Source organism: Roseovarius gahaiensis (assembly GCF_011601345.1).
GTDB lineage: Bacteria > Pseudomonadota > Alphaproteobacteria > Rhodobacterales > Rhodobacteraceae > Roseovarius > Roseovarius gahaiensis.
Genome location: NZ_JAAORB010000028.1, coordinates 1 through 40551, shown reverse-complemented (window position 1 = coordinate 40551; position 40551 = coordinate 1). Strand labels below are relative to the sequence as shown.

General features: G+C 61.2%; 39 protein-coding genes and 2 pseudogenes. 20 read left to right on the top strand and 21 right to left on the bottom strand.

Going from position 1 to position 40551, the window contains the following annotated elements; all coding sequences use genetic code 11:
• Nucleotides 1-331: 331 nt before the first annotated feature.
• The 8 genes and pseudogenes from tnpB to HAT86_RS12415 all read left to right on the top strand — a co-directional run bounded on the left by tnpB (nt 332) and on the right by HAT86_RS12415 (nt 6996).
• A complete protein-coding gene (gene tnpB, locus HAT86_RS12450; protein WP_167198144.1) occupies nt 332-679 on the top strand; it encodes an IS66 family insertion sequence element accessory protein TnpB in 348 nt (115 codons plus the stop codon).
• Between the two features lie 62 nt (nt 680-741).
• A pseudogene (gene tnpC / locus HAT86_RS12445) lies at nt 742-2416 on the top strand (IS66 family transposase).
• Nucleotides 2416-2712 carry a hypothetical protein gene (locus HAT86_RS12440; protein WP_167198141.1) on the top strand — a complete coding sequence of 99 codons (297 nt, stop codon included), beginning with the start codon at nt 2416-2418 and terminating at the stop codon, nt 2710-2712. Before tnpC ends, HAT86_RS12440 begins: the two are co-directional and overlap by 1 nt.
• Entirely contained in the window at nt 2615-3244 is a 630-nt protein-coding gene (locus HAT86_RS12435) for an IS1595 family transposase (RefSeq protein WP_331272542.1), read from the top strand. The genes HAT86_RS12440 and HAT86_RS12435 overlap by 98 nt, the downstream gene beginning before the upstream one ends.
• A gap of 183 nt (nt 3245-3427) precedes the next feature.
• Nucleotides 3428-3868, top strand: a pseudogene (locus HAT86_RS12430) (YeeE/YedE family protein); the annotation flags it as partial.
• A 7-nt stretch (nt 3869-3875) separates the two neighbouring features.
• On the top strand, nt 3876-4313 hold the full coding sequence (locus HAT86_RS12425) for a DUF6691 family protein (protein ID WP_167198153.1): 438 nt from the start codon (nt 3876-3878) through the stop codon (nt 4311-4313).
• A 24-nt stretch (nt 4314-4337) separates the two neighbouring features.
• The gene (locus HAT86_RS12420; RefSeq protein WP_167198133.1) at nt 4338-5222 is read left to right on the top strand and encodes an MBL fold metallo-hydrolase; all 885 of its coding nucleotides are present in this window, start codon (nt 4338-4340) and stop codon (nt 5220-5222) included.
• A 58-nt stretch (nt 5223-5280) separates the two neighbouring features.
• Nucleotides 5281-6996, top strand: coding sequence for a SulP family inorganic anion transporter (locus HAT86_RS12415; protein WP_167198130.1), 1716 nt, complete (start codon nt 5281-5283; stop codon nt 6994-6996).
• On the opposite strand, the gene HAT86_RS12410 is transcribed toward HAT86_RS12415, so the two are convergent.
• The 11 genes from HAT86_RS12410 to HAT86_RS12360 form a co-directional block, all read right to left on the bottom strand.
• The gene (locus HAT86_RS12410; protein WP_167198036.1) at nt 6993-7160 is read right to left on the bottom strand and encodes a thiamine pyrophosphate-dependent enzyme; all 168 of its coding nucleotides are present in this window, start codon (nt 7158-7160) and stop codon (nt 6993-6995) included. The genes HAT86_RS12415 and HAT86_RS12410 overlap by 4 nt on opposite strands.
• A gap of 348 nt (nt 7161-7508) precedes the next feature.
• Nucleotides 7509-8228 carry an SDR family NAD(P)-dependent oxidoreductase gene (locus HAT86_RS12405; RefSeq protein ID WP_167198127.1) on the bottom strand — a complete coding sequence of 240 codons (720 nt, stop codon included), beginning with the start codon at nt 8226-8228 and terminating at the stop codon, nt 7509-7511.
• A 4-nt stretch (nt 8229-8232) separates the two neighbouring features.
• Entirely contained in the window at nt 8233-10431 is a 2199-nt protein-coding gene (locus HAT86_RS12400; protein ID WP_167198124.1) for an alpha-ketoacid dehydrogenase subunit alpha/beta, read from the bottom strand.
• A gap of 29 nt (nt 10432-10460) precedes the next feature.
• Nucleotides 10461-11624, bottom strand: a complete 1164-nt coding sequence (locus tag HAT86_RS12395; protein WP_167198121.1) for an iron-containing alcohol dehydrogenase — start codon at nt 11622-11624, stop codon at nt 10461-10463.
• Nucleotides 11625-11668: 44 nt separating this feature from the next.
• Nucleotides 11669-11995: an AtuA-related protein gene (locus HAT86_RS12390; RefSeq protein WP_167198118.1), complete on the bottom strand. Its 327-nt coding sequence runs from the start codon at nt 11993-11995 to the stop codon at nt 11669-11671.
• Nucleotides 11986-13329 (bottom strand): acyclic terpene utilization AtuA family protein, encoded by a 1344-nt coding sequence (locus HAT86_RS12385; protein ID WP_167198114.1) that lies wholly within the window; start codon nt 13327-13329, stop codon nt 11986-11988. The genes HAT86_RS12390 and HAT86_RS12385 overlap by 10 nt, the downstream gene beginning before the upstream one ends.
• A 51-nt stretch (nt 13330-13380) precedes the next feature.
• A complete protein-coding gene (locus tag HAT86_RS12380; RefSeq protein ID WP_167198111.1) occupies nt 13381-14649 on the bottom strand; it encodes a hydroxymethylglutaryl-CoA reductase, degradative in 1269 nt (422 codons plus the stop codon).
• 32 nt (nt 14650-14681) lie between these two features.
• A complete protein-coding gene (locus HAT86_RS12375; RefSeq protein WP_167198108.1) occupies nt 14682-15446 on the bottom strand; it encodes an SDR family NAD(P)-dependent oxidoreductase in 765 nt (254 codons plus the stop codon).
• A 9-nt stretch (nt 15447-15455) separates the two neighbouring features.
• Nucleotides 15456-16799 (bottom strand): TRAP transporter large permease, encoded by a 1344-nt coding sequence (locus tag HAT86_RS12370; RefSeq protein WP_167198105.1) that lies wholly within the window; start codon nt 16797-16799, stop codon nt 15456-15458.
• Entirely contained in the window at nt 16792-17370 is a 579-nt protein-coding gene (locus HAT86_RS12365) for a TRAP transporter small permease subunit (protein WP_167198102.1), read from the bottom strand. Before HAT86_RS12365 ends, HAT86_RS12370 begins: the two co-directional genes overlap by 8 nt.
• 7 nt (nt 17371-17377) lie before the next feature.
• Complete coding sequence (locus tag HAT86_RS12360; protein ID WP_167198100.1) at nt 17378-18415, bottom strand: TRAP transporter substrate-binding protein; 1038 nt, start codon at nt 18413-18415, stop codon at nt 17378-17380.
• A gap of 155 nt (nt 18416-18570) precedes the next feature.
• Here HAT86_RS12360 and HAT86_RS12355 point away from each other — a divergent pair, with 155 nt between their 5' ends.
• The 5 genes from HAT86_RS12355 to HAT86_RS12335 are packed head-to-tail and all read left to right on the top strand — an operon-like array spanning nt 18571 to nt 22702.
• Complete coding sequence (locus HAT86_RS12355) at nt 18571-19245, top strand: GntR family transcriptional regulator (protein WP_231125898.1); 675 nt, start codon at nt 18571-18573, stop codon at nt 19243-19245.
• A 26-nt stretch (nt 19246-19271) separates the two neighbouring features.
• Nucleotides 19272-20051: an SDR family oxidoreductase gene (locus HAT86_RS12350; protein ID WP_167198094.1), complete on the top strand. Its 780-nt coding sequence runs from the start codon at nt 19272-19274 to the stop codon at nt 20049-20051.
• Nucleotides 20051-21001, top strand: coding sequence for a 3-hydroxyacyl-CoA dehydrogenase (locus tag HAT86_RS12345; RefSeq protein WP_167198091.1), 951 nt, complete (start codon nt 20051-20053; stop codon nt 20999-21001). The genes HAT86_RS12350 and HAT86_RS12345 overlap by 1 nt, the downstream gene beginning before the upstream one ends.
• Before the next feature lie 20 nt (nt 21002-21021).
• On the top strand, nt 21022-21957 hold the full coding sequence (locus tag HAT86_RS12340; protein ID WP_167198088.1) for a BKACE family enzyme: 936 nt from the start codon (nt 21022-21024) through the stop codon (nt 21955-21957).
• Entirely contained in the window at nt 21944-22702 is a 759-nt protein-coding gene (locus tag HAT86_RS12335) for an SDR family oxidoreductase (RefSeq protein ID WP_167198085.1), read from the top strand. Before HAT86_RS12340 ends, HAT86_RS12335 begins: the two co-directional genes overlap by 14 nt.
• Before the next feature lie 167 nt (nt 22703-22869).
• Here the strand turns inward: HAT86_RS12335 and HAT86_RS12330 are convergent, their stop codons facing one another.
• Genes HAT86_RS12330 through HAT86_RS12320 form a run of 3 tightly spaced genes read right to left on the bottom strand, consistent with a single transcriptional unit; the run spans nt 22870 to nt 27133 of the window.
• On the bottom strand, nt 22870-24354 hold the full coding sequence (locus HAT86_RS12330; RefSeq protein WP_167198082.1) for an aldehyde dehydrogenase family protein: 1485 nt from the start codon (nt 24352-24354) through the stop codon (nt 22870-22872).
• Nucleotides 24354-25526, bottom strand: coding sequence for a mandelate racemase/muconate lactonizing enzyme family protein (locus HAT86_RS12325; RefSeq protein ID WP_167198079.1), 1173 nt, complete (start codon nt 25524-25526; stop codon nt 24354-24356). Before HAT86_RS12325 ends, HAT86_RS12330 begins: the two co-directional genes overlap by 1 nt.
• On the bottom strand, nt 25523-27133 hold the full coding sequence (locus tag HAT86_RS12320) for a GMC family oxidoreductase (RefSeq protein WP_167198076.1): 1611 nt from the start codon (nt 27131-27133) through the stop codon (nt 25523-25525). Before HAT86_RS12320 ends, HAT86_RS12325 begins: the two co-directional genes overlap by 4 nt.
• A gap of 110 nt (nt 27134-27243) precedes the next feature.
• Here HAT86_RS12320 and HAT86_RS12315 point away from each other — a divergent pair, with 110 nt between their 5' ends.
• A complete protein-coding gene (locus HAT86_RS12315; protein ID WP_167198073.1) occupies nt 27244-28128 on the top strand; it encodes a LysR substrate-binding domain-containing protein in 885 nt (294 codons plus the stop codon).
• 213 nt (nt 28129-28341) lie between these two features.
• Here the strand turns inward: HAT86_RS12315 and HAT86_RS12310 are convergent, their stop codons facing one another.
• The 4 genes from HAT86_RS12310 to HAT86_RS12295 are packed head-to-tail and all read right to left on the bottom strand — an operon-like array spanning nt 28342 to nt 32778.
• Nucleotides 28342-29193, bottom strand: a complete 852-nt coding sequence (locus tag HAT86_RS12310; protein ID WP_167198070.1) for a PPC domain-containing DNA-binding protein — start codon at nt 29191-29193, stop codon at nt 28342-28344.
• Nucleotides 29190-30794, bottom strand: coding sequence for an acyl-CoA synthetase (locus HAT86_RS12305; protein WP_167198067.1), 1605 nt, complete (start codon nt 30792-30794; stop codon nt 29190-29192). The genes HAT86_RS12310 and HAT86_RS12305 overlap by 4 nt, the downstream gene beginning before the upstream one ends.
• Complete coding sequence (locus HAT86_RS12300) at nt 30791-31960, bottom strand: acetyl-CoA acetyltransferase (RefSeq protein WP_167198064.1); 1170 nt, start codon at nt 31958-31960, stop codon at nt 30791-30793. The genes HAT86_RS12305 and HAT86_RS12300 overlap by 4 nt, the downstream gene beginning before the upstream one ends.
• 44 nt (nt 31961-32004) lie before the next feature.
• Complete coding sequence (locus HAT86_RS12295) at nt 32005-32778, bottom strand: IclR family transcriptional regulator (RefSeq protein WP_167198150.1); 774 nt, start codon at nt 32776-32778, stop codon at nt 32005-32007.
• Nucleotides 32779-32983: 205 nt separating this feature from the next.
• Here HAT86_RS12295 and HAT86_RS12290 point away from each other — a divergent pair, with 205 nt between their 5' ends.
• The 6 genes from HAT86_RS12290 (at nt 32984) to HAT86_RS12265 (ending at nt 37679) form a co-directional block, all read left to right on the top strand.
• Nucleotides 32984-33988, top strand: coding sequence for a DctP family TRAP transporter solute-binding subunit (locus HAT86_RS12290; protein ID WP_167198061.1), 1005 nt, complete (start codon nt 32984-32986; stop codon nt 33986-33988).
• 80 nt (nt 33989-34068) lie between these two features.
• Nucleotides 34069-34554 carry a TRAP transporter small permease gene (locus HAT86_RS12285; RefSeq protein WP_167198058.1) on the top strand — a complete coding sequence of 162 codons (486 nt, stop codon included), beginning with the start codon at nt 34069-34071 and terminating at the stop codon, nt 34552-34554.
• Nucleotides 34547-35881 (top strand): TRAP transporter large permease, encoded by a 1335-nt coding sequence (locus tag HAT86_RS12280; protein WP_167198055.1) that lies wholly within the window; start codon nt 34547-34549, stop codon nt 35879-35881. The genes HAT86_RS12285 and HAT86_RS12280 overlap by 8 nt, the downstream gene beginning before the upstream one ends.
• 38 nt (nt 35882-35919) lie before the next feature.
• Nucleotides 35920-36681 carry an SDR family NAD(P)-dependent oxidoreductase gene (locus tag HAT86_RS12275; RefSeq protein WP_167198052.1) on the top strand — a complete coding sequence of 254 codons (762 nt, stop codon included), beginning with the start codon at nt 35920-35922 and terminating at the stop codon, nt 36679-36681.
• Between the two features lie 429 nt (nt 36682-37110).
• Nucleotides 37111-37344 (top strand): hypothetical protein, encoded by a 234-nt coding sequence (locus HAT86_RS12270; protein WP_167198049.1) that lies wholly within the window; start codon nt 37111-37113, stop codon nt 37342-37344.
• The gene (locus HAT86_RS12265) at nt 37344-37679 is read left to right on the top strand and encodes a hypothetical protein (protein ID WP_167198046.1); all 336 of its coding nucleotides are present in this window, start codon (nt 37344-37346) and stop codon (nt 37677-37679) included. Before HAT86_RS12270 ends, HAT86_RS12265 begins: the two co-directional genes overlap by 1 nt.
• Before the next feature lie 240 nt (nt 37680-37919).
• Here HAT86_RS12265 and HAT86_RS12260 read toward each other — a convergent pair whose 3' ends face one another.
• The 3 genes from HAT86_RS12260 to HAT86_RS12250 are packed head-to-tail and all read right to left on the bottom strand — an operon-like array spanning nt 37920 to nt 40397.
• Nucleotides 37920-38672: a formylglycine-generating enzyme family protein gene (locus HAT86_RS12260; protein WP_167198043.1), complete on the bottom strand. Its 753-nt coding sequence runs from the start codon at nt 38670-38672 to the stop codon at nt 37920-37922.
• Between the two features lie 18 nt (nt 38673-38690).
• A complete protein-coding gene (nirK, locus tag HAT86_RS12255; protein WP_167198147.1) occupies nt 38691-39908 on the bottom strand; it encodes a copper-containing nitrite reductase in 1218 nt (405 codons plus the stop codon).
• A 57-nt stretch (nt 39909-39965) separates the two neighbouring features.
• Complete coding sequence (locus tag HAT86_RS12250) at nt 39966-40397, bottom strand: pseudoazurin (RefSeq protein ID WP_167198040.1); 432 nt, start codon at nt 40395-40397, stop codon at nt 39966-39968.
• Between the last annotated feature and the right edge of the window lie 154 nt (nt 40398-40551).

The following is a 40551-nucleotide window of genomic DNA, read 5'->3' as shown; positions in this document are numbered from 1 at the left end:
CAAGTCTGCCCACGATCACGTGAAATCTATGCCCATGATCAGGTGAAATCAGTGCCCGCCATCACGCGAAACACGCAATCACGCGGCAGCAGATTTATAAATGGCGGCATGAGCTGAAGAAGAAGGGTCTATGGTCGCCTGATGCCGGAGCGCTCTTTTTTCCTTTGGACATGCCAGTGGCGGCCGGAGTGCCAGTGGCGTCGGCACCGGTCGCTGATACACCGCCGACGGTCACTGTTGAATTGCGCCTGCGGGGTGGGCGCAGTTTGCACTTTGACAGCGCAGTGGAGCCGGTCGCCCTGACGGCACTCATCCGCGCCGTGGAGGCCGCATGATCGGCCCAGGCACCGGAGTTCGCGTATATCTGGCTTGTGGCGTGACGGATATGCGCAAAGGGATCGCGGGATTGGCGGCGCTTGCCCAGGATGTTCTGCATCAGAAGCCCGCCAGTGGCGCGGTATTTGCGTTCCGGGGGCGGCGCGGGGACCGGATCAAGTTGCTGTATTGGGATGGTCAGGGATTTTGCCTTTACTACAAGGTTCTTGAACGAGGGCGCTTCCCTTGGCCGAGTGCGGCGGATGGGTCGGCACGGCTGACCTCGGCACAGCTTGCGATGCTGTGGGAGGGTATCGACTGGCGGCGTCCTGATTGGGGAGCGCCACCGGTGCGCGTGGGGTAAATTTGTGTCCAAATATGCGTTATTTATATGGTGCTTCGGGCTGATTTTTGGTAGTCAGGCGCATGTCGAAACACGCCGAAAACCTCCCCGATGATCCCGCCGAATTGAGAGCGATGATTGCGGCGTTGCAGGCAGAAAATGCCCGGATCGAGGCAGAGAACGCCAAGATGTCGGTGACATTGCGGGTTCATGATCAGCTGGTTCAGGCGTCGCACCAAAGGTGCGCAGCTTGAACGCACGCCTCTGGCGTGACGCCTGCGGATCGCCAAGCTCCAGAAACTGGCCTTCGGCAAATCCTCGGAAAAGGTCGAGCGTGAGATCGAACAGCTGGAACTGGCGCTCGAAGACCTATTGGTCGCGGTGGCTGAAGACGATGAAGCCCCCATCGACGAGGGTCCGAGCGAACCGTCGCCGGAGACTTCTGATGCACCCACGTTGCGGCGTCGGCCACGTGTCTCGGATGCGACGCCGCGCGAGCGCCGCGAGCTTGATCCTGGTGCCTGCTGCCCTGACTGTGGTGGTGACCTGCGCGTGGTAGGTGAGGATGTCAGCGAATTGCTGGACATGATTGCTGCCCAGATGAAGGTGATCCAAGTCGCTCGCATCAAGAAATCCTGCCGCCGCTGTGAGCGGATGGTGCAGGAACCGGCCCCCAGCCGCCCGATCCCGGGCAGCATGGCAGGCCCGAACCTGCTGGCGCATGTGCTGGTCTCAAAGTTCGACGATCACCTGCCTTTGTATCGCCAGCACGAGATCTTCGAACGCATGGGGGCAGACATTCCAGAAAGCACGCTGGTGGGCTGGTGTGGCCGCGCCATGAAAACCCTACAGCCGCTTATCGAGCGGATCGAGGCGGACATCATGGCCAGCGACCTGTTGCACGCAGATGACACGCCGATCCGGGTGCTGGACCGGTCATTGCGCGACAAGGGACTTGGCAAAGGGGTCAAACAAGGGCGGATCTGGGCCTATGTGCGCGATCAACGCCCTTGGACGGGGGCATCGCCGCCAGGTGCTGTTTATCGGTTCGCGCCAGACTGGAAGAAAGAGCATGTCCTGAGCCACCTGGCCAACGCCCGCGGCATCCTCCAAGCGGACGGCTACACAGGCTACGGCAAGCTTTATGAGCCTGATCCCGACGGCACACCCCGTTTGCGCGAAGCGGCCTGTTGGGCGCACCTGCGCCGAGACTTCCACGACTTCTGGATCTCGACCAAGTCCGAGATCGCTCGCGAGGCGCTCGACCGGATCGGCAAGTTCTACGATGTCGAGCGCGACATCAACGGTCAACCCGATGACGTGCGTCATGCGGCGCGACAAAAGTTGAGCCGCCCGCAAGTCGAGGCCTTCTTTGCCTGGTCCGAACAGCAACTCCTGCGCATTCCAGGCAAAAGCGATCTGGCCAAGGCCTTCCGCTATGGTCTCAGCCGGCAGGAGGCCTTCAGCCTGTTCCTGACGGACGGTCGTGTGGCCATCGACAATAACCCCGCTGAACGTGCTCTGCGTCCGATTGGAATCGGCAGGAAAAATTGGTTATTTGCAGGGGCCGATACCGGTGCTGAAACGCTCGCGCGTGCCATGACGGTCATCGAGACCGCTAAACTCAACGGCCTCGATCCACAAGCCTATCTCGCCGACATCTTCGACCGCATCCACGATCACAAGATCAACAAGCTCGATGAATTGCTGCCGTGGAATTGGGCACCGCTGACCGCTGCACATTCAGTGGCTACCTGATGCCAAAAGTCACACAGGTCTACGCCCTTGAGCGCGTTGCATCGATGCTGGGTGAGGATCTGGAGATGCTGGAAGCGATCGTCAGCAACGACGACAACCTAAGCTACGGAAACATCATCAGCGTCGATACAGCCACTGACGAGAACACCAAGTTAATCACCGCCCATGGCATTCAAGAACTGCGCGATATGCTCAGCGATGCAAAGCGATCCCCGGAGCAATGGCGCGACTTCCTCGATGACTTCGTCAACGATCCAGAGATCATCACGCGTGTTAAGCAAAACGGACCGCGGTAACAATCGGGCGGTTACGATCCTTCAAGGTTCGAACGGTCGAAGATCAGTCAAGTATCTGCGAGGCAACAGGACGCACCCCAAGCCTCCGCGCAGGCGCTGGTATGAGTATGGCAAGAAGGGCATTTCGATGATGCGGGGGCTCTCTCGCTGGCAACTCCCAATTTTCACGGTGGCCGACCGAAGCGGCGCCCGGCGCTTCCAACGCCTCTCTGGGCGCTCTAACAGCACTATCCAGATGGCCCTTGCGCCGATCGTGGCACCGGATTCCGTGCTCTGCACGGATGGGCTGCAAGCCTACGCTGCCTTCGCGCAGTATCGCGGCAACGAGCACTTCGTCATCAAGACCAAGCCAGGTCAGAAGACCGCCTCTGCCACTCATTACATCCAGAACATCAACACCCTCCATTCGCGCTACGAGACCTTCATCAAGCCCTTCAGGGGGCCTGCCTCGAAATACTTCGAAGGATATCTCCGGTGGTTCATCGCCCGCGTCAGCAAGGTGCGACCGGACGAGGTCTTACGGGCTGTGTGATCTTTACCAACACGAAATACGCACACGACTAAAGGATACCCTTGAACTGGATGATTTCACAGCGCGGGGTAGACATATTCCATTTTCTATATATTTGTGTCCCAAACACACTTGGGGTGCGCGACCCCGTGATCTCCGCACCGCAGACCAACTGCATGTCGCCCCAAGGAACAGGAAAAGGAAACGCAACTCATGGTCACCGATTTCACCCCCCTCCAATCCCTGATCGGCGGCACGCTGATCGGGCTGGCCAGCGTGCTGCTGATGCTGACGCTCGGTCGTGTCATGGGGGCCACCGGCATTCTGGCCGGCTTCATGCAACCCTCTTCGCCGCGCGACTGGTCGTGGCGCGCCGCCCTGCTTGCGGGCATGGTCACCGCCCCCGGCCTGATGCTGCTGTCGACCGGCCAAATGCCCGCCATCGACGTTCCCGTCAGCACCCCAATGCTGATCGTCGGCGGCATCCTGGTGGGCATCGGCGTGACCTACGGCGCAGGCTGTACCAGCGGCCATGGCGTCTGTGGCAATGCGCGGCTCTCGCCACGCTCCATCGCCGCCACCCTGAGCTTCATGCTGTTCACTGGCATCACGGTCTACATCCTGCGTCACGTGATTGGAGGATAACCCAATGCTGCGTATCATCATTACCTACCTCATTGGCCTGATTTTCGGCCTCGGCATCATGATTTCCGGCATGGCCAACCCTGCCAAGGTCATCAATTTCTTCGACGTCGCTGGCTCGTGGGATCCCTCGCTTATCTTCGTCATGGGGGGCGCGCTTGTGGTCACCTTTATCGGCTACCGCCTGATCTTCGGCAAAGGCCCGGCAAAACCCGTCATGGACGACAGCTTCCACGTCCCACAGAACCGCGTGATCGACGCGCGCCTTCTGGGCGGCTCGGCCATCTTCGGCGTGGGCTGGGGCATCGCGGGTTTCTGTCCCGGCGGGGCCCTGCCCGCTGTAGGCTCCCTCAAGCCCGAGGTGCTGATCTTCACCGCCGCCTTGATCGCAGGCATCTTCATCGCCAAAGCGCTGCAAACCCGCGCCATGCGCCACGCGCCTTCCTGAGACACCCAAACAAAGAGTCCGCCTATGACCAACTACCCCGTCAACATGGACATCAAACCGCAGGTTCAAGCCTTCTTTGACGAGGCCACGAATACGATTTCCTACATCGTCAAGGATCCTTCTTCCGATAGCTGCGCCATCGTGGATTCGGTGATGGACATCGACTATGCCGCCGGCCGTATCACCTATGACCACGCCGACGAGCTGATTGCCCAGATCGAAAAACAGGGCCTCAAGCTGGAGTGGATCATCGAAACCCACGTCCACGCCGATCACCTTTCGGCCGCGCCTTACATTCAGGAAAAGCTGGGCGGCAAAATCGGCATCGGCTCAAAAATCCTCGTGGTGCAGGACACCTTCGGCAAGATCTTCAACGAAGGCACCGAGTTTCAGCGCGACGGCTCGCAATTCGACGCCCTTTTCGAAGATGGCGATACCTACACCATCGGCACCATGCAGGCCGTGGCCCTTTATACCCCCGGCCACACCCCCGCCTGCATGACCCATGTGATGGGCGATGCGGCCTTCGTCGGCGATACGCTCTTCATGCCCGATGGTGGCTCAGCCCGGGCCGATTTCCCCGGTGGTGACGCAGGCACGCTTTACGACAGCATCCAAAAGGTGCTGGCCCTACCCGACGACATGCGCCTGTTCATGTGCCAAGATTACGGCCCCAATGGTCGTGACATTGCATGGGAAACCACCGTCGCCGAAGAAAAAACCCACAACATCCACGTTGGCGGCGGCAAGACCCGCGAGGAGTTCATCAAGTTCCGCACCGAACGCGATGCCACACTGGCCATGCCGCGCCTGATCATCCCGTCACTTCAGGTTAACATGCGCGCCGGTGACGTGCCCACCGACTCTGACGGCAACCCGATGCTCAAGGTGCCGGTCAACAAACTCTGATGTGCCGCTTGGGCAGGCGCCCCCGCGCCTGCCCGCCCCTGTCCCGAAAGCTTTCCCAATGCCCCGCTCGCTTGCCCGCTACCTGCCCATCTTCTCATGGGGCCGGACCTATAGCCGCTCCACCTTGGCCCAAGACCTGATCGCGGCGCTGATCGTGACGATCATGCTGATCCCGCAATCGCTGGCCTATGCGCTCTTGGCGGGCCTCCCGCCCGAGGCGGGGCTTTATGCCTCGATCCTGCCGATCATGCTTTATGCGCTCTTCGGCACCTCCACCACGCTGGCGGTGGGGCCAGTGGCCGTGGTCTCATTGATGACCGCCGCCGCGATTGGGCAAGTGGCGGACCAAGGCACCGCAGGCTACGCCACGGCGGCGCTCACGCTGGCAGGGCTGTCAGGGCTGATCCTTCTGGGCCTTGGCCTGCTCCGGCTTGGCTTTCTGGCCAACTTCCTCTCGCACCCCGTCATCGCGGGCTTCATCAACGCCAGTGGCATCCTCATCGCGCTCAGCCAGTTGGGCCATATCCTCGGGGTCAACACATCGGGCCACACCCTACCGCACCTTTTGCATAGCCTCTGGTCCGGGCTTGGCGGAGTGAACCTCATCACCCTGCTGATCGGGGGCTCTGCCGCAGCCTTCCTCTTCTGGGTCCGCAAGGGCCTCAAACCTTTGCTTTTGAACCTCGGCCTTGGCCCCCGCCTCGCCGATGTGCTGACCAAAGCAGGCCCTGTCGCCGCCGTGGTCGTCACAACCTTGGCCGCTGGCCTTTTCCGGCTCGACACCCAAGGCGTCGCCATCGTCGGCACCGTGCCGCAATCCCTGCCGCCCTTCACCCTGCCCGATGCCTCGCTTGACCTGATCAAGGCACTGATCCTGCCCGCCGTGCTGATCTCCATCATCGGCTTTGTCGAATCCATCTCGGTCGCGCAAACGCTGGCAGCCAAGAAACGCCAACGCATCGACCCCAACCAAGAACTCATCGGCCTGGGTGCGGCCAACCTCGGCGCGGCTGTCACCGGCGGCTACCCTGTCACCGGCGGCTTCGCCCGCTCGGTCGTCAACTACGACGCAGGCGCCGCCACCCCCGCCGCCGGGGCCTTCACCGCCATCGGCCTTGCCGTCGCGGCCCTTGCGCTCACCCCGCTGATTTACTTCCTGCCCAAGGCGACGCTGGCCGCCACCATCATCGTCGCTGTCCTCAGCCTTGTGGACCTCACGATCCTCAAACGCGCATGGTCCTATTCCGGCGCGGATTTCGCGGCAATCCTGACAACCATCCTCCTGACACTCGCACTTGGCGTGGAAATCGGGGTGTCTGCCGGTGTGGTGCTCTCCATCGCGCTGCACCTCTACAAAACCTCGAAACCCCATGTGGCCGAGGTGGGCCTTGTTCCGGGAACCGAGCATTTCCGCAACATCAACCGCCACAAGGTCACCACCTGCCCCCGCGTGGTAACACTCCGCGTCGACGAAAGCCTTTATTTCGCCAATGCCCGCTTCCTTGAAGATTACATCGCCGACCGCATCACCGAAGATTGCGCCGTCAAACACGTCATCCTGCATTTCGCCGCCGTGAACGAGGTCGATATGTCCGCGCTGGAAAGCCTTGAGGCGATCAATACCCGCCTCAAGGCCATGGGCATCAAACTGCATCTCTCTGAGGTGAAAGGCCCGGTCATGGACCGCCTCAAACGCAGCCACTTCCTGCAAGAGATGGGCGGCACCGTGTACCTGTCGCAATACGAGGCATGGCAAGCCCTACGCGAAGGTTAAACCACAGGCGCGGGCAGCCCCTCGATCATCACGTTGACGCAAGCGGACTTTCCGCTGGCCATGGCCCGCTCCAGTGCGGGCCTCAGGTCCGCCGCCTCGGTCAAGAATTCCCCATGCGCGCCCATGGCCTCGGCTTCCAGATCATAGCGCGCCACTAACAGCACTATCCAGATGGCCCTTGCGCCGATCGTGGCACCGGATTCCGTGCTCTGCACGGATGGGCTGCAAGCCTACGCTGCCTCGCGCAGTATCGCGGCATCGAGCACTTCGTCATCAAGACCAAGCCGGGTCAGAAGACCGCCTCATCCGCAACCTGCCTTCGCGTCGGCCATCGCGTCAGCGCGATCCGCACCGCGTCTGCCTGCATTTCGTCTGTGCTTGTCGTGCCTATTGTTCGCCTGCTTTGCGGCGATGAATGCTATCGAAGGAGCAGCATCAAACCGTGACAGGTCCAAGTGTCATGACCTCTGCATATATGCCTACTGCGTATCTCGGTGTCGTCCTTGGCCATTTCAGCCCATATAGACACCACCATTCACATCCAATGTTGCACCGCACATATAGCTGGCCGCATCCGAACACAGGAAAACGACCGGCTGAGCGATTTCGTCAGCTCTTGCCATGCGGCCAATGGGGATCGACGACGGGTCAATGTTGGAAGAGTCCACCATTGCGGTCGCCGTCGCTCCGGGGGCAACGGCATTAACATTGACACCATGCGGGGCGGTCTTGGCCGCCATCCATTTGGTGAATGAAATAACGCCCCCTTTGGCCGACACATAGTGAGGGCTGGCGCGCAATCCGCCCATCCGCCCGGCGACCGACGCCACCACGACCGCCTTGCCATGTTTTTGCGCAATCATCCCAGTGATGGCAGGACGCATGACATTGATCACCCCCTTGAGGTTGATATCGACCACCCGGTCAAATGTATCATCCCAATCCGCATCGTCCCAATCATCCCACGGGCAAAAGCCGGCATTGGCGACGATGGCATCTAGCTGTGGCTGTGCGGCGATGAACGCCTCTGCTTTTGCGCGGTCGCGGATATCGAATGCTGCCGTGACCACATCTGCGCCGACATCTCGCAGCTCGTCGGCCAGATCGTCGCAACCTTTAAGATCGCACAGCGCCAGATTGGCCCCCAAACCAGAAAGAATACGCGCTGTCTCTGCCCCGATGCCTCCAGCAGCGCCGGTGATCAACACGGTTTTTCCTTCGAATGACAACATGGCGTTACCCAGCTTCCTTTCCCGGCTCAGGCAAAGCGCTGTCGCGTAGCATCGCCAACAATGCCTTGGTGATGTCGTCCTCACCGGCCAGCGCCGCACGCTCTAGCACCCGCGAAACGGTTGGAGGCGCCCAAGCCCCAGTGACCCGTTTGACCGGCTGATCAAGATAGTCGAAAAAGAGCCGCTGAATTTCATCCACCAAAAACGATCCGAATGCCGCGCCACGCGTGGTTTGTTCGATGATCGCGACGCGCCCGGTCTTGCGCACCGACTGGCCGATCAGGTCGTAATCAATATCGCGCTGCGACAGGCTGCGCAGGTCGATCACATCTGCGCTGATGCCAAGGCTGGCCACCAAGGTTTTGCAGGTCTCGACCATTCCAAGAGAGGTCAAAAGCGTCAGATCGCGGCCTTCGACCACGCGCTTGGCCTTGCCGATCGGGATGTAATACTCCAAATCCTGCGGCACTGGACAACGGCGTTTGTGCAGCACTTGTGGCTCGATGATGAGAACCGGATCATTGCAGCGCATCGCAGCATTCATCAGGCCCACATAATCAAACGCGTTCGACGGCGCGAGGATATGCCAGCCCGGAAACAGCGCGAAAACGCTGGTCGGGTCCATCGAATGCTGCGATCCGTAGCCTTCCAGACCCGGAAGGCGACACCGCAACACCATAGGAACCTGTGCCGTGCCGTTGAACAGATGCCTGATCTTGCCAGCCTGATTGAACAACTGGTCCGCCGCGACAAGAAAGAAATCACTATACATCAACTCAACGACAGGTCGCAGGCCCGACATTGCCGCCCCTACGGCCAATCCGCAAAATCCATTCTCGGTGATGGGGGTGTTGATGATCCGGGTATCGAAGAACTCGGACAAGCCGCGTGTCGCGCCGACGGTTCCGCCGTCCATATTCGCCACGTCTTCGCCGAACAAAACGATACTTTGGTCGCGTTTCATGGCCGCGCCCATGGTGGCGGGGATTGCCTCGATAAAGGTCATCTCGCGCATTTGTGCGTCGGGGAAATCCTCGGCCTCAGCCGCGCGCAGCCCGGCGAATTCCGACATGTCAGAGGTCAAGTGATCGTCAACACCCGCTGGGTCGGGCCAATGCCCGGCGGGGATCGCCATGGCCGAGCCCTTGCCCTCGGTGCAACTGTCGGCGGCGGCCTGCATCGCTTCGGACACCGCGGCGTCGATGCTGTTCAACTCATCGGCGCTGACGATCCCGTGCGTTGTCAGCTTGTCACACAGAAATTCCCAAGGAGAGCGCGCGCGCCAGGCATCCTCTTCTTCTTTCGTGCGATAGCCGAAGACACTGCCGGGAAAGGGCGAGGATTGATGGTAATAGCGATAGACATCGGCCTGCACAAAGGCCGGGCGGCCCTGCGTGCGAATATGATCTTCGGCCCACCGCGTCGCCAGCCAGACGGCCAGAGGGTCCATTCCGTCAACATGCACAGTTTCGATACCATGCGCGCAAGGGCGGGTGTTCAGGTTGGTCTCATATGTGGATTGCTCGATCGTGGTCGAAACGGCATACCCGTTGTTTTCGCAGAAAAACAGAACCGGCAGGCGATACAGGGCCGCTAGGTTCATTGCCTCATGGGTTGTTCCCTGATGGATCGCGCCATCGCCGAAGAACGAGACGGTGATCCGCTCGCCGCCCTGCTGCTTTTCGGCGAAAGCGTGACCGCAAGCTATCGGCAAGCCACCGGCGACGATGGCGTTGGTGCCCATCACGCCCAGATCTTCGCACCGCAAATGCATCGAGCCACCACGCCCGCCAGTCCAGCCATCTTTCAGCCCCAGAATCTCGTGCATCATGTGCCGGATTTCCAAGCGCATCTCGTCGCGCAGGACAGAGCCCGCCGAAGGATCATAGTTGTCCGTGTAAAGCGCGTTCACGACCTTTGCGACAACCTGATGATGCGCACGGTGAGAGCCGTTCATCATCGTGTCGATGGGCAGCGCCGCAAGGCACCCTCCTGCCCCGCCTTCCTGACCAAGGCTGGAATGTGCCGGGCCATGAACCAATCCGCGTTTGTCCAGAAACAGGATCGTTTCCTCGAACCGGCGCGCGGACAGAACCAGCGTGGCAAGCCGCTTGGCGTCTTTTGTCGAGAGCTGCGCCCAGTCCGAGTCATCGGTCACAAGGCGGCGCATGCCGGTGTTCATTTCAATCGGCGTAAACTTCATCCGCGCCTCCTGCCGGTTTGGGTCAACATTCAATAGGCCGTCTGCAAAAGGGTCAGGAACTCCTCCTGCGTGGTGTGCCGCGGGTTCCAGCGGTTATAATTCAGCGCGTAACAACGCTCTGCAATCTCGGGCAGCGCCGCTTTTTCGACACCGATATCGCGCAGGCGCGACGGCACACCCAGATCATCACAAAGCGTTTCGATTGCGCTGATGGCCCTACGCCCGGCACTCAGGTCGTCACATCCGTGCATGTCTTCACCCATGGCCTCGGCGATCTGAGCGTATTTGCCCGGCGCGGCGATGAAATTAAACCGCGCGACATGCGGCAGGCAGGCCGCGTTCGCCAATCCATGAGGCACCGGGTAGAACCCGCCAATCGCCATCGCCATGCAATGCACGTTGCCGGTTCCGGTCGTGCCAAACGACATGGCCGCCATAGAGGCCCCGCACAGCATATTCAGCGCCGCATCGGCATTTTCCCGGTTCGCGACATATGGCCGAATATTGCCCGACAGCACCCGTATCGCCCTTAGGTTCCAAGCATCCGTGAACGGGTTCGCCAGTTTCGAAAGGTAGGATTCAAAAGCGTGCACAAAGGCATCGACCCCTGCATGAACGGCAACCTGCCCCGGAACTGTCGCAACCACTGTTGGGTCAAGAACCGCATGGGTCGCAGGACCAAACCGGGCATGGCGGATCGCCATTTTCACATTTCGGGTCGTATCGGTGATGACCGCTGCCCCCGACACCTCCGACCCCGTTCCCGCCGTTGACGGGATGGCGATCAGTGGCAAGGGCGCGACGTTGAACGCATCGCCCCCTTCATAATCGGCTATACACCCGCCGTTGGTGGCGACAATGGCCACGGCCTTGGCCACATCAATCGCACTTCCCCCACCAAGGGCGATTATCGCATCAGCCCCTGCCGCGTTCAGCACATCGAGCGCGCGATCGACATTGATGTCACCGGGTTCAGGATCGACACCTGAAAATTCACAGAGCTTGATGCCACTGCCGGATAGGTCAGCCATCAAGCGGTTGTACGCTATCCCGCCGACAAGCGCCGGATCGACGACAACCATCACCCGCGACCATCCCGCCCCGGTCACGATCTGCGGCACTACAGCCAATGCGCCATGCCCGAAATGCAAACGTGTCGGACAATGAAAACTGACGATGTCACCTGACGACATGGCGCGGGCCTCTCTTGAAAATAGCTGGATGTCTTGTGGTCATGTCAGCCCCCGTCACGATCCAAAGTGTCGCCAATCGGCAGTCCAAGCAGCGCTGAACTCATTGATTTGCCGTGTGTATCTAGGGTCAACGATCCGACCACCCCGCCCGATAACGCCTCCTCCAGCACGAAATTCAGCGCACCAAGTGTCGGCACCTCGTATCGCGTGACCCGGCCCTTCACCTTATCGCGTAAAAACTCGGCCACACGCTCCGGCGTCACGTCACGACAGAGCAAATCGTAATCCTCAGGATCACGCGCGATGACGGCGATGTTAAGGGTGTTTCCCTTGTCTCCGCTGCGGCAATGGGCAATGTCTCTTAGACGCATGAGGTTTCCGCCTCGAAGAAGGTGACATCGGGATCAACAACACACTCATCCAGCAAGGCAGAACAAAGCGACAGCGTCGCGCGCACCGATTTCCACGCCCCGCCACCGCCGGCGGGTCCGTTGGTATAAAGTGCCTCAACCTCTTGTCCGACCATCCCCGCGGCATCCTTGCAGTCGCTCCGACCAATGGCGCGCAGGCGCACCTCGTTGGGGTCCGCCGCCGCAGATGACAAGGGCCCATGCAACGCATCGAGACCGATCAGATCAACCCGGCTTTCGCGCAAGCCCAAAGGCTCCAGCCGCTGCCGGATGACCGAGCGTGCCAATTCCGCCCGTGCCACCGCGCCGGGCCCGGCATAGGAAATCTGTCCCTCTCCGATATACCCGTCATGATAGCTGATCGTGGCCTTGACCTTGCCGGTCCGGGGATGCCCGGTGGCGCCGCTCACGCGGACATGATCGGGACCGATCTGTTCGACCGCGACGTTCGAAAAATCCGCAATCACGTCAGGCTGAAGGTATCGGGCCGGATCGAGAATTTCATACAGGATCTGTTGCTTGACCGTGGCCAAGCGGATCGCGCCGCCCGTGCGGGGCAGTTTGGTAATTTCGATACCGCCTTCGGCGTCGATCACGCCGATGGGAAATCCCAGATTGGCAAGGTCCGGCACATCGTTAAATCCCGGATCGGCAAAGTAGCCACCGCTGATCTGGCCGGCACATTCCAGTAGATGCCCTGCCAATGTCCCTTTGCCCAGACGGTCCCAGTCATCCATGCGCCACCCGAAACTGTAAATGAGCGGTGCAAGAAACAATGCCGGGTCAGCCGCCCGACCTGTCAGAACGACATCGGCACCCTTGTCCAGTGCCTCCACAATAGGCCCCGCACCGATATAGGCGTTGGCCGAAATGGCAGACGCTGCGATTTCCGTAAAGTTCAAGCCGTTATCAAGATCAGGTAAGGACGACCGACAATAGGCCAGCACATCGTCCCCTGTCACAGCCGCAATGCGCAGCCCTCTCAAGCCCAAATCCTTCGCCACCTTCGCGATGTGACGCGCCGCTGCCAATGGATTGGCCGCACCCATATTGCTGATGATCCGCGTCCCGTTGGCATGACAAACGGGCAGGACGGCCCGCATCCGGGCCTCAAGATGCGGATCAAAGCCCCCTTCGGGATCTGACAGGCGGTTCAGTTGCGCCTGTGCGATGGTGCGCTCGGCAAGGCACTCGAAGATCAGAAAATCCAGCTCTCCCCGCTGGGCCAGATCGACGGCCGGGTCGATCCGATCCCCGGAAAAGCCCGCGCCTGCGCCTATTCTGATCGCGGTCATTTCAATGCCCCGCTATGCCCGCAGAAAGGCTCGGTTGTGCTCTGCACCGGCTCACTCGCGCAATTCCTTCAGCAGCCGCGTTGCGGTGCGTTCGTTGATGTCGCCGCTGGATTTCATCGCCTCGGCAATACGGGCGATCTCATCCCCTTCTGCACCAGCCGTGATCGCGATGTTCTGCGCATGCAGCGCCATGTGGCCTTTCTGGATGCCATCCGTCGCCAAAGCACGCAATGCCCCAAAATTTTGGGCTAGCCCGACGGCGGCCACGATGCACGAGAGTTTCTCGGCGCTGTCGGCCTCCATGATCTGCAAGGCAAGCTGGGCGACGGGGTGAATGCGCGTGGCTCCCCCCACGATCCCAAGCGACAAGGGAATTTCGATAGACCCCGCCAGATCGCCAGACGCGGTTTTTTCCCACCGGGTCAACGGGCCGTACTGTCCAGATTGCGCCGCGAACGCGTGCGCGCCAGCCTCAATGGCACGGGTATCATTGCCGGTCGCCAGCACGACGGCGGACACACCGTTCATGATGCCCTTGTTATGGGTTGCGGCGCGATACGGGTCGATGACCGCGAAATCAGCCGCGTCCAGCATCTTTTCAACCACCTCAGGACCGCCGATTTCTGCGGCGGGCCACACGGCTTCGGCCCGGACGATACGCCGGTCTGCAAGGTTGGACAAAATGCGCAACAAGGGCCGCCCATTGACCCAGCTCCCCAAAACCGGGGCCAGACGTTCGGCCATGGTGTTCACGGCATTCGCCCCCATGGCATCGCGGGTATCGACGATCAGATGCACGACCATCACCACGCCCTTACGCCCGCTCAGAAGACGAATGTCCAGATCCTGAAACCCGCCGCCAAGTTCGACAAGCACCGGGTCGATGTCATCGCAGAAGGCCTTGATCTCATCGAAGCGGCGCAGGATCTCAAGGCGTGCGCGGTGCGGGTCGGCCACATCCAGAAGCTGGATTTGCGCGATGGTCAGTGACCCGGCATAGGAGGTGCGAAATCCGCCCGTCGAGCGACACCGCCGTGCCGTATTGCAGACCGCCGCGATAACCGAGCTTTCCTCGGTCGCCATCGGGACCAGCACGTCCTTGCCGTCCACGATCATATTCGTGGCCAACCCAAGGGGCACTGGCATGACGCCTATGGCATTTTCGATCATTCTATCGACCAGATCGTCAGGAAGGCCATCCAGCCGACCCAATGCGCCGGTCGCGTCGTCGCCGTTATCAATCCAGTCTGTCAAGATTTCGAGCCGCTTTTCACGGCTGAGCGTTGCAAACCCAGACAGTCTTGAGGTGCGTTTGCTCATGTGATGTCACCTTTCCATTCCAGCGGCGGACATTACGCCCGCATGACAAACCCGCCATCCACCGGGATTGCCGTCCCCGTCACAAAGCGCGAGGCCGCTGTGGTTAAAAACAATATCGTTCCGGCAATGTCTTGCGGCTGCGCCCATCGGCCAATCGGGGTTCTGTCCCGAACGCGCGCATCCAGATCGGGCATGTCCAACCGTGCCTGTCGGGTCAACGCCGTGTCCACCCATCCCGGAAGCACACAGTTCGCCCGTATCCCATCCTTGGCCCAAGCCGCAGCCAGACTGCGGGTCAGCTGAACGACACCGCCTTTTGCCGCGGCATAGGGCGCCGTCATATCGTTAGCCAGAACCGACATCATCGACCCGATAGTGACGATCCGGCCGTCGCCCGATTGGCAAAGCTGCGGGTAAAAGGCCCGTGCCGTCACGAAAGTGCCGCGCAGGTTGGCATCCATGACGGCATCCCAGTCCTCAAGGCTCAGATCTTGGGGCGCGCCCCGTCGGTTTATACCAGCAGCGCAAACAATCGTATCGACACCGCCCATATCCGTGTCGGCAGTTTTGGACAGCCTGTTGGCGTCCGCCTCGTCCGATGCGTCAGCGGCGCAGAACCAGACATCTCCCTTGTCCGCGAGCTGCCCAAGCGCCGCCTCACCACGTTCCTTGGAACGCCCTGAAATCGTCACCCGCGCCCCGGCCTCAAGAAAGGCTTGGGCCGCGGACAAACCGATACCGCTGGTTCCGCCTGTGATGACAACGCGTCGCCCCGTCAGATCGAAAAGGTCAGTCATGCCAACCCCTCACCTTATGGTCACATCTGGCAACCAGAGCACCAGCGCCGGGAAGAGAATGCACAGCAAAAGCCCCAGAACCTGAATCAGAACGAAAGGCACGATCCCGGCATAGATATCGCGGATCGTCAGCTCTGGTGGGGCGATGCCACGTAAATAGAACAGGGCATACCCGAACGGCGGCGTCAGGAAGGATGTCTGAAGGTTCACCGCAACTAGAACCGCAAACCAAGTCAGCGTGACGGCAGAATTCTCAAACCCAAAATCCAGCCCCGCGATGATCGGTGCAAAAAGCGGCAGCACCACATAGCTAATCTCGATCCATTCCAGGAAAAATCCCAATACAAAGATCAGCGCCATGATCAGGAAAAGCGTCTGATATGGCCCAGATGCAATCGCCATGACCGCATCTTCGATCATATAATCACCGCCAACACGCTTGAAGATCGCACTGAACACTGTTGCGCCAATCGCCACGGTTAGGATCATCGCCGTGGTCAACGCCGTCTCTTGAACGCAGTCCACAAGGTTCTTCCACGTCAATTGCCGCATCACCGCCGCCAGTATCGTGGCCCCAATGGCGCCGATGGCCGCCGCCTCGGTCGGCGTCGCGATACCCGCAACGATCGAGCCCAGAACACCCAAGATCAAAAGCACCGGGGCGATCAGGTGCTTGATCAGAACGGCCAGCGCCTCCAAGGTCGAAACCTTTTCCCCGCGTTCGCTTGGGGGTGCAAGAGACGGGTCGAGATGCGTCGTGACTAGAATATAGAGCGCATAAAGCCCACCAAGGATCAGGCCGGGGATCACCGCCCCCATGAACAAATCGCCAATGGAGATCTGCAAAATATCCCCAACCAACACCAGCATGATCGAGGGCGGGATAAGGATTCCAAGCGTTCCCGCCGAACAAATCGTACCGGCCGCCAGCCGCATGGAATACTTCTGTTTCAGCATGACCGGTAAGGCCATCAGCCCCAGCATGACCACGGATGCCCCGATGATCCCGGTGCTTGCGGCCATCACGACACCGACGATCGTCACCGATAGCGCCAGTCCTCCAGGTCGCTGCGCAAACAGACGCTCAAGCGACAGCAGCAGATTCCTCGCGATGTTGGATTTTTCCAGCATCAGGCCCATGAAAACAAACAAGGGCACGGCCATCATCAGCCAATTGGTTAGGGTGCCGGTGAAAATTCGCGATGAAATCGTATTGAGAAAGATCAACGGGACATCGCCGATAAAAGTAAAAAGTATCCCGACACCGGCCAGAACCAGCGCGACGGGATATCCCGTGAAAATGCCGCCGATGAGTGTAAACACCATCGCGAGCGGCAGAATGTATTCAGTCATACTGTCGGTCTCCACGCGCAAACAATTCATCAAGATGCATCAGGATTCGTCCGATTCCCGTCAAACTCAGAAAGACAAAGCCAATCGGTAGAATGGATTTGACCAGATACCGGTCGGTCAGGCCTCCGTAATCTGATTGCTCGCCGGTGTTGTAGGAAAACTCGACAAACCCCAGACTCAGCCAGCCTATGATCGCGCAAAACGGCATGAGAAACAGGACATCGCACACCAGATTGACCCCGGCATTGAAGCGCGGCGAAAACCGGACGGCTAGCATATCGACCTGAACATGCGCATTGCGCGACAACGCATAAGACATGCCCAACATCACGATGATTGCCTGAAAATGCCACTGCAATTCAGCCAGTCCCGTCAGGGTCAGTTCAGAGCCGAAAAGCAGAATATCCGCATCCCAGCTGGCGATCTGACCCCATTTCATCAACGAGCCGACGACAGCCAGTAATACCAGCGCGATCATCGGCAGGAGCAGCCAGGCCGCAATACGACCAGGCCATGCGCTTGCCTTTACAAGCGCATGGCCGACCCGCCCCAAAGTGGAACGCCGGGTCATCTGGCAATCACTCCGAAGGTGCGGGGATTGTTTGCAGATTCGACCAGATCTCGGCCTTGGCAAGGTAATCCTGAATGGATGCATATGCCTCGGCAAAAATCTCGTCATCCGCGGCTTGCTCTTCCAGAACCTCGGTCGAGGCAGCCCTTAGCGCGTCCAGAACCTCATCTGGGAAACGCTTTGTCTCGACACCCTGCGCGCGGAACTCTTCGATGATTTCGCCCTGCGGAGCGGGTGCCGCCGCAAGCGACCAGTTCACTGTGGCACGGCAGGCGACCATGATCTGATCCTGGGTCTGCTCGTCAAAGCCATTCCAGACGTCCATGTTCATGATCAGCGAGTTCCAGCTTGCAGGCTGATGCCAGCCAGGGAAATAGTAGTATTTCGCGATTTCTGCAAAGCCCAGGGCCTTGTCCACGACTGGCAGCGAAAACTCAGTCGCGTCGATGCGGCCACGTTCCAGCGCCACATACAATTCACCGCCCGGAATCAACTGTGTGGAAACGCCAAGCTTGTTAAGAACCTGACCGCCCATACCGGAAATCCGCATGCGGAGCCCTTTGAGGTCTTCCACGCTGTTGATTTCCTTGTTGAACCAGCCACCCGGCTCGGGTGCGGTCACGTGACAGGGCAGCAGTTTGACGTTCAGCGGATCATAGGCCTTCTGAACGATCTCAAGACCGCCCCCTTCCCACATCCAGCCGACAAACAGGTCCGGTCCGGGACCGAACGGCATGGACCCGGCCAGAGATGCAACCGGGATCGTGCCACCCCAGTAGCCAACGTAATCCCAGCCTGCCGGGATCGCGCCCGAACTGACCTGATTGAGCACCTCAAGCGCCGGAACCAGATCGCCGGCACCATGCACGCGCAGCTTGACCTCGCCATTGGTTGCGGTCTCGATATTCTCAGCCAAGACCTCGGCCCCTTCACCAAGGAACGCCAGATTCTTTGGAAAGGTGCTTGCAACATCCAGCGTCTCAGCCTGCGCTGAAACACCGGTAACCGCCATTGAAGCAGCCAGCAAACTTGCTTTTAATTTCATAGTCTTCCTCCCTTTATCTTGCCCCAATAATTTGGGCGCATCGCGATCTCTGATTGCGGGGCTCACTTGACTTCCTCGCTCCCACACTGCAATCTGCGATCACAGATCAACGATAACCAATGAAAAGCAATATGCAAGATGTTTCCGAGCCTCGCTTGACATTCAAGGCAACCGCCTTGAGGCGCGACAGCCTGCAACAGCAAATTTACGATCACCTCCGCAGCGACATTATGACGGGGGCTTTCAAACCGGGTGAGACACTCTCAAGCCGCAGCCTAGCCGCCGAGCTTGGCGTCAGCGCCATGCCCGTCCGCGAGGCCCTGACGCGCCTGACCACCGAAGGCGCACTTGAGCTCACGACCAGCAGAACACTCCGCCTCAGGCTACTCACCCCCGAAGATTTGGACGAGATCACCGCCATCCGCACCGATCTGGAAGGCCGGGCCGCCAAGCGCGCCGCCGAACAGATGACCGCCGAGTCGCTGGCCCGGATCAGCAAGCTGAACGACGACCTGACCCCCGCCGCCAGTAGCGGCAATGCCGACAGGTATCTCAAGGCCAATGCCACCTATCATGCCGAGATCTACAAGATTTCGGGATGGCCGCTCTTGCTCAGCATGATCGAGCGCCTGTGGCTGATCGTCGGTCCCTCGATCCGCACATGCGTGCCGGACCGCGACCATATGGCGACATCGCAGGGCTTCCACGACGCAGTCATGGCCGCCCTGACCAAAGGTGATGCCGAAGCCGTGCGCACCGCGATCATCGACGACATCCAGACGGCCGCAAAAGACATCCGCGCATTCCTTGCGTCGGGCCAGGACCACTGAACAACCGTATTGAAGGAAACACTCTCATGACAGCACCGGACGCCCTTACACCGCCTTCCGATCTGCGTGTCCTTGTGACCGCAGGCGCCGCTGGGATCGGCAAAGCCATCGCCGAAGGGTTCGCCGCTGTCGGCGCTAAGGTCCATATCTCGGACGTGGATGCAGACGCCGTCAAAGCCATTTGCACGGGTGAAATCACCGGCACCGTTGCCGATGCCGCCGACGAGGCCGCAACACGCAACCTGTTTGGGGAAGCCCGCGAAATTCTTGGCGGGCTTGACGTTGTGGTGGCCAATGCGGGCATCGAAGGCCCGACCGGCCCGGTCAGCGACATCAGCGCCGAAGACTGGGACAAGACGCTGGACATCAACCTGCGGGGGGCCTATATAGCCGCGCGCTTCGCCTCGGATGACCTGATCAAAAGCCGTGGCAGTTTCATCGGGATCGCGTCGGTGGCTGGCCGCCTGCCCTTTGCCTACCGCACCCCCTATGCCGCGTCGAAATGGGGCATAGTGGGGCTGGCGAAAAGCCTTGCCTCCGAGCTGGGTCCGCAGGGCGTGCGCGCCAATGCCATCCTGCCCGGCATCGTCGAAGGCCCGCGCATCGACCGGGTTATCAACGCCCGCGCCGAGCGCCTTGGCCTGACCTATGACGAAATGCGCAAACGCAATCTGGAAAAAGTCGCGCTGCGGCGCATGGTCAGCCCGCATGACATCGCGGCGATGTGCCTGTTCCTGAATACCCCCGGCGGCAGCAACATCACCGGGCAGGCCCTGAGCGTATGTGCCGGGGTGGAGACCCTGTGATGAGCGATACACCCAAAACCGCAATCATCGGCAGCGGCCTGATCGGCTGTGCTTGGTCTGTGGCCTTCGCGCGAGGCGGTTGCACCGTCGCCCTGTACGACCAGAACACCGCCGCCGCCGCGCAGGCGAAGGACATGCTGATCCAGCTTGCCTCGGAACTGGAACAAGCCGACATGCTGAACGGGCAGAAGGCGGCGGACATCGTGGGCCGCGTCAGCATCGCAGACAGCTTGGAAAGCGCCCTCTCGGGGGCGGTCCATGTGCAGGAAAACGTCCCCGAGAAGCTGGACATCAAAAAGCAGGTTTTCGCCCAGCTTGATGCACTGGCCCCGCGGGATGCCATTCTGGCCAGTTCGACCTCGGCGCTTCTGCCTTCGGCCTTTACCGAACATCTTGAGGGACGCAATCGCTGCCTTGTCGCGCATCCCATCAACCCGCCCAGCCTGATCCGGGCGGTCGAGATCGTCCCTGCCCCTTGGACCGACCCCGAAGCGGTGGACCGCTGCGCCACCCTGATGGAGCGGATCGGCCAGAAACCCATTCGCATGACGCGCGAGATCGACGGGTTTATCATGAACCGGCTGCAAGGCGCCCTGCTGCAAGAGGCCTTTCGCCTTGTCGCGGACGGCATCGCCTCTCCCGAGGATGTTGATACCGGCCTACGCGACGGGCTTGCCCCGCGTTGGGCGCTGATGGGGCCGTTCGAAACCATCGACCTGAATGCCCCCGCAGGTGTTCGCGATTATGTCGCCCGCTATGGCGGGATGTACGAAACCATCGCCGCCGGACAGCGCGAAACCCGCGACTGGACCGGCGACACGCTTGACCAGATCGACGAGTCTTGCCGCGCAAGGCTGCCGCTTGACCGGATTCCCCAGGCCCAGGCCGAGCGTGACAGCCGACTGGTGAACCTGATGAAACATCTCCAACAGCACACCCCAAAAACCTGAACACAACCCCGGAGGCCCCGATGCCCAAACCCAACCGCAAGGTTATCATCAGCTGCGCCGTCACCGGCGCCATTCACACACCGTCGATGTCACCGCATCTGCCGGTGACGCCTGAGCAGATCATCACCGACAGCCTTGCCGCCGCCGAGGCGGGCGCAACCATTTTGCACCTCCACGCGCGCGACCCTGAAAATGGCCGCCCCACGCAAGAACCTGACGCATTTCGAGCCTTTCTGCCGCAACTGAAGCAGGCGACCGGCGCCGTGTTGAACCTGACCACCGGCGGAAGCCCTCATATGAGCGTCGAGGAACGCATGCGTCCCGCCGCCGAACTAAAACCCGAGGTCGCATCGCTGAACATGGGGTCGATGAACTTTGGTCTTTACCCGATGCTAAACCGCTTCAAGGAGTTTCAGCACGACTGGGAACGCCAGCATCTGGAAAACAGCCGTGATCTGGTCTTCAAGAACACATTTGCGGATATCGAACATATCCTCAAAACCGGGAATGCGAACGGCACCCGCTTCGAATTCGAATGCTATGACACAAGTCACCTTTATAACCTTGCGCATTTCGTGGATCGCGGCCTCGTCAAGGCGCCGTTCCTTGTGCAGACCGTTTTTGGCCTTCTGGGTGGTATCGGTGCCCACCCCGAGGATGTCGCCCACATGAAACGGACAGCGGACCGGCTGTTCGGCGATGATTACGTCTGGTCTGTGCTTGGTGCTGGACGCAACCAGATGGCCGTGGCCGCGCAGGCGGCCGCACAAGGCGGCAACATTCGCGTGGGGCTTGAGGATTCACTGTGGCTGTCCCCCGGCAAGCTGGCGCAAAGCAATGCCGATCAGGTTCGAAAGGCGCGCGAGCTTCTCGAAGGTCTTAGCCTTGATGTTGCAACCCCAGACGACGCCCGCGACATGCTGGGCCTGAAAGGCGGCGACAATGTCGCATTCTGATAGTGGCCCGGTTGTCGTCACGGGCGGCAGCCGGGGCATTGGCGCAGCTACGGTTATGGCCTTGGCCCGCGCCGGGCGGCCTGTTGCCTTTTCATACGCGTCAAACGATCAAGCGGCGCAAGATCTCGTCGCACGTGTCAGCGCCGACGGGGGCCGCGCGGTGGCCGTGAAGGGCGATGTCGCCGAGATGGCGGCCATTGAGACCTTGTTCCAGACCTGTGAGCGCGAGTTCGGCCAGCCAACCGGCGTGTTCGCCAATGCAGGCATCACCGGCCCCGCAGGCCGCTTTGAAACCTTACCCCCTGAAACGCTGCGCCGGGTTCTGGACGTAAACATCATCGGCGCAGGCATGACGGTGCAGGCCGCAACCCGCGCCATGTCAAAGGCGCATGGCGGATCAGGCGGTGCGATTGTCATGATGTCCAGCCGCGCCGCCGCCCTTGGGGGTGGGAACGAATGGATACATTACGCCGCATCCAAAGGCGCGATCAATTCCATGACGGTTGGCTTCGCCAAGGAATTGGGCGCAGATGGCATCCGCGTTAACGCCGTGGCACCGGGCCTGATCGACACAGAAATTCACGCTGCGGCCGGTCTGGCCGATCGTCTGCAAGCCAAGGCAAAAGATGTGCCGCTGGGCCGAATTGGCACCGCCGAAGAAGTTGCAGAAGCGGTGAAATGGCTGCTGTCCGATGCCGCATCTTATGTCAGTGGCGCGATCTTGGACATTTCCGCAGGGCGTTAGACGCGGGCGTTACACTCAGAATGCGATGCCAAAAGGACGCTCAGGCCAAGCGATGGGACGTGGCGGCTGACGGTCGGGTTTGAAATATGCGCAGAATTTGGTGACGCCTGATCAGGCCGCAGCTTGAACACCGCGGAGCCTGTCGCGGGCCTCAGCCTTGCACTGCCTCACACTGCAAGCGTGATAGATTTTGAACGGGTATAAGCATCCAGACCCTCCAAGCCTTTTTCGCGACCGAAGCCGGATTTGCGGTTGCCGCCAAACGGCAATTCTATTCCGCCGGCCCAATAGTCGTTGACGGTGACCTGCCCCGCATCCACCCGCTGCGCCATGCGCAGCGCCGTAGACATGTCGCGGGTGTAGATACCGGCGACCAAGGCAAATTCCGTGCCATTGGCAAGCGCCAGAGCCTCTTCTTCGCTTTCGAAGGTTTGCACGGCAAGAACGGGGCCGAATATCTCTTGCGTGACCGCGTCGTCGTTGGCTGGCAAATTGCCAAGGATGGTCGGCTCAAAGAACCAGCCCTTGCCGGTTTCCGGGTCGGTTGCGATGTTGCCGCCGGTGGCGATTTCCACACCGCGGGCGCGGGCGCGCTCCACGTGGCCCGCGATCTGCGTCAAATGCCGGTCTGAGTTCACCGCGCCCATGTCCCGATTGCGCAGCCCGTGACCAAAGCGCAGGCCTTGGGCTTTTCTGACCAGCCGCTCCAGAACTTCAGCGTGCAAATCGCGGTGGATCACCAGCCTAGAACCGGCCGAGCAGATCTGCCCGGAATTGGAGAAAATCGCCCAGAGGGCGCCCTCCGCCACCGCCTCCGCATCGGCGTCGGCAAAGGCGATCAGGGGCGACTTGCCGCCCAGTTCCAGCGTCAGGCCCGTGACGTTGGGGGCGACGTTCTGCATCACGCTCACGCCAGTTGCCACCGAGCCGGTGAATGTCACGTGGCGCACCTGCGGATCGGCAACCAACGGCGCGCCAGCGTCATGGCCAGTGCCCGTGACCACATTGACCACGCCCGCAGGCACGCCTGCACGCACCAGCAGTTCGGCGATGATCAGCGCGGTAAAGGGTGTGGTCTCCGCCGGTTTCACAACCGCCGAACAACCCGCCGCCAGCGCAGGCGCAATACCGCGCACCAAGGTCGAGGTCGGGTAGTTCCAAGGCACGATATGAGCCGTCACGCCCACCGGCTCGCGCAGAGTGAACGCGGCGTTGCCATTGCCCAGATTGACGCTGCGCCCGTCCAGCTTGTCAGCGGCACCTGCGTAATATTCGAACAACCGGGCAGAGCCTGCCACATCGCCCTGCGCTTCGGCCAGCGTTTTGCCGCTGTCGAGGCTTTCCACCACCGCAAGCCGGTTTGCTTCGGCGCGCATCATTCGCGCGACCTCGTTGAGGATAGCGCAGCGGCGCGCGGGTGGCGTGTTGCGCCAGACCTCGAAACCCTCTGTTGCGCTTGCCACGGCGCGGTCCACATCAGCCGCGGTGCCAGCGGCAAAATCGGCAAAAGCCGCGCCGGTACCGGCATCGAAGCTGTCCATGCGGTTGCCACTGTCAGCGGCAACAAAAGCACCATCAATGAAGTGGTCGCGCGGCAGGTTCGGCAGGCTGCCGGTCTCAAAGTAGGTGGAAATCAACTGATCCGATGTCATCATGCATCCTCGCTGCACTTATAGGTGGATTTGGCGAGCCATTCAGGGTTGATCTCAACGCCCCAGCCAGGAGCGTCAGTCACCACGGCGTGGCCATCCGTGATCTTGTAAGGATCGTTCAGGAACAATTCGCGCTGCCATGGATAGTAATCGTCGCCTTCGATCGAGACCTCCAGATAACGGCCCGGGTTGGGCACGGCGCGCAACAGGTGCATGGTAAATAGCGTCACCAGCGACAGGTTGGCCGCATGCGGGGTGCAGGGCAGCCCGGCAGCGTGACCCATGCAGGCCACCTCCATGCTACGCACCATGCCGCCAAGATACAGAATGTCGGGCTGTATGATGTCCACCGCGCGCATCGCGACGATGCGCTTCCATTGCTGAAGATCCCAGTCTTGCTCGCCACCGGCAACGTTGATTGACAACTCGCGGGTGACGTCTGCGGTCTGCTCAAGCTCCCAATAAGGGCAAGGCTCTTCGAAATGTTCGTAGCCGTTGGCCTCCAGCATCCGGCCCACTTCAATCGCGCGGGACGGGCCAAAGCCCGAGTTGCCATCAACCAGCAGCGCCGCATCCGGCCCCATGGCCTTTCGGATGGCAGGAATGATCGCTTCGGTGCGTCCCTCCCATTCATCTTTGTCTTGCCCGCATTCAGCGCCCACGCGAACTTTGAAGGCATCAAATCCGAAATCGTCACGCAGTTGCAGCAGCCGCGCCGCCTCGTCCGCTGGCGTGATGTCACGCCGCATCGAGGACGCATAAGCGCGCACCCGACCAGCCGCGCCGCCCAGCATCTCGGCCACCGGCTTGCCGGCGGCTTTGCCGCGCCAATCCCAAACGGCCGTGTCCAGCCCCGCCATCGCCCGGCGCAAATACGTGCCGGGGAACTTGTGCTCGCGCAGCGGGATCTCGGCGATCACATCCTCCAGCGCATCCATGCCGCGCCCCAATGCCCAAGGTGCCACCTGCCGGTGCAGGATCTCACAGGTCAGGTCACTGTTATATGTGGAGACCTGCCCCAAGCCGGTCGTGCCATCCTCGGCGCAAACCCGCACAAAGCCGATCAGCGGCGTGCAAAAGGTTTCGATCCGGCGGATACGCAGCCCGGAATCGTGCTTGCCACGATCACTTGAAACCGGCACGGCACCGGACATGGAATAAGGCGTGCTCATGCATCCTCCAGAATAAGCTCAGCCGCGCGATGCGCCAGCATCATGGTGGGGGCATTGGTGTTGCCCGAAGTGAGATTGGGAAAGACCGAAGCATCCGCGACGCGAAGCCCCTGCACGCCATGCACCTTCAATCGAGGGCTGACGACCGAGGCCTGCGCGTCCTGCCCCATTCGGCAGGTTCCAACAGGGTGAAAGACCGTGCCGCAGCGTTCGCGGAAATCGGCCAGAATCTGGTCATCATCCATGTCCCGCAGATCCGGGCCCATCGCTGTCTCTACCAGCCTGTTCAGCGCCTTTGTGTTTATAATCTTCTGGCACAATCGGCCGCCTGCCACGACTTGCGCCCTGTCCCCGTCGCTTGCCAAAGAATTTGGCCGGATCCGCGGCGGGGCCAGTGGGTCCGCCGTGCTGATGTCAATGCGGCCACGGCTGCTGGGGCGGGCGGGCTGAAAGCCGATGATAAAGCCCGGAAACGGGTCTGGCTGTACCACGGTGCGCTTGCCATTCGGCGCGGTCGTGTAAGTGACAGGATTGAAGTATAGCTGTTGATCGGGCCGCGCCAGTTCAGGCGAGGAACGGAAATAACCGCCGCACTGGTTCACCGACAGCGCCAGCGGCCCACGCCGGGTGAGCGCGTATTGCAACGCTGCCCGCAGCTTGCCAGTGAGCGGCCGCAGCATGTTGTTCAGCGTCGGTTCGGTGGCCCTGAAGTAATAATTTATTCCAAGGTGATCCTGAAGGTTACCGCCGACATGCGGCGCATCCAGAAGCGGCGCGATGCCCCGCGATTTCAGCAGCTCCGCAGGGCCGATACCCGATAGCTGCAACAGCTGCGGCGACGTCACCGCCCCCGCCGAAAGGATTATCTCGCGGCCCGCGCGCAGGGTCAGCCTGCGCCCGCCGCGAAGCACTTGCACCGCCGTCGCGCGCCGCCCCTCAAAAACGATCCGCTCTGCAATAGCGCCGGTCATCAGGGTGACGTTCGGCCGCTTCAGGGCAGGTTTCAGAAACGCGCGCGCGGAATGCATTCGGCGGCCCCGGCTGGTGTTGATCACGTACACACCAGCGCCCTCGCAAGCATTGCCGTTGATATCCTCGGTGCGCGGCAGCGCCAGTTCGTCCGCAGCGGCGAAGAAATGTCGATTGACCGAGTGAACCTGATCCGAAACATCCTGCACATGCAGCGGCCCGCGGCCTTGGCGCGTGCCGCCGGGACCAAGCCGAGTTTCCAGTGCCTCGTAGGTCTGGCGCGCGGTTTCCCAGCCCCAGCCATCCGCCCCGGCCGCCGCCCAGTCCTCGAAATCCTGCGGCAGCCCGCGCGCGTAGACCAATGCGTTGATCGCCCCTGAGCCGCCCACGACCTTGCCGCGCGGCCAATAGCCACTGCGCCCGGCCAGCGCGTCCTCCGGCTCTGTCTGGTATTTCCAGTTCACGCCAGGGTCGAAGAAGGTTTTTCCATACCCAAGAGGCAGGGCAATCCACGGTGACCAACCGCGCCCGCCGGCCTCTAGCACGAGCACCTTATGGCGCCCGGACACGCTCAGCCGCTCGGCCAGCACACAACCTGCAGACCCCGCGCCGACGATGATGTAATCGAAGTCTTCCATTTAGCCCCCCTGCCGACTCTCATGGGGGTTTTGGCACGGTGAACTGGTAATTTATAAACAAATAATCATTTGATATAGATGTGGAAAAATTTGCAGTGTAGACGCGCCCCATGAACGACATACCCCCCTTGCCCTGGCTGCGCGCTTTTGAGGCGGCCTCTCGGAATGGTAACTTTTCCAGCGCCGGTGAGGAGCTTGGACTAACGCCCGCCGCCATCAGTCATCAGGTGCGGGCGCTTGAAGAGCAATTGGGCTATCCGTTGTTTTCGCGTGAGAAACGGCCCATGGAACTGACCGCGATGGGGGAGCTATATCTGCCTTGGGTCATCAAGGCCTTTGAGACTTTGCGGCTGGGAACGCGGGATGTTTTCGGCACCAGAGGCACCCGCCCGGTGCGAATCCGCTGTCTGCCGACATTTGCGCAGGTCTGGCTGCTCAAGCAATTGCCAGATTTCCGCGCGCGCTATCCGGAGGTCAATATGCAACTGCATATGGGCACCTGGGCGAGCGCGATTCAATCGAACCAACTGGATATCGAAATTCGTTTTGGAAACGGGGATTGGCCGGGTCAGCGCGCAACACTTTTAGGCCGTCATCCCGTTGTCCCGGTCTGTCACCCGGACCTGCAACCGACAGGCAGCACGCTGGATGCATTGCGAGACTCATCTTTGATCGAGATCATCGGTGTGGCCGACAACTGGCATCAATTTTTCCTGCAGGAGAACCTCCGCCCCCCTGCGCAAATCCCAGCGCTCAGCGTGGACCAGAGCATAGCCGCCCTTGAACTGGCAGCAAGTGGTATGGGACATGCGCTGGTGTCAGAGCTTTTTGCAGCGCCATATTTGCAAGACGGACGCCTCGTTCATTCACTGCCAATTGAAAAGCACACAGATCAGGCTGTTTATATCACCCACCCGGAAGGGCCTGTCAGCTACGCGTGTCAAGTGTTCGTTGACTGGATTATTGAGCAGTCTTCTGCGATGCGCCAAGTGTGACCAAGTTCCAAGCCGGATCTGGCGAAAGAGATAGGTTTGCAAATGACGCGTCAATGCGCCGCTCGGTTGTGCGTGTCTGGCGCGGCCTTTGACACATCTGGGCTCACTGCCGACCGCGGCCATCGCGCGTGTCGTTCGGCGCAACGGCAGGTCAGACCCGCGCGCAAGGTCAAGTCACCGCTGTCGCATGGGGCGGCGCATCACCCGCACCGGCTAGGATCGGATCATCAGAAGTTCCGCCGTCACGCAAACGGAATTTCGCAGCCGTGTCAGGCGGCCGTCCCGGTGGACGCCGTCAAACCCGACCGAGATCGAGTTTAGCCGCGCCTGTCCCTGCCGAAAATCGGCCTCGGTCAGGAAAACCTCCGTCGCGTAGCTGTCGAGGCCGGGCCCAGCGTCGAAACAGGCGCCCACGACGCTGCCGATCCCCTCGATCCGCGCCTCGGCAAACCCGCGCGCTTCTGCCAGTTCCTCGACCGCGGCGGTGATATCCTGATTGGGTTGCAGGGTGCAGAGCAAGGCGTCCTGCCCCCCCTCATGCATAGGCGACGCCTGCGGCTGGAACAAGGAAAACCATGTCTCCGGATCGTGCTCGACGGCCAGCGTCGCGCCCGAAACGGCCCATCCCGTCACCACGCAATCCTCGGCGATTTCGCTTTCGGTGGGCAGGAGGTGCCCCATCGCGGGCTCGCCGCTGTCCCCGCGCCAGAACCCGTGGCAATGGGTGAAGGGGGCGCCGTCGCGCAGCCCGAGGTGAACGCCCGCCGTCAGGATGCGCGGACGATCATGGATCCGCCTCGTGGCGCTATACCATGCCGCGTGCCCGTCGCCCGGTGCGGGTGCCGGTATCACGTAGGACAGGTTCTCCATCGGCACGTTCTCCAGCCGCAGGTAACCGGCGCTGTGCCCCTGCGCCTCAAGGCCCTGCGCCACTGCATCCCCAAATGTCAGCCCCGCCCGCAGCCGCACCTTCACCGGGTGGGCGCGGCAGGCCACCGCCCGCCAGCGGTCGGTGGCCGCCGGGCCGGGATGACGAATGGTCCTGCCCGTCGCCTGATCCGTCATGCCGTCGTGCCGGGCAACTGGCCGCGCGCTTCAAGCTCCTGCCGGATCATCTTCTTGGTGATCTTGCCATAGGCGGATTTTGGCATCTCGTCCCAGAACACCATCTCGCGCGGCAGCTTGTAGCGTGATATCCGGGCTTCCAGCCAAGTGAGGATCTCGGTCTTGTCCGGGGTGCCGCCCTCGCGCGGGACGCAGACGGCAAGCCCGACCTCGCCCCAGACAGGATCGGGGACGCCCAGAACTGCGGCTTCCGATACCGCCGAGTGCATCAAAAGCTTCTCCTCGATTTCACGCGGATAAATATTGGACCCCCCCGAGATGTACATGTCCGACGCGCGCCCCGTCAGGTAGACGAAACCCTGCGCATCCATATGGCCCAGGTCCCCCGTCAGGAACCAGCCATCGCGGAAATTCTTGGCGTTGGCGTCTGGGTTGTTGAAATACCCCGCAAAGACGGCCGGGCCAATCACGGCGATCTCGCCGGTTTCGCCCGTGGCCACTTCCTCGCCCTTGTCGTTCTGGATCTGCACCTGCATTCCGGTGCGGGCAAAGCCGCAGGTGCCGACACGCATGGCCGCGTCATCGGTGTGATGATGCACCGGCGGTAACACGGTGATGTTGCCCGTCACCTCGCCCAAGCCGAAATACTGCACCAGCACCGGACCCAGCTTTTCGATAGCCAGCACCTGATCGGCGCGGTACATCGGCGCGCCCGCGTAGATCACATATCGCAGGCTGGAACGATCATGCAGGTCGACCGACGGGTGCTCAACCAGCAGCTTGATGATGGTCGGCACCATGAAGGCATTGGTAACGCGCCACTTTTCGACCAGTGCCCAGATCTCGGCCGGATCAAATTTCTCACCCGCTGGCAAGATCGTCTTGACGCCATGGGCGACTTGCGCAAGCTGATGCACCCCGGCCCCGTGCGACAGCGGCGCCACCACGATCGAGGCGTCATCGGGCCCGGTTCCCGGCATCAGGTCACACAGGTGGTTGGTGATGACGAAAGCCATCTGGCCATGCGTCAGGACAGCGGCCTTGGGCCGGCCCGTCGTGCCCGAGGTGAAGAAGAACCAAGCCGGGTCGTCGCGCTGCACGGCGACGGGGGAAGGTGTCTGGCCTTCGTGCCGGGCGATTATGGCTTCGTAATCCTCGGCGAACTCGGCTTGGCCGATGGCCACGGTGAACGCCACCTGATCGCCGCAGGTGGCAGCATGATCGGCGAAAGCTGCCCCGCAGATCAGCCCGCGCGCCTGAGCGGATTCGGCAAGCCAGCCAATCTCGTCCGGGGACTGTCGGAAATTGGCCGGCACCCAGATGGCGCCCACGCGCCAGCACGCGAACATCGCTTCGAACATTTGGTTGCAATTGGCCGATTGAACCAGGATCCGGTCGCCCTTGGCGACGCCGAAATCATGAATCAGGGCATGGGCAAACGCCGCCGAGCGTGCCTCCATCCGCGCCCAAGACCAGGTGTGCGTGCCCCAGACGAAGCCGATATCGTCGCCCAGCCGGCGGGCGCTTTCGGTCAGAAAATGCGACAGGTTCATCACCCGCGTCGAGGTCGGGGTGACGCCGTTTGACAGATCTATTGTCATTTCGCGCGCTCCAAGATCGACACGTAGTTGGCCACGGCGGCACCGCCCATGTTGAACACACCGGCCGTCGTCGCGTCAGGGATCTGCATGTCGCCCGCATCACCTGTCAGCTGCATCGCCGCCATGACATGCATCGAAACGCCTGTGGCGCCAATCGGGTGCCCCTTGGATTTCAGCCCGCCCGAGGGGTTGACCGGCAGGCGGCCATCCTTGCGGGTGACACCCTCGCGGATCACGCGATACCCCTCTCCGGGGACGGCGAGGCCCATTGCCTCGTATTCCAGCATCTCGGCCACGGTAAAGCAGTCGTGGCTTTCCACCAACGACAGATCGTCAAGGCCTATGCCGGCCTCTTCCAGCCCGGCCTGCCATGCCATGCGCGCCCCGCGGAATTCCAGGACGTCGCGGCGCGAAAGCGCCATGATATCATTGGCCTGAACCCGTGCGCGAAAGGCGATGGCGCGCTCCATTCCGGCAGCGGTTTCCGCGTCTGCGAGCACCAGCACGGCGGCCCCGTCCGAGACGAGCGAGCAGTCTGTCCGGCGCAGCGGCCCGGCCACGCGGGGGTTCTTCTCGGAAACCGTGTTGCAGAAGGCCACGTCGAAATCCTTGTGCATGTGCGCCAGCGGGTTGGCCATGCCGTTGGAATGGTTCTTCGCCGCGATCATTGCCAGTTCTTCGGACTTGTCGCCGTAGCGCTGGAAATAGGCCGATGCGATCTTGCCGAAAAGGCCCGCGAAACCACCCTCGATATCAGCTTCCTCACGCCGGTAGCTGGCGCTCAGCAGGATGTCGCCAACCTCGTCGCCGGGGGTGGCTGTCATCTTCTCGGCCCCGACCACCAGCGCGATGCGACCGCGACCAGATTCGATGAAATCCATCGCGCCATGCAAGGCCGCGGAGCCTGTCGCGCAGGCGTTCTCATAGCGCACCGCCGGAGTGTGCGCGAAGCGCTCGTCGCCCATCGCCACCAGCGCACCTTGAAAATCCTGCTTCGAAAAGCCGTTGTTGAAGACGCCGGCAAAGATGCCGTCCACATCCTCGGGCGTAATCCCGGCATGTTCCATGGCAGGGCCGACCGCCGCCGCCATGAGGCTTTCGGTGTCGGGGTGTTCGGATTTGCCGAAGGGCGTGTGACCCCATCCGACGATCTGTGCTTTCGTCATCCGTTTCTCCTTTCAGGATGCCCAGGGCGTGCCGCACGCGGCGTTTACCCCAGCCGTTCTGCGATTTTCGCGGCTTCGGTTTTCAGTTGCGAAACAAGTTCCAGCCGGCGAGGCTCTTTCATGCGGCTTTCCACGGCAGCAAGCGACACGGCACCGGAAAGGCCGCCATCAGGGCCGTGCAGGGCGATGCCGATGCCCCACGAATCGGTGAAGATCAGGCCGGGATTCAGGGCGTAGCCATCACGCCGCGTCCGGGCGACATGATGGCGGATGCTGTCGGGCGACAGGTGCGGGTAATCTGCGGCCAGAATCGCGGCATTGGCCTGCAGGACATCCTCCACCTCGTCGTCGGGCAGCGCGGCAAGCATTGCCAGCGATCCCGCCCCAACGCCTAGCGGATGCTGCGCCCCGGACATCAACGCGTAGGTGCGAATCGGGTATGCGCCTTCCTCGCGATGCAGGCAGACCGAAGACATCCCGCGACGCACTGAGATGAACGCCGCATCCCCGGTTTCGCGCGCAAGATGCACCAGACTGCCCATGGCCTGTTTCAAAAGGCCGTGCCGCCCCGAGGCGCGCAGCCCCAGGATGAAGGCTTCTTTGCCAAGGTGATAGAGGCGGCTTTCGTCATCCTGTTCGATCAACCCCGCGCGGATCAACGCCAAAAGCAAGCGCCGCGCCGTGGCCTTGTTCAGCCCCGATCGCACAACCACTTCCGACAGCGTCAGGCCGCCGCCGGACTGCCGGCCGATCAGGCTTAGCAGTTCGAGCGCGCGATCGACGCTTTGCGCACCGCGAAGTTGGCCGGGATCCTGCATTAGTTCCACTATATGAACCTGTAGTTTCTTTTAGCACGGGTATTTCGGATGAATTTTCTTTATATTGGCTTTTTCTGATATCTTTTTGCAAGTTTTTCTTGTCAGCTTTGAAACAAGTGGTTCATCATATGGACGTTTGCTGCTTACCTTTGCAGCTTAAACGCTTTTAGCCCTGCCTTGGGGTGAAGTTTGGAGGAGGAAAACAATGAATTTTGCCAAAGTCGGTCGCGTGGCGGCTGCCTCGATGATCACGGGTGCCCTGATGGCAAGCGCCGTCTCGGCCGAGACACTGCGCCTGTCACACAACACCGGCGACAGCACCACCTGGCACAAGGGGGCCGAACGGTTCGGCGAGCTTCTGGCCGATAAGACCGGCGGCGATCTGGATGTGCGGGTCTTCCCGAACGCCCAGCTTTCCGGTGGGGATCAGATGCGTCAAGCCGAGATGGTGGGCCGCGGCGCGCTTGACCTCGTCGTGACATCGGCGATCAACGTGACCCCGCTCGTGCCCGAAATGGCGGTGTTCTCGCTGCCCTATCTCTATGCCAACTATGACCAGGTCGATGCCACAACCCAAGGTGCACCGGGCGAAATGCTTTCGGATATCCTGCTGGAAAAGGGTATCGTGGTTCTGGCTTGGGGCGAGAACGGTTTCCGCGAAGTGACGAATAACGTGCGCCCGATCACATCGCCCGAAGACATGGAAGGCCTGAACATGCGTGTGGCCGGCCCAATGTATATCGACGTGATGAACGAGTTGGGGGCCAACCCCCAGCAGATGCAGTGGGGCGAGACGATGACCGCGCTGCAACAGGGCGTCGTGGACGGACAGGAAAACCCGATCGGCGCGGTGATCATTCCGCAGCAGATCTACGAGGTGCAGGAATACCTGACGACATGGCACTATTCCTATGACCCGATTTTCCTGGGCATCTCGAAGGACAAGTGGGACAGCTACGATTCCGACATGCAGACCGCACTTAGCGAAGCCGCGCAGGAGGCGATGGACTATCAGCGCCAGATCACCCGCGAGGACACAGCCAGCGGCCTTGATTTCCTGCGCGAGCAAGGCATGGAAATCTACGAGCCGACGGCGGAAGAACTGGACGCGTTCCGGACCGCCACGAAACCGGCCTTCGACGAATGGGCGGACAAGGTCGGCGCGGACATCGTGAACACCTTTCAGGAAGCGATCGCGAACGCTGACTGAGTGATCGGTTTCTCACGGGCAGGCCCTTTTTGGGTTTGCCCGTCCTTCTTTTCCGCGACGGATGACAGGAGCATGCGACAATGAGGTTTCTTCTGCGTGACGCGGAAAAGATTATCTGCGCGTTCATTTTCCTTGGCATGACCCTGCTGGGATTCGCCAATGTCGTCGTTCGTTACGCCACGAACTTGTCGCTGGCCGCCACCGAAGAATTGTTGACCAACGGGTTCCTTCTGCTGACGGTATTCGGGGCAGCGCTGGCCGCCCGCCGGGGGGAGCATCTGGCAGTGACGCTGGTGCATGACATGATGCCCCGCGTGCTATGGAAGCCCGTCCTCGTGCTCTCCGCGGCCCTGTCGGTCGGCCTTCTGGGGATGTCAGCCTGGTTTTCCTGGCAGTCGCTGGCCAATCTCTACGCCAACGGTATGAATTCCTACGCGCTGGGCATTCCGGCCTGGTACTATCAGGCGGCGGTGCCCTTTGGGTTCGCGCTGATCATCCTACGCTACCTGCAGCATGTGGTCGAAATGCTGAACGGGCCTGCCCGGCAGGTGCTGCCGGATGTTTGAGTTTTTCACCGATATCACCGCTGGATCGCAGATGGTGATCGTATTTTTCCTGCTGATGGCCCTGCGTCTGCCGGTGGCATTCGCGCTCGGCTTGTCGGCGATCTACACCATGTGGAAGATCGGGTTCGGGTTCGACCTTGCGGGTGATCTGATCGCCACCGGCATCACCAAGTTTTCGCTTCTGGCGATCCCGTTCTTTATCCTCGCAGGGACACTGATGGGCTCGCTCGGGATCGCCGAGCGGATGATCCGCTTTTTCCGGGTGCTGGTGGGCACCCTGCCCGGCGGCATGGGGGTTGTCGGCACGGTCGTTTGCCTGTTCTGGGGGGCGGTCAGCGGCTCTGGCCCGGCATCGGTGGCGGCCATCGGCCCGATGATCATCAAGGGCATGGAAGAGGATGGCTACAGCCGGGCCTATGCCGCCGGGCTGGTCTGCACCGGGGCGGCGCTATCAATCGTGGTTCCCCCCTCAATCGGGCTGGTGATCTACGGCGTGATCGCCGAAACCTCGATCTCGCGGCTCTTCATCGCGGCGATCATTCCGGGGATCTTCATGGGAATGACCATGCTGGCCGTGCTGCCGCTAGCGCGCCGCGGGCGCGCGGTGGCGGATCGTTCGGCGCTAGAGGCGCTCAGCCCCGACCCCCACGCGGACCTCGCCTATGGCCGGAAGCTTTGGCTGACCTTTCGCGAAAGTTTCTGGGGCCTGATGACCCCGGTCGTGATCCTGGGCGGGATCTATTCCGGCATTTTCACCCCGACCGAGGCGGCGCTGGTCGCCACCGTCTACGCGCTGGCCGTCGGCGCGCTGGCCTATCGGACGCTAACGTTTCGCGGGCTTTACGACGCGCTGGGCAACGCCGCCGCCTCGTCGGCCGTGGTGATGCTGGTCGTGGCCTATGCCAGCCTGTTCGGCTGGGTCGTCACGGTCGAGGATCTGGTCGGCAGCTATTCCACCGCCCTTCTGGGCATCAGCCAGAACGAATGGGTGATCCTGCTGGTGATCATGCTGGTCCTCGTGCTTGCCGGAATGTTCATGGACGCGGTAACGGTGATGTTCATTTCGCTTCCGATCTTCCTGCCCGTTGTGCGCGAGCTGGGCTGGGATCCGGTCTGGTTCGGCGTGCTTGTGATGGTGAACCTGGCCATTGGTCTGATTACGCCACCTGTCGGCATCAACCTCTACGTCGCGGCGAATGTCACCAAGCTCTCGATCGAGAAGGTGGCGCGCGGTGCCATGCCGTTCTTGCTGGTCAGTCTTGTCGGGCTCGGTGTGATCGCCGCCTTCCCGTCGCTTTCACAGGTGCTGGTAGAGTGGATGAGATGACCCAGACCACCGCATTTTCCCGATAACCGGAGATCCAAATGACACCGAAAACCGCAATCGTGACCGGCGCTGCCCGCGGCATCGGCCTTGCCACCACCCGCCTGCTTCTTGCCGAAGGCCGGCGCGTGGCCATGATCGACCGCGACGCCGAGGCGCTGACGGCGGCCGCGCAGGAGCTTGATGGCGTGCTGCCGGTAATTTGCGACGTGTCCGACCCCGACCAGGTCGCGGCCATGGCCGAAAGCGTCATGACCGAGTTCGGGCGGATCGACGCGCTGGTCAACAATGCCGGCGTCGCTGATTTCCGCCCGATGGGCGAGACCGATTTTGCGACATGGCGCAGTGTGATGGCAACCAATCTTGACGGCGTTTTCCTGACCTCTCAGGCGGTCATCCCGCATCTGAAGGCGGTCGGCGGCGCGATTGTCAACGTTGCCTCGATCTCGGGCTTGCGGGCCAGCACGCTGCGGGCTGCCTACGGCACGTCGAAGGCGGCGGTGATCCACCTGACCCGGCAACAGGCCGCCGAACTGGGCGAATGGGGCGTGCGTGCCAATGTCGTGGCACCGGGCCCGGTGGATACCAAGCTGGCGCTTGCCGTGCACACGCCGGCGATCCGCGCGGCCTATCACGATGCGATTCCCCTCAATCGCTACGGGCAAGAGACCGAGATCGCCGAGGTTATCTCCTTCCTGTGTTCCGACAAGGCCAGCTACGTCACAGGCCAGACGATTGCCTCGGATGGCGGCTTCGATTCGACGGGCGTCGGCCTGCCAGCACTGCGCGGCGACCCGGCGTGACGCGCCCACCCGCGCCGCCGGCAGTCGGATTGCACCGGCTGCCTGCCCGGGCAACCTGATGGCCGACATATTCGCTGATCGCATCGTGGACTGCCCGGCACTGACGCTCTAGGTCAGCGCAGGTGTCGGCAAGACGAGGACCGCCCTGCGCTTGCTGGCAAAGCATGGCCGGGCGTTGCTGGCCCGAGGCCACATACTGATCTATGTGCCGACCTTAAACCTCGCGGAACGCGCTACGGCAGAACGGCCCTCCGGATCATCGACGCAGAAGTATGGCCACAGCTCTGCTCGATCACGGATATCTTCGTTGAAGAGTTCCTGCGGGCACCGGAGCAAGGATTCCCGCCCGAACTCCGTTCTGATCTTCTCACTGCGAAAACTGCCATCGTCGCGACGCTGCAGAAGGGAGCGGATGGCCGTGCCCACCTCATGTCGCATGGAATCGGCAAGGAAATTCTTGAATTGCTTTCAAAAGGAGAATCCGCCTCAAGCGGCATACTCGATATCACGCCACGCGACAGCACCGCGCGCGTCACATCGATGCTCAAGCAATATGATCGCTTCGCGCTCTTTGAGTCGCGAAAGCATCAGGCGCTTTTCAACTTGCTTGCCTCGGCGGAGGAGGCACTCGGACCGAACCGTCTGACGCTTGAGGATCATTGATGCCAATCAGGAATGCGACAGGTCATTCGGCTTTATGGGGTCAAAAAATCGAACGCGACGCACCCCTGATGATGATCGACGCGCACGCGGATGAAGCGATTGCCGAGAGGCTGGCGCCAGGAACCGATTTCGCGAGGCTCGAAACCAAACCGCAAGCCGAGATCGTCCAGATCTCCGGTCGAACATTTTCTGACACCTGGTTGCTCGATCCCAGGGCCGGCGCAGATCGCAGAGCAAAGATCCGCACGATCATCGAGCGTGATGTTGCCCGAGTAGATGGCGACGGCGTCCTTGTCGTGGCGACAAAGTCGGTTCTCACAAAGTTTTCACGATGAGGATTGCCAACGCACGATGATTAAATCGCTTTGCAAGTCGCGCAATATAGCCGGAATATCCCAAAGCAGACGTGCAGGACAGCGAAACCGTTCCCGATCAAAGTTGGCTCTTTGCTGCAGGTGCTGCTGAAATCTCGCATGCGAATATATGATATATTCGGCCAGTAGCGGTTAGGGCCTTGCAAAGACAAGCGACCCTTCAGGCAGCGCGGGCAGCTATCGCGCGTTTTTCCGTGGTCTTCAGGTCGCGTCTTCGCTCACGAGACGCATTCCCAGATGTGCAGGAGGTGATCCGACAGCGCATCCGCCACGCGCCGGGTCGCGGATGAGGTAAGACATGGCGGCGACGTGCTCGCCGCCGACGAAATATGCCGGGCAACGCGCGGGATCGTCATCGCCCGATGCGCCTGCATAGCAGTCCTGCGTCCATTCCCAGACGCTGCCGTCAAGATCAGCGATGCCATCGGGGGAGGTTGAAAAACTGCCCTGGGGTTTCAGTGCGCGGGCGGGCAAACCCTTGGTCAGGTAGGCCGACGCCCAAGTGAGCGAGGGATCGGTGAAAAGTGGGTCGGCCTCTTCTGGCAGCACCGGCCGTGCCATCTCGGCCCATTCAGCCGCGGTGGGAAGGCGGAAATTTCCGCCAGTCGCGGTGTTGATCCAATTCAGGTATTCGGTCACGTCGACATAGCTCAGCCCGGTCGCTGGCGTCACGCGCGCGTCCTGATCAGGCCGGGTGCGCAGGCGCAAGCTACAGCCACCGTCGGCATGGCAGGTGTTCCATTCGGCCACGGTCAGCTCGTATTTTTGAACGTAAAGCCGCGCACCGGTCGAGAGGGTAACGGGGCTGGCGGCCATTTCCGGCACCAGCGAAAGATTCCTCTCGGTGCCGCGCCATGTCAGCACGGCACCGAGAAGGACCGCCACCAAGACGATCAACACAACCGAAAGAAGGGACAACTTCACGGCAGGCTTCAATATCCGGGTGACGGTCATACGTAGGTTCCTTTCAGATCAGGTTGCGAAGCTTCGTGGTGCCACAACCTGTTCCATCAAGTTGTTGTCCCATTCACCCTCGACGACAAAGTGTGCCGTCCCGCCGAGCATAGCGGCAATGATGAGGTTGTGGTTCACGTAGACATAGACGCCCGGCTGCTCGAAGGTGTACATCGCCGCCGCCGCGCTACCGCCGCGCACGAACCATGTCTCCATGCCGGTCAGCGGCACATCGGTGAACGAGCTTTCCCAGACAAAGTCACCATGACCGCCGATCAAGTGCGGGCGGCTGTCCACGTTGCACGAATTGTGCACCATCAACACGGTCTCGCCGACCTTGGCCTTGAGCGCGTTTTCGCCCGTCAGCGCGCCGACCGCGCCATTGAATACCTGGTGCGTCGGAACCAGCCCGCGCATGGCCTCAAGACTGTCGGCATAGTCGTCACCGGCGGCCTCATAGGCCTTGTAGTCGCCGTTGTCGTCCATCGGCAGGTAGTAGTCCTGCTCGCCGATATAGGCGATGCTGTCATAGCGCAGCGGGTTGCCTTCGGCATCCTTCAGCCCGTCGCGCGGCAACACCATGACCGCGCCGTTCATGCCATGCGTGACGTGATAGGGGATCATCGCACCGCCGGGGGCGCAGTGATAGGTAAAGCACCCCGCCTTGGTCGCCTTCCAGCGCAGCACGCATTCCTCGCCGGGATAGACATGGGTCAGGCCACCGCCACCCAAGGCCCCTGTGGAGGCGTGAAAGTCGATATTGTGCTCCATCATGCTGTCGGCCGGATTGCGCAGGGTCAGTTCCACCATGTCGCCCTCGTGGCAGATGATCAGCGGGCCGGGGACCGAGCCATTATAGGTCAGCGCCCAGACCGACGCGCCGGTATCTTCGTCCACCACCATCAGCTTTTCGGTGGTCTCCATGGTAATCTCGACGATCTTGGGGCCGCCGGTGGCAACCTGCTCATGCACGGGTGCAAAGGGTGGCGCGACAAGCTCTTGTTTCACGCGGGTGTAGCCGGAAAGATCGGCAGGTTTGGCCGTGGTTTCGGCAGACTGTTTGGCGGCAGCCTTGTGAAGATGTGCGGATGCAGCGTTGGCCTTGGCGAGCCGGGGCGCGCGCGGCGCCGCCATCGCACCTACCCCAGCCATTGCCGCCGCGCCCGCGAGCATGGAGCCGCGCAGCACGTTTCTGCGGCTGGTTGAGACGAGTCCGGGGTTGATGATCTTGGTCATGATGTCCTCCATGACGTTGGTGGTGGCGGGCACCATGCCCGCGCACCGGGAAAAGGATCAGAGATTGCCGAGTTGCGCTTCGAAACGTTCCTTGGCCTTGCGAGGCACGCGGCCTTCGAGAAAGGCATCGGGGGCCGCCACGTCGCCGACGGCGATGGTCATCACCATGCCCATGGCGTAATGCGGCTTGCAGATCACACCATAGACGCCTTCGGCATCGAGCGTAACTTCGTATTCCTCGTTGATCTTGCCAGAGAACGCCTCGGCCCCCTCGGGCAACATGCCCTTGTTGATCTCGGCGTTGTGGCCCTTGTCGGTGGCCAGAAAGCGAATGGTATCGCCGGGGGCCGCCTGAACGAAGGCAGGCTCGAACACCATGCGCTCGCCATCGGCGCCCTTGTTCAGCATCTTGACGTCGAAGGTTTCGGCGAAGGCCGCGGAGCCCATCAGCGCGGCGAGGGCGAGGCCGGTTGTCAGCGTACGGATCATGTCGTTGTTCCTTTCATGTCGCGTTGTTGCTTGAGTCCAAAACTAGCGGTTTCCACAAGCGGGATATTGTTCTGGAATGTGAATCGGCGTGCAAAATTGACCCACTTGGGTGGGTTATGAGCGAGTAAAATTGACCCACCTGTTTCGTTAACAT

What these genes read in the sequence shown, in the direction of transcription:
- HAT86_RS12280 (WP_167198055.1), top strand. Translation starts at nt 34,547, where the DNA reads ATGTTTGAGTTTTTCACCGATATCACCGCTGGATCGCAGATGGTGATC.
- HAT86_RS12345 (WP_167198091.1), top strand. Translation starts at nt 20,051, where the DNA reads ATGAGCGATACACCCAAAACCGCAATCATCGGCAGCGGCCTGATCGGC.
- HAT86_RS12360 (WP_167198100.1), bottom strand. Translation starts at nt 18,415, where the DNA reads ATGAAATTAAAAGCAAGTTTGCTGGCTGCTTCAATGGCGGTTACCGGT.
- HAT86_RS12365 (WP_167198102.1), bottom strand. Translation starts at nt 17,370, where the DNA reads ATGACCCGGCGTTCCACTTTGGGGCGGGTCGGCCATGCGCTTGTAAAG.
- HAT86_RS12340 (WP_167198088.1), top strand. Translation starts at nt 21,022, where the DNA reads ATGCCCAAACCCAACCGCAAGGTTATCATCAGCTGCGCCGTCACCGGC.
- HAT86_RS12435 (WP_331272542.1), top strand. Translation starts at nt 2,615, where the DNA reads ATGCAAAGCGATCCCCGGAGCAATGGCGCGACTTCCTCGATGACTTCG.
- HAT86_RS12275 (WP_167198052.1), top strand. Translation starts at nt 35,920, where the DNA reads ATGACACCGAAAACCGCAATCGTGACCGGCGCTGCCCGCGGCATCGGC.
- HAT86_RS12375 (WP_167198108.1), bottom strand. Translation starts at nt 15,446, where the DNA reads ATGACTGACCTTTTCGATCTGACGGGGCGACGCGTTGTCATCACAGGC.
- HAT86_RS12380 (WP_167198111.1), bottom strand. Translation starts at nt 14,649, where the DNA reads ATGAGCAAACGCACCTCAAGACTGTCTGGGTTTGCAACGCTCAGCCGT.
- HAT86_RS12310 (WP_167198070.1), bottom strand. Translation starts at nt 29,193, where the DNA reads ATGACGGATCAGGCGACGGGCAGGACCATTCGTCATCCCGGCCCGGCG.
- HAT86_RS12265 (WP_167198046.1), top strand. Translation starts at nt 37,344, where the DNA reads ATGCCAATCAGGAATGCGACAGGTCATTCGGCTTTATGGGGTCAAAAA.
- nirK (WP_167198147.1), bottom strand. Translation starts at nt 39,908, where the DNA reads ATGACCAAGATCATCAACCCCGGACTCGTCTCAACCAGCCGCAGAAAC.
- HAT86_RS12295 (WP_167198150.1), bottom strand. Translation starts at nt 32,778, where the DNA reads ATGCAGGATCCCGGCCAACTTCGCGGTGCGCAAAGCGTCGATCGCGCG.
- HAT86_RS12390 (WP_167198118.1), bottom strand. Translation starts at nt 11,995, where the DNA reads ATGCGTCTAAGAGACATTGCCCATTGCCGCAGCGGAGACAAGGGAAAC.
- HAT86_RS12385 (WP_167198114.1), bottom strand. Translation starts at nt 13,329, where the DNA reads ATGACCGCGATCAGAATAGGCGCAGGCGCGGGCTTTTCCGGGGATCGG.
- HAT86_RS12300 (WP_167198064.1), bottom strand. Translation starts at nt 31,960, where the DNA reads ATGACGAAAGCACAGATCGTCGGATGGGGTCACACGCCCTTCGGCAAA.
- HAT86_RS12420 (WP_167198133.1), top strand. Translation starts at nt 4,338, where the DNA reads ATGACCAACTACCCCGTCAACATGGACATCAAACCGCAGGTTCAAGCC.
- HAT86_RS12405 (WP_167198127.1), bottom strand. Translation starts at nt 8,228, where the DNA reads ATGTTGTCATTCGAAGGAAAAACCGTGTTGATCACCGGCGCTGCTGGA.
- HAT86_RS12415 (WP_167198130.1), top strand. Translation starts at nt 5,281, where the DNA reads ATGCCCCGCTCGCTTGCCCGCTACCTGCCCATCTTCTCATGGGGCCGG.
- HAT86_RS12370 (WP_167198105.1), bottom strand. Translation starts at nt 16,799, where the DNA reads ATGACTGAATACATTCTGCCGCTCGCGATGGTGTTTACACTCATCGGC.
- HAT86_RS12305 (WP_167198067.1), bottom strand. Translation starts at nt 30,794, where the DNA reads ATGACAATAGATCTGTCAAACGGCGTCACCCCGACCTCGACGCGGGTG.
- HAT86_RS12335 (WP_167198085.1), top strand. Translation starts at nt 21,944, where the DNA reads ATGTCGCATTCTGATAGTGGCCCGGTTGTCGTCACGGGCGGCAGCCGG.
- HAT86_RS12320 (WP_167198076.1), bottom strand. Translation starts at nt 27,133, where the DNA reads ATGGAAGACTTCGATTACATCATCGTCGGCGCGGGGTCTGCAGGTTGT.
- HAT86_RS12315 (WP_167198073.1), top strand. Translation starts at nt 27,244, where the DNA reads ATGAACGACATACCCCCCTTGCCCTGGCTGCGCGCTTTTGAGGCGGCC.
- HAT86_RS12290 (WP_167198061.1), top strand. Translation starts at nt 32,984, where the DNA reads ATGAATTTTGCCAAAGTCGGTCGCGTGGCGGCTGCCTCGATGATCACG.
- HAT86_RS12350 (WP_167198094.1), top strand. Translation starts at nt 19,272, where the DNA reads ATGACAGCACCGGACGCCCTTACACCGCCTTCCGATCTGCGTGTCCTT.
- HAT86_RS12250 (WP_167198040.1), bottom strand. Translation starts at nt 40,397, where the DNA reads ATGATCCGTACGCTGACAACCGGCCTCGCCCTCGCCGCGCTGATGGGC.
- HAT86_RS12285 (WP_167198058.1), top strand. Translation starts at nt 34,069, where the DNA reads ATGAGGTTTCTTCTGCGTGACGCGGAAAAGATTATCTGCGCGTTCATT.
- HAT86_RS12395 (WP_167198121.1), bottom strand. Translation starts at nt 11,624, where the DNA reads ATGTCGTCAGGTGACATCGTCAGTTTTCATTGTCCGACACGTTTGCAT.
- HAT86_RS12400 (WP_167198124.1), bottom strand. Translation starts at nt 10,431, where the DNA reads ATGAAGTTTACGCCGATTGAAATGAACACCGGCATGCGCCGCCTTGTG.
- HAT86_RS12270 (WP_167198049.1), top strand. Translation starts at nt 37,111, where the DNA reads ATGTCGCATGGAATCGGCAAGGAAATTCTTGAATTGCTTTCAAAAGGA.
- tnpB (WP_167198144.1), top strand. Translation starts at nt 332, where the DNA reads ATGATCGGCCCAGGCACCGGAGTTCGCGTATATCTGGCTTGTGGCGTG.
- HAT86_RS12260 (WP_167198043.1), bottom strand. Translation starts at nt 38,672, where the DNA reads ATGACCGTCACCCGGATATTGAAGCCTGCCGTGAAGTTGTCCCTTCTT.
- HAT86_RS12440 (WP_167198141.1), top strand. Translation starts at nt 2,416, where the DNA reads ATGCCAAAAGTCACACAGGTCTACGCCCTTGAGCGCGTTGCATCGATG.
- HAT86_RS12330 (WP_167198082.1), bottom strand. Translation starts at nt 24,354, where the DNA reads ATGACATCGGATCAGTTGATTTCCACCTACTTTGAGACCGGCAGCCTG.
- HAT86_RS12325 (WP_167198079.1), bottom strand. Translation starts at nt 25,526, where the DNA reads ATGAGCACGCCTTATTCCATGTCCGGTGCCGTGCCGGTTTCAAGTGAT.